Source organism: Vibrio sp. S457-15 (assembly GCF_000960545.1).
In the GTDB taxonomy this organism is placed as follows: domain Bacteria; phylum Pseudomonadota; class Gammaproteobacteria; order Enterobacterales; family Vibrionaceae; genus Vibrio; species Vibrio parahaemolyticus.
Genome location: NZ_JYOQ01000045.1, coordinates 173,014 through 229,919 on the forward strand (window position 1 = coordinate 173,014; position 56,906 = coordinate 229,919).

General features: G+C 45.1%; 59 protein-coding genes (2 of these 59 only partly in view). 35 read left to right on the forward strand and 24 right to left on the reverse strand.

Annotated features, from left to right (window positions below):
- On the reverse strand, positions 1-221 hold the 5' portion of the coding sequence (locus tag UF05_RS06745; protein ID WP_024703322.1) for an ArsR/SmtB family transcription factor. The gene continues 121 nt to the left of window position 1, outside the view; the window shows 221 of its 342 coding nt (coding positions 1-221); its start codon is at positions 219-221; its stop codon lies beyond the left edge, outside the window.
- Positions 222-711: 490 nt separating this feature from the next.
- Between UF05_RS06745 and UF05_RS06750 the strand changes: the two genes are divergently transcribed.
- From UF05_RS06750 to UF05_RS06780, 7 genes are all read left to right on the forward strand, one after another.
- Complete coding sequence (locus UF05_RS06750; RefSeq protein ID WP_025507446.1) at positions 712-2,469, forward strand: SgrR family transcriptional regulator; 1,758 nt, start codon at positions 712-714, stop codon at positions 2,467-2,469.
- 432 nt (positions 2,470-2,901) lie between these two features.
- Complete coding sequence (locus UF05_RS06755; protein WP_025793896.1) at positions 2,902-3,345, forward strand: PTS sugar transporter subunit IIA; 444 nt, start codon at positions 2,902-2,904, stop codon at positions 3,343-3,345.
- Between the two features lie 12 nt (positions 3,346-3,357).
- Positions 3,358-4,782: a PTS mannitol transporter subunit IICB gene (locus UF05_RS06760; protein WP_082063967.1), complete on the forward strand. Its 1,425-nt coding sequence runs from the start codon at positions 3,358-3,360 to the stop codon at positions 4,780-4,782.
- 47 nt (positions 4,783-4,829) lie between these two features.
- Positions 4,830-6,101, forward strand: coding sequence for a zinc-binding dehydrogenase (locus tag UF05_RS06765; protein ID WP_045545835.1), 1,272 nt, complete (start codon positions 4,830-4,832; stop codon positions 6,099-6,101).
- A gap of 59 nt (positions 6,102-6,160) precedes the next feature.
- The gene (locus tag UF05_RS06770) at positions 6,161-6,679 is read left to right on the forward strand and encodes an MltR family transcriptional regulator (protein ID WP_005462031.1); all 519 of its coding nucleotides are present in this window, start codon (positions 6,161-6,163) and stop codon (positions 6,677-6,679) included.
- A 9-nt stretch (positions 6,680-6,688) separates the two neighbouring features.
- On the forward strand, positions 6,689-7,423 hold the full coding sequence (locus tag UF05_RS06775) for a nucleoside/nucleotide kinase family protein (protein WP_045545834.1): 735 nt from the start codon (positions 6,689-6,691) through the stop codon (positions 7,421-7,423).
- Positions 7,424-7,448: 25 nt separating this feature from the next.
- On the forward strand, positions 7,449-8,195 hold the full coding sequence (locus tag UF05_RS06780) for a phosphatase (protein ID WP_045545833.1): 747 nt from the start codon (positions 7,449-7,451) through the stop codon (positions 8,193-8,195).
- 76 nt (positions 8,196-8,271) lie between these two features.
- Here UF05_RS06780 and UF05_RS06785 read toward each other — a convergent pair whose 3' ends face one another.
- Together UF05_RS06785 and UF05_RS06790 are read right to left on the reverse strand one after the other, a co-directional pair.
- Positions 8,272-9,036 carry a hypothetical protein gene (locus UF05_RS06785; protein ID WP_045545832.1) on the reverse strand — a complete coding sequence of 255 codons (765 nt, stop codon included), beginning with the start codon at positions 9,034-9,036 and terminating at the stop codon, positions 8,272-8,274.
- Between the two features lie 65 nt (positions 9,037-9,101).
- Entirely contained in the window at positions 9,102-9,437 is a 336-nt protein-coding gene (locus tag UF05_RS06790) for a helix-turn-helix transcriptional regulator (protein WP_005462056.1), read from the reverse strand.
- A 143-nt stretch (positions 9,438-9,580) separates the two neighbouring features.
- Here UF05_RS06790 and UF05_RS06795 point away from each other — a divergent pair, with 143 nt between their 5' ends.
- From UF05_RS06795 to UF05_RS26295, 3 genes are all read left to right on the forward strand, one after another.
- A complete protein-coding gene (locus UF05_RS06795) occupies positions 9,581-9,892 on the forward strand; it encodes a hypothetical protein (RefSeq protein ID WP_045545831.1) in 312 nt (103 codons plus the stop codon).
- A 711-nt stretch (positions 9,893-10,603) separates the two neighbouring features.
- A complete protein-coding gene (locus tag UF05_RS06800; RefSeq protein WP_020842327.1) occupies positions 10,604-11,761 on the forward strand; it encodes an amino acid permease in 1,158 nt (385 codons plus the stop codon).
- Between the two features lie 215 nt (positions 11,762-11,976).
- Complete coding sequence (locus UF05_RS26295) at positions 11,977-12,306, forward strand: hypothetical protein (protein WP_020835034.1); 330 nt, start codon at positions 11,977-11,979, stop codon at positions 12,304-12,306.
- Between the two features lie 46 nt (positions 12,307-12,352).
- Here the strand turns inward: UF05_RS26295 and UF05_RS06810 are convergent, their stop codons facing one another.
- From UF05_RS06810 to UF05_RS06825, 4 genes are all read right to left on the reverse strand, one after another.
- Positions 12,353-14,224 carry a methyl-accepting chemotaxis protein gene (locus UF05_RS06810; protein WP_020842326.1) on the reverse strand — a complete coding sequence of 624 codons (1,872 nt, stop codon included), beginning with the start codon at positions 14,222-14,224 and terminating at the stop codon, positions 12,353-12,355.
- Positions 14,225-14,669: 445 nt separating this feature from the next.
- On the reverse strand, positions 14,670-16,034 hold the full coding sequence (locus tag UF05_RS06815) for a YjiH family protein (RefSeq protein ID WP_005462024.1): 1,365 nt from the start codon (positions 16,032-16,034) through the stop codon (positions 14,670-14,672).
- A gap of 468 nt (positions 16,035-16,502) precedes the next feature.
- Complete coding sequence (locus UF05_RS06820; protein ID WP_015313010.1) at positions 16,503-17,174, reverse strand: YoaK family protein; 672 nt, start codon at positions 17,172-17,174, stop codon at positions 16,503-16,505.
- A gap of 153 nt (positions 17,175-17,327) precedes the next feature.
- A complete protein-coding gene (locus UF05_RS06825; protein WP_045545830.1) occupies positions 17,328-17,729 on the reverse strand; it encodes a GFA family protein in 402 nt (133 codons plus the stop codon).
- A gap of 160 nt (positions 17,730-17,889) precedes the next feature.
- On the opposite strand from UF05_RS06825, the gene UF05_RS06830 reads away from it, so the two are divergent.
- Both UF05_RS06830 and UF05_RS06835 read left to right on the forward strand, forming a co-directional pair.
- The gene (locus UF05_RS06830; RefSeq protein ID WP_045545829.1) at positions 17,890-18,519 is read left to right on the forward strand and encodes a hypothetical protein; all 630 of its coding nucleotides are present in this window, start codon (positions 17,890-17,892) and stop codon (positions 18,517-18,519) included.
- Positions 18,520-18,643: 124 nt separating this feature from the next.
- Positions 18,644-19,927, forward strand: coding sequence for a peptidoglycan DD-metalloendopeptidase family protein (locus UF05_RS06835; RefSeq protein ID WP_011106286.1), 1,284 nt, complete (start codon positions 18,644-18,646; stop codon positions 19,925-19,927).
- A gap of 53 nt (positions 19,928-19,980) precedes the next feature.
- Here the strand turns inward: UF05_RS06835 and UF05_RS06840 are convergent, their stop codons facing one another.
- Complete coding sequence (locus tag UF05_RS06840; protein WP_045545828.1) at positions 19,981-21,801, reverse strand: putative bifunctional diguanylate cyclase/phosphodiesterase; 1,821 nt, start codon at positions 21,799-21,801, stop codon at positions 19,981-19,983.
- A 248-nt stretch (positions 21,802-22,049) separates the two neighbouring features.
- The gene (locus tag UF05_RS06845) at positions 22,050-22,937 is read right to left on the reverse strand and encodes a LysR family transcriptional regulator (protein ID WP_025633029.1); all 888 of its coding nucleotides are present in this window, start codon (positions 22,935-22,937) and stop codon (positions 22,050-22,052) included.
- A 107-nt stretch (positions 22,938-23,044) separates the two neighbouring features.
- Here UF05_RS06845 and UF05_RS06850 point away from each other — a divergent pair, with 107 nt between their 5' ends.
- The 3 genes from UF05_RS06850 (at position 23,045) to UF05_RS26640 (ending at position 25,063) form a co-directional block, all read left to right on the forward strand.
- The gene (locus UF05_RS06850) at positions 23,045-24,238 is read left to right on the forward strand and encodes a multidrug effflux MFS transporter (protein ID WP_005482745.1); all 1,194 of its coding nucleotides are present in this window, start codon (positions 23,045-23,047) and stop codon (positions 24,236-24,238) included.
- A 210-nt stretch (positions 24,239-24,448) separates the two neighbouring features.
- Positions 24,449-24,796, forward strand: coding sequence for a hypothetical protein (locus UF05_RS06855; protein ID WP_005461912.1), 348 nt, complete (start codon positions 24,449-24,451; stop codon positions 24,794-24,796).
- 132 nt (positions 24,797-24,928) lie between these two features.
- Complete coding sequence (locus tag UF05_RS26640; protein ID WP_005461920.1) at positions 24,929-25,063, forward strand: hypothetical protein; 135 nt, start codon at positions 24,929-24,931, stop codon at positions 25,061-25,063.
- Positions 25,064-25,149: 86 nt separating this feature from the next.
- Here UF05_RS26640 and UF05_RS06860 read toward each other — a convergent pair whose 3' ends face one another.
- The 3 genes from UF05_RS06860 to UF05_RS06870 form a co-directional block, all read right to left on the reverse strand.
- Entirely contained in the window at positions 25,150-25,764 is a 615-nt protein-coding gene (locus tag UF05_RS06860; RefSeq protein ID WP_045545827.1) for a glutaredoxin domain-containing protein, read from the reverse strand.
- A 44-nt stretch (positions 25,765-25,808) separates the two neighbouring features.
- On the reverse strand, positions 25,809-26,666 hold the full coding sequence (locus UF05_RS06865) for a DMT family transporter (RefSeq protein WP_005491704.1): 858 nt from the start codon (positions 26,664-26,666) through the stop codon (positions 25,809-25,811).
- A gap of 474 nt (positions 26,667-27,140) precedes the next feature.
- Entirely contained in the window at positions 27,141-28,112 is a 972-nt protein-coding gene (locus UF05_RS06870) for a porin (RefSeq protein WP_025541435.1), read from the reverse strand.
- A 613-nt stretch (positions 28,113-28,725) separates the two neighbouring features.
- Between UF05_RS06870 and UF05_RS06875 the strand changes: the two genes are divergently transcribed.
- A complete protein-coding gene (locus UF05_RS06875) occupies positions 28,726-29,754 on the forward strand; it encodes a porin (protein ID WP_045545826.1) in 1,029 nt (342 codons plus the stop codon).
- 202 nt (positions 29,755-29,956) lie between these two features.
- Positions 29,957-30,571, forward strand: a complete 615-nt coding sequence (locus UF05_RS06880; protein ID WP_005461913.1) for a fumarylacetoacetate hydrolase family protein — start codon at positions 29,957-29,959, stop codon at positions 30,569-30,571.
- Here UF05_RS06880 and UF05_RS06885 read toward each other — a convergent pair.
- The 3 genes from UF05_RS06885 to UF05_RS06895 all read right to left on the reverse strand — a co-directional run bounded on the left by UF05_RS06885 (position 30,568) and on the right by UF05_RS06895 (position 32,496).
- Positions 30,568-30,879 (reverse strand): AzlD domain-containing protein, encoded by a 312-nt coding sequence (locus UF05_RS06885; protein WP_015313014.1) that lies wholly within the window; start codon positions 30,877-30,879, stop codon positions 30,568-30,570. The genes UF05_RS06880 and UF05_RS06885 overlap by 4 nt on opposite strands.
- On the reverse strand, positions 30,879-31,589 hold the full coding sequence (locus UF05_RS06890; RefSeq protein WP_017447853.1) for an AzlC family ABC transporter permease: 711 nt from the start codon (positions 31,587-31,589) through the stop codon (positions 30,879-30,881). The genes UF05_RS06885 and UF05_RS06890 overlap by 1 nt, the downstream gene beginning before the upstream one ends.
- A gap of 79 nt (positions 31,590-31,668) precedes the next feature.
- Complete coding sequence (locus UF05_RS06895) at positions 31,669-32,496, reverse strand: AraC family transcriptional regulator (RefSeq protein WP_031816944.1); 828 nt, start codon at positions 32,494-32,496, stop codon at positions 31,669-31,671.
- Between the two features lie 228 nt (positions 32,497-32,724).
- Between UF05_RS06895 and UF05_RS06900 the strand changes: the two genes are divergently transcribed.
- Both UF05_RS06900 and UF05_RS06905 read left to right on the forward strand, forming a co-directional pair.
- Positions 32,725-33,357 carry a LysE family translocator gene (locus UF05_RS06900; protein ID WP_031816943.1) on the forward strand — a complete coding sequence of 211 codons (633 nt, stop codon included), beginning with the start codon at positions 32,725-32,727 and terminating at the stop codon, positions 33,355-33,357.
- 79 nt (positions 33,358-33,436) lie between these two features.
- Entirely contained in the window at positions 33,437-33,859 is a 423-nt protein-coding gene (locus tag UF05_RS06905) for a GNAT family N-acetyltransferase (RefSeq protein WP_025521984.1), read from the forward strand.
- Positions 33,860-33,962: 103 nt separating this feature from the next.
- Here UF05_RS06905 and UF05_RS06910 read toward each other — a convergent pair whose 3' ends face one another.
- Positions 33,963-35,657 carry a phospho-sugar mutase gene (locus tag UF05_RS06910; RefSeq protein ID WP_029864189.1) on the reverse strand — a complete coding sequence of 565 codons (1,695 nt, stop codon included), beginning with the start codon at positions 35,655-35,657 and terminating at the stop codon, positions 33,963-33,965.
- 330 nt (positions 35,658-35,987) lie between these two features.
- Here UF05_RS06910 and coxB point away from each other — a divergent pair, with 330 nt between their 5' ends.
- From coxB to UF05_RS06930, 4 genes are read left to right on the forward strand one after another with little or no spacing between them, the layout of a single operon-like run.
- Positions 35,988-37,151 (forward strand): cytochrome c oxidase subunit II, encoded by a 1,164-nt coding sequence (gene coxB / locus UF05_RS06915; protein WP_020842314.1) that lies wholly within the window; start codon positions 35,988-35,990, stop codon positions 37,149-37,151.
- Entirely contained in the window at positions 37,148-38,785 is a 1,638-nt protein-coding gene (gene ctaD, locus UF05_RS06920) for a cytochrome c oxidase subunit I (RefSeq protein ID WP_021450720.1), read from the forward strand. The genes coxB and ctaD overlap by 4 nt, the downstream gene beginning before the upstream one ends.
- Positions 38,786-38,805: 20 nt before the next feature.
- Positions 38,806-39,345: a cytochrome c oxidase assembly protein gene (locus tag UF05_RS06925; protein WP_082063968.1), complete on the forward strand. Its 540-nt coding sequence runs from the start codon at positions 38,806-38,808 to the stop codon at positions 39,343-39,345.
- A gap of 51 nt (positions 39,346-39,396) precedes the next feature.
- A complete protein-coding gene (locus UF05_RS06930) occupies positions 39,397-40,281 on the forward strand; it encodes a cytochrome c oxidase subunit 3 (RefSeq protein ID WP_045545825.1) in 885 nt (294 codons plus the stop codon).
- Between the two features lie 8 nt (positions 40,282-40,289).
- On the opposite strand, the gene UF05_RS06935 is transcribed toward UF05_RS06930, so the two are convergent.
- The gene (locus UF05_RS06935; protein ID WP_031381493.1) at positions 40,290-40,526 is read right to left on the reverse strand and encodes a DUF2909 family protein; all 237 of its coding nucleotides are present in this window, start codon (positions 40,524-40,526) and stop codon (positions 40,290-40,292) included.
- On the opposite strand from UF05_RS06935, the gene UF05_RS06940 reads away from it, so the two are divergent.
- Genes UF05_RS06940 through cyoE form a run of 4 tightly spaced genes read left to right on the forward strand, consistent with a single transcriptional unit; the run spans position 40,474 to position 43,774 of the window.
- On the forward strand, positions 40,474-41,310 hold the full coding sequence (locus UF05_RS06940) for an SURF1 family protein (RefSeq protein WP_043039717.1): 837 nt from the start codon (positions 40,474-40,476) through the stop codon (positions 41,308-41,310). The two genes, UF05_RS06935 and UF05_RS06940, sit on opposite strands and share 53 nt — an antisense overlap.
- Positions 41,307-41,843, forward strand: coding sequence for a hypothetical protein (locus UF05_RS06945; protein WP_005482681.1), 537 nt, complete (start codon positions 41,307-41,309; stop codon positions 41,841-41,843). The genes UF05_RS06940 and UF05_RS06945 overlap by 4 nt, the downstream gene beginning before the upstream one ends.
- A gap of 10 nt (positions 41,844-41,853) precedes the next feature.
- A complete protein-coding gene (locus UF05_RS06950) occupies positions 41,854-42,873 on the forward strand; it encodes a COX15/CtaA family protein (RefSeq protein WP_029806433.1) in 1,020 nt (339 codons plus the stop codon).
- On the forward strand, positions 42,866-43,774 hold the full coding sequence (cyoE, locus tag UF05_RS06955; protein WP_005461901.1) for a heme o synthase: 909 nt from the start codon (positions 42,866-42,868) through the stop codon (positions 43,772-43,774). The genes UF05_RS06950 and cyoE overlap by 8 nt, the downstream gene beginning before the upstream one ends.
- A gap of 78 nt (positions 43,775-43,852) precedes the next feature.
- On the opposite strand, the gene UF05_RS06960 is transcribed toward cyoE, so the two are convergent.
- Together UF05_RS06960 and UF05_RS06965 are read right to left on the reverse strand one after the other, a co-directional pair.
- On the reverse strand, positions 43,853-44,326 hold the full coding sequence (locus UF05_RS06960; RefSeq protein WP_005461979.1) for an FKBP-type peptidyl-prolyl cis-trans isomerase: 474 nt from the start codon (positions 44,324-44,326) through the stop codon (positions 43,853-43,855).
- A 13-nt stretch (positions 44,327-44,339) separates the two neighbouring features.
- On the reverse strand, positions 44,340-44,972 hold the full coding sequence (locus UF05_RS06965; RefSeq protein WP_005482658.1) for a thiol:disulfide interchange protein DsbA/DsbL: 633 nt from the start codon (positions 44,970-44,972) through the stop codon (positions 44,340-44,342).
- Positions 44,973-45,262: 290 nt separating this feature from the next.
- Here UF05_RS06965 and UF05_RS06970 point away from each other — a divergent pair, with 290 nt between their 5' ends.
- On the forward strand, positions 45,263-45,889 hold the full coding sequence (locus tag UF05_RS06970) for an OmpA family protein (RefSeq protein WP_005482692.1): 627 nt from the start codon (positions 45,263-45,265) through the stop codon (positions 45,887-45,889).
- A gap of 91 nt (positions 45,890-45,980) precedes the next feature.
- Here the strand turns inward: UF05_RS06970 and UF05_RS06975 are convergent, their stop codons facing one another.
- The 4 genes from UF05_RS06975 to UF05_RS06990 form a co-directional block, all read right to left on the reverse strand.
- Positions 45,981-46,340 carry a glutaredoxin family protein gene (locus UF05_RS06975; protein ID WP_025442916.1) on the reverse strand — a complete coding sequence of 120 codons (360 nt, stop codon included), beginning with the start codon at positions 46,338-46,340 and terminating at the stop codon, positions 45,981-45,983.
- Positions 46,341-46,450: 110 nt separating this feature from the next.
- The gene (locus UF05_RS06980) at positions 46,451-46,993 is read right to left on the reverse strand and encodes a hypothetical protein (protein ID WP_005498399.1); all 543 of its coding nucleotides are present in this window, start codon (positions 46,991-46,993) and stop codon (positions 46,451-46,453) included.
- Entirely contained in the window at positions 46,980-47,525 is a 546-nt protein-coding gene (locus UF05_RS06985; protein WP_005482675.1) for a YaeQ family protein, read from the reverse strand. Before UF05_RS06985 ends, UF05_RS06980 begins: the two co-directional genes overlap by 14 nt.
- A gap of 90 nt (positions 47,526-47,615) precedes the next feature.
- Positions 47,616-47,825, reverse strand: a complete 210-nt coding sequence (locus tag UF05_RS06990) for a cold-shock protein (protein WP_005375625.1) — start codon at positions 47,823-47,825, stop codon at positions 47,616-47,618.
- Positions 47,826-48,192: 367 nt separating this feature from the next.
- On the opposite strand from UF05_RS06990, the gene UF05_RS06995 reads away from it, so the two are divergent.
- Positions 48,193-48,486 carry an alternative ribosome-rescue factor A gene (locus tag UF05_RS06995; protein ID WP_005498401.1) on the forward strand — a complete coding sequence of 98 codons (294 nt, stop codon included), beginning with the start codon at positions 48,193-48,195 and terminating at the stop codon, positions 48,484-48,486.
- Positions 48,487-48,534: 48 nt separating this feature from the next.
- Here the strand turns inward: UF05_RS06995 and UF05_RS26645 are convergent, their stop codons facing one another.
- Positions 48,535-49,857: a methyl-accepting chemotaxis protein gene (locus UF05_RS26645; protein ID WP_045545824.1), complete on the reverse strand. Its 1,323-nt coding sequence runs from the start codon at positions 49,855-49,857 to the stop codon at positions 48,535-48,537.
- A gap of 475 nt (positions 49,858-50,332) precedes the next feature.
- On the opposite strand from UF05_RS26645, the gene UF05_RS07005 reads away from it, so the two are divergent.
- The 6 genes from UF05_RS07005 to UF05_RS07030 form a co-directional block, all read left to right on the forward strand.
- Positions 50,333-51,775 (forward strand): transporter substrate-binding domain-containing diguanylate cyclase, encoded by a 1,443-nt coding sequence (locus tag UF05_RS07005; RefSeq protein ID WP_045545823.1) that lies wholly within the window; start codon positions 50,333-50,335, stop codon positions 51,773-51,775.
- Between the two features lie 116 nt (positions 51,776-51,891).
- Complete coding sequence (locus UF05_RS07010) at positions 51,892-52,638, forward strand: outer membrane lipoprotein-sorting protein (RefSeq protein ID WP_045545822.1); 747 nt, start codon at positions 51,892-51,894, stop codon at positions 52,636-52,638.
- A gap of 40 nt (positions 52,639-52,678) precedes the next feature.
- A complete protein-coding gene (locus UF05_RS07015) occupies positions 52,679-53,908 on the forward strand; it encodes an ABC transporter permease (protein ID WP_045545821.1) in 1,230 nt (409 codons plus the stop codon).
- A complete protein-coding gene (locus UF05_RS07020) occupies positions 53,898-55,133 on the forward strand; it encodes an ABC transporter permease (RefSeq protein ID WP_020842299.1) in 1,236 nt (411 codons plus the stop codon). Before UF05_RS07015 ends, UF05_RS07020 begins: the two co-directional genes overlap by 11 nt.
- The gene (locus tag UF05_RS07025; protein WP_005498410.1) at positions 55,133-55,846 is read left to right on the forward strand and encodes an ABC transporter ATP-binding protein; all 714 of its coding nucleotides are present in this window, start codon (positions 55,133-55,135) and stop codon (positions 55,844-55,846) included. The genes UF05_RS07020 and UF05_RS07025 overlap by 1 nt, the downstream gene beginning before the upstream one ends.
- Positions 55,839-56,906: the 5' portion of a hypothetical protein gene (locus UF05_RS07030; protein WP_005498412.1), read on the forward strand. It continues 150 nt past the right edge of the window; 1,068 of the gene's 1,218 nt are visible here — the first part of the coding sequence; it begins with the start codon at positions 55,839-55,841; its stop codon lies beyond the right edge, outside the window. Before UF05_RS07025 ends, UF05_RS07030 begins: the two co-directional genes overlap by 8 nt.

Consider the following 56,906-nt stretch of genomic DNA (forward strand, 5'->3'; position numbering starts at 1 on the left):
AAGTGTTCTGATACAGTCGATTGCGCTAAACCTAACTCAGAGACTAAATCGCTATTTAAGCAGCCACCCATGGTGTCTAAAGTGTGAAGAATATGCAGAATGCGTAAGCGAGCAGGATGAGACAGCGCTTTCGCTTGAGCGGCGAGTGCTTGTTCTTTATCGAGTTGTTGTTGCGTGGTTTCAAAAGCAATTTGGCACGTTTCGCTGCATTTGTTGCTCATGAGCAGACCTTTATAGTTAATCGTCGAATTGCGATTAAGTGTACGTGTGCTTTTTCTAAGGCGCAACTGTTGAAAGGAGAATTGAAGATAAGAGACGTCAAAAAATGGGAAGGGATGATGTCTCGCAAATATTTGGCGGACTAACAAAGAATTCGGTCAAATGGCAGCAAGTAAAAAAGCAGAACTTAAAGATACGACGAATTGGGGGTGTGGTATCAGGAGCTAAGTTCTGCTTGGGGGGTTAGGTTGTGAGCAATTTTCTATATTTCCTGCTAGCCAAATCAGTATGGTGAAAAAAGGGGAGGTAAAAAAGAGAGTAGATTTCTTCGCTTTATTCCTGATAAGACCAAATAGGTGGGTTTTCCCTACAATATAGGGACGAAATGCTAGTAAAAGGGGAACAAAGTGTTTGGAAGTTTTCTTATTTTATTGCCGCCAAGTTCAGTAAAATACGCCTATTCAATGACCTCCTAGAGTTAAGGTACGTGCGGTGTCTGATCTCAACTTATTTCGTTATTACCAACGCTTGCTCTCTTTTGGTGTTGGTAATGAAGCAAAAACTACGCTGCAAGAAATCGCCGATTTGTTGTTTACTTCGCCTCGTCATGCGCGCAGTTTGCTGGCGCAGATGCAAGAGATAGCGTGGTTAAGTTGGCGACCAAAACCAGGACGGAACCAACGTTCAACATTGTTGTTAAACGTTGAACTCAGCGCGCTGAAAGAAAGCCTTGCACTAGAGCGGATCAAGCTTGGTAAGTACGAGAAAGCGCTGTCGATTCTGGATGAAGATGAAGCCGCATTTGGGCGACTCCTCAAAACAACGTCGGGCGCATCGGTAAAAGAGGGGCGGCTCAATATTCAGCTAACCTACAAACGCATGTTTGAGCGTGTTGTTCCTCATCAATTGCAGCGAAGCAGTGAGCGCTTTTTGCTACGCCAAATTTATTGCTGTTTGGTATCAAGTGATTATTACGGGCGCGTAAAACCAGAGCTGGCGCACCATTGGCGATACGATGAGCAAAAATTCGAATGGACGTTTTACCTTCGCCCCGGGCTTACCTTCCATAATGGCAACCCAATCGATGCCGACACGGTGGTGAGTTTGTTTGCCAAATTGAGCTCACTAGAATACTACGAGAAAGAACTCGCGCATGTGGCAAACGTGACTGCGCCAAATCCTCTCAAAGTGGTGTTTACACTTAACCGACCTGACTTGGGTTTTGCTGGGCTTATTTCTGGTGTGAAATATGGCATTCAGCCCGTGAGTCAGGTGAACGTTGCGAACAACAAGTTGGTGGTAGGGAGTGGTCCATTTTCCGTCGTTGAGCACAGTGAAAACCGTTTGAAACTGCAAGCGTTTGATGGCTATTACGCGTGTCGAGTATTAACGGATTTGGTGACGATCTGGATCGTTAACGATGAAAAGATGGAGAACCCATCGCTCGCTGCGAATACTCTGCAACCACAGCCAGTCCTTGTTGATGACATGTGCGGTCACTACATGTCGACACCGAACAGTGAAACGTCCCCAGCGAGCAAACGCAGTCGAACGGAAGACGGTTGTTTGTTCGCACTGTTTAACCATCATGCGAAGCACGCTTTGTCTCAGGCTCAGCGCCGATACATCAGTGATTTGATTCGACCGGAGCAGTTAGCCGAAGTGATGAAGAGCGAAAAGATCAATTTTGGTAGCGTCGCTGCTTATAACTTGTTGCCAAACTGGAAACCGGTGTTGCGCCCATTTGGAGATGCGGTCAAGTTACCAAAGCTGATCACCATCGCAGGGTATAATTACACGGCGCTACGCCGGTGCGCGCGAGCGATTTCTTCGCGTTTAGAGCGTGCTGGCAGCCGAGTGGAGATCGTTATGTACTCCTACCGAGAACTGAGCGAGAAAGCCAAAAACGGCACGCTAGATGAGACTCTGGTTGTCACCAATATCAACTTGGACGATAACCGTCATGCGTCTGCGTTTAGCAACTTCTTTAGCAATGCTGTGCTTTACCACACCTTAGGGGCGCAAAATGCGGCGTGGTTGGATGCTCAAATGGAAAATGTCCGCGCATTCTCACCGCTTGAAGATTACCTGAGCGCGTTAGAGCCGATTGCGTCCACTTTGATCAGCGAATATTGGATTGCACCGATGTTCCACCATACTCAGACGCTACGTTTTCAAGGGGTCTTGGAAGATGTCGCACTCACAAACTGGGGATGGCCAGACATACGATCCGTTTGGTCTGCGGACTGATCAAAACCGCCTGAGTGGCGGTTTTTTTGTGTCTGCAATTTGGTGAAAGCCAGTGACGTTTTTATTTCTTCTAGCCAACAAATGTGATGTTTATCTACGTTTGAGTGCGAGCCATCAAGAAATAGCTCGAAATGAACTTTGAAATTAATCACGAATTATATCGAGTCAATAGGTCTAATGTGATCTTATTTAAATAATGTAACTTTAAGAATATTGTCGAGAAAGTGATTGTATTCAAAATTCGTCTATTGACTTGTTGCTCAAATAAAATTTGTAGATTTTTTACGTGTGAAATTTTTGAGCACTGTCCATTTAAACAAATTGACAGGCTTTAAAGTGTGATTCGAAGCGCAAAAGCAGCGCGGTTGCGCGGCTAGGACTCTGTTATTGATAATTAACCCATCAGATGACGAACTGTTGATAGGGTTAAATATGCTGTACGAGTTAATCGACCACGAACTAGTAGATGTAATTAATGATCGCGCTTACCAATGGCAAGATGCGGTTAAAAAGACCACTCAATACCTAGAAAATAAAGGTTACGTCTCCCAGCACTATGCTGATGCGATCATCCGTTCAACGGAAGAAAACGGTCCTTACTATGTGTTATGCCCTGGATTGGCTATGCCTCATGCCCGACCTGAAACTGGCGTTTTAAAAACAGGCTTAGGCATTCATATTTTCCCATCACCTGTTGATTTTGGATCGGATCTCGGTCCGGCCAATATTCTTATTACCTTAGCTGCGAAAGACTCTGATACCCACATTGAGGTGATTCAAGCGTTGAGCGAGATGTTTGTGGATGAAGAGAACATTGCAAAACTGGCACAAGCCTCTTCCAAAGAACAAGTGCTAGACATAATAAGAGCATACTAAAAGGAACATAACGTGAAAGCAAACATGCGAGCCAATGTGCAAGCCTTCGGAGGTCATTTGACCGCCATGGTGCTGCCAAATATCGGAGCCTTTATCGCTTGGGGCTTTATTACTGCACTCTTTATTCCTACGGGCTGGATACCAAACGAAGCCTTTGGCGAACTCGTGGGGCCAATGATCACTTACTTGCTGCCACTTTTGATTGGTTACACCGGTGGTCAGATTGTTGGTGAAAAACGCGGCGCGGTAGCGGGGGCTATCGGTACGATGGGCGTAATTGTCGGGGCTGACATACCGATGTTTGTTGGCGCAATGATCATGGGCCCACTGAGCGCTTGGGTTGTGGTGCAAGTGGATAAACGTATTCAACACCGCATACCTTCTGGTTTTGAGATGGTGGTCAACAACTTCTCGTTGGGTATCGTCGGTATGTTGTTGTGTTTGTTCGCTTACGAGATTGTTGGCCCTTCAGTCACCGCAGCAAACTTGTTTGTGAAATCAGGCATTGAAGCGTTGGTTGCAACGGGTTTCCTGCCTTTGTTAGCGATCATTAACGAACCAGCAAAAGTGTTGTTCCTGAACAACGCCATTGATCAAGGCATTTACTACCCACTAGGCCTGCAAGCGGCCGCAGAAACAGGCAAATCCATCTTCTTTATGGTGGCATCTAACCCAGGTCCTGGTCTTGGTATGCTGCTGGCTTACGCGAAGTTTGGTCAGGGTTTGTCTAAACGTTCTGCGCCAAGTGCCATCATCATTCACTTCTTTGGTGGTATTCATGAGTTGTACTTCCCATACGTACTCATGAAACCAATCATGATTGTGGCAATGATTGCTGGTGCGGCGACAGGCATCGCAACCTTCAACCTATTCGATGCAGGTTTGGTCGCGGGTCCAAGTCCAGGCTCTATCTTCTCTTACCTTGCTCTTACTCCGAAAGGTAGCTTCATCGCGACCATCGCAGGTGTGACAAGTGCAACGATTGTCTCTTTCTTGGTAGCAAGTGCGATTTTGAAAGTGAGCAAATCAGAAGAAAAAGAAAGCGAGTTTGAGAAATCAGTTTCTGACATGAAAGAGATGAAAGCAGAAGGCGCCGTTAAGCCAGTTGCAGCTGCGACGACGCAAGAACCGAGCAAGCCAATTTCATTTGTCGCATTCGCATGTGATGCGGGTATGGGCTCTAGTGCAATGGGCGCATCGACCTTCAAACGCAAGCTGGTACAAGCTGGGATAGAGATTGAAGTGAAGAACTTCGCCATCGAGAAAGTCCCGAGTGAAGCCGATATCGTCGTGACACACGAGAGCTTAGAAAGCCGCGCAGTCAACGCGACAGGTTTACCAGTCGTAACGATCAAGAACTTCCTCAACGACCCAGCGCTTGACGAGCTGATGGATAAGATTAAGCAACAAACGGTCGCGACTGAGCAACCAGCCTAACAATGCAGTTTGGGGCGGCAGGTATCGCCCCAATTAGGAGAGAAATCATGGTACAAACAACGGCAGCGGTTATCTGTGGTGAGAAAAACGTTCAATTAAGAACCTTTGATTTACCAAACATTTCAGCCGACGAACTTCTGGTTAAAAACATTTCAAACAGCATTTGTCTATCCACTTACAAAGCAGCATTGTTAGGTAGCAAACACAAACGCGTTCCTGAAAACATTGACGAAGTGCCCGTAATGACAGGTCATGAATACGCAGGTGTGATTGTTGAAGTCGGTGAGAATCTAAAAGATCAATTCAAAGCTGGTGACTACTTTGTTTTGCAACCTGCCATGGGCTTGCCTAGTGGTTATTCTGCGGGTTACAGCTACGAAACCTTTGGTGGCAACGCAACGTATTCCATTATTCCTAAAATCGCTATCGACTTAGGCTGCGTACTGCCTTACCACGGCGATTACTTTGCTGATGCGTCGCTGGCTGAGCCAATGTCTTGCATTATTGGTGCGTACCATGCGAGCTACCACACCACGCCATACGTGTACGAGCACGATATGGGCATCAAAGAGGGCGGAGCGTTAGCGATGCTCGCTTGTGCTGGCCCAATGGGGATTGGTGCAATTGACTATGCGATTAACGGCCCTGTAAAGCCAAAACTGATCGTGGTGACGGACATCGACGCTGCGCGTTTAGACCGAGCTGAAAGTCTCATTCCAGTTGCAAAAGCTAAAGAGCAGGGCGTAGAACTGCACTACGTGAATACCGCTCAAATAGACGATCCGGTCGCGTATCTCAAAGCACTCAACGGTGGCAATGGTTATGACGATGTAATGGTCTACGCGGCGGTTGCTCAAGTGCTAGAACAAGCCGATGAGCTACTTGGCAATGATGGCTGCCTCAACTTCTTTGCTGGCCCAACGGATAAGAATTTTAAAGTGCCGTTTAACTTCTACAACGTGCATTACGAATCAACCCATATTGTAGGGACGTCCGGTGGTTCAAAGGGTGACATGGTGGAATCTATTGAGCTTTCCTCGCAAGGCAAGATCAATCCATCGTTCATGATCACCCATGTCGGTGGCTTACAAGCTGCGCCACATACGATTCTGAATCAGTTGGATATTCCGGGCGGCAAGAAGTTGATTTACCCACATATTGACCTGCCATTGACGGCGATTGATGACTTTTTATCGTTGGCAGATCAAGACCCGTTCTTTGCGGAACTCGATGCGATTTTGTGCGCGAACAACTATGTGTGGAACGCGCATGCAGAAAAAGCGTTACTTGAGTTTTATGACGTGAGCTTAACGGTTTAGTTGCAACGAACATGTGTGGTAGCCTTTGCGCTGCCACATAATGGAGAGGTCATAAGACGTTGTCACGTGAAGACGAATTACTGGAGAAATTGGATGAGTGTGAAAATGCCACTGCGTTTCTTCAGGTTTCTAACAAAATAATTAACCTCAAGTTAAAAGCATTACTTCCGAGTGTGTTCGTCCAAGACGACTTAGTGAAGGAGTATGCTGTGGATCCGTTATTGAGAGAAGATGGGCCATTGGTCACGACCGATGTTGTCTCCAAGTTGATGTTTGCGATGGGAAAAATCTCATTACAAACTTATGCAGACATAGGCTTGTACGATCAGGTATTGGAGTATGTGGTTACTCAGCCTGAAAAGATCGCGTTTACAGATGATGTGATTTATGACTTCATCAAAAACCAAGCGGTACTCTCTTCTCAGCAAGACTGCTTTTATCTTGAGTCGATCAATCAGCTAAAGTTCTCTTCGTTTGAGTCCTTTTCGCAAATGAGATACGAATCTCTCATCAAAACAGTGCTCAAGCTGTCGTGTGAAATGTTGATAGAAAGAATCGAAGAGGAAATCAATCAGTAAGGGTTCACCATGAAAGTGAATTTAAACGTCAGTGGCTTCGAAACCGAAGCAACCTTTCCCGATGCCGACGTAAAACGAATCCATCAGCCTCTTATCGAAAAATTTACTCGCCTCTATCATGAGAAGCAGGAACGCATAGTGGTGTTCTTGTGTGCACCTCCGGGCAGCGGTAAGTCGACACTCGCTGCGTTCTGGGAATACCTGTCGGAACAAGATAAAAGCCAAGAGCCTTTACAAGTGCTGCCGTTTGATGGTTTCCATTATCCAAATGAGATCCTCGACAACAATACGATCGAACGAGATGGCGAGCTCGTGTCTCTGCGCAGTATTAAGGGGGCCTATCAAACATTTAATCTGACGGAGCTTATCGACAAGCTCAAACAGCTCAAAGTGAAAGATCCGAAATGGCCATACTACGACCGCAATTTGCATGATCCAGTCGACGACGCCATTTTAGTGAATCGCAATGTTGTTGTCGTTGAGGGGAATTGGTTACTGCTTAATGAACCGGTGTGGAATGAACTGCATCGTTTGGCAGATTTTACCGTCTTCGTCGATACACAGCCTGAGTTTCTGCAAGAACGCTTAGTAAACCGTAAGATTCGTGGTGGCACCGCCCCAGAAGCAGCATTAGCGTTTTATTTAAACTCAGATGCCGTAAATGTAGATAAGGTTTTAAATCACTCAATTCCAGCGGATCTCACGCTGTTTCTCAATCAAAACGGCTCGTTCGAAATTCGATAATTCGTCCACAATTTAGGAGGTCACCATGGATATCGTCGTTGATAGCCACACCCATACTATTGCCAGTGGACATGCCTACAGCACCATTTTAGAGAACGCATTGGCAGCCAAGAATAAGGGGCTAAAACTTCTTTGTACCACCGATCATGCTCCCGAAATGCCAGGAGCCCCTCACTACTGGCACTTCAACAATCAAAGAATTTTGCCCCGCTTTTTGCATGAGGTCGGTATTCTCCGTGGCGTTGAAGCCAACACTTTAAACGTCAAAGGCGAGATCGATCTTCCGCTTTCCTCTGATCAACATCTTGATTGGGTAATTGCTAGCTTTCATGAGCCCGTTTTTAGACCCGCAACCGAAGCGGAGCACACTGCCGCGCTAATTAACGTCATTAAAAGTGGCAGAGTGGACGCGTTAGGGCACTTAGGTAATCCTAATTACCCATTTGATATGGAGCAAGTGTTGCGTTGCGCTAAATCCCAAAATGTGGCGATTGAGGTGAACAATACGTCTCTCACAGGCAAGAGCCGAAAGGGCAGTGATGCGCGCTGTGATCAAATTGTTGCCTTAGGAAAAGAGATTGGCGTGTATTTCAGTACCGGCTCTGATGCGCACTTTTGCGAAGAGATTTCAAAACTGGATCTCGCCATCGAATTGCTGGAAAAACATGGCGTGGAGAAGGACAAAATCCTAACGACTTCAACCCGTCGTTTCTTGAAGTTCTTACTACTCAGAGGTAAACCACGCATTCCTGAGTTCGACGCGTTTTACTGATGTATGTGCATGAATAATCAAAAGTAGACCCCGCCAATCGGCGGGGTTTGTATTAGTTATGTACAAACTTGCTTACTTACAAAGGTGACTCAACGACTACATATTTACGATCTGCCCTAAGTGGCGCAAACCATGTGTCTTGGTATTTGAAATAGCTTTGCCCGTCTATCACTACCGTCTGCTTGGTGTGGGGAAGTGAGTCAACAATTTCGCCAAGCTTATAAGGGCTTGGGGTTTTCCTAGTGATGGTTTTGCTTGCCTCTGTTGTCGTAGTGCTCACTTGGTTAGGAGAGGCAGAATAAGAGTTGGGTGAGGTTGTCACAGTACTTAAGCTCGTTGTTGTTGACGCTGAGTTAGGTAAAACATCACTACCACTGATGACTGTGTAATTTCCGGCTGGTGGGTTTTGGACATACACGTAACGACTGCCGCGCTGTTGATAATAGGCGTCTTGCACAATGGCATAGGTCACTCCAGCGAAAATCGCAAACGTAGCGATGCCAACCAGATCGTTATGGTAATAGTAATAACGACCACGATAAGGTGGATACCAATAACCAGGTCGCACATAAATGAAAGAGGAATGGTATCGCGGCGGTCTTATTACGACGGGTGGACGATGGTAGTAAGGCGGTCTGTAGTCGTGTGAAGGGCGATGGTGATGCGACGGCCGAATCGGTCGCTCCGGACGATTTACAGGATGACTGTGGTGCTTATTGCCCGGTTGAGTAATGGGTTTCACCGAATGTTGCGGATGCGGTTTTGCCTGTAATGTTGTTGTGCCAAGTATCATGACAAACACACTGGTCGCAAGCCCTCTGAAAATTGATATGTAGTTCATAAAACGCCTCCCCTTGATATTGGAGAGTAGGGTGCTCAAAACATAAGTATAACAGAGCGAAACAATTAGGAAGCGTTAGGATCTGAGCGTTGTTCAAGTACTAGAGATAAGAGGCGCACCAGTAGGGACTGTGCTTCGGGTGATAGCAGCCGAGCAACCGTCACCAAATCTTCTGCGGTCACGTGTTCTATCCCTCTAATATCGAGCGCGATATCGAGGTCAGTCAGATTTAGAGAGCGCAAAATAGAGCGGTATTGCGAAAGTTTGAGATCCGATTCACCTCGCTCGATGCGTTGGTAGGTTTTGACGCTCATCCCCGCGATATTTGCCATTTGTTCACGCGACAAACCGTGCTCTTTTCGTCTAATAATGAGCGCTTCAACGATAGGGTCTACGTGCATGGCTTCTCCAGATAGGACAGTTTTGACCTGATCAACGCAAGAAGTGGACCACTTTAACCACCCTATCTTTACCCGATTTTAAAAAGGGTATAAGAATGGCGTTCTAATTAAATGTACAATTATTTCAGTCAGTTATTATAAAAATGGAAAAGTATCAGTCATATAAATCAATTACAGCAAAAGTCTCTATTCGCAAAATGCAACGCATTTTAGATCATCTGCTGAATGAAATTGATGAGAAACACCGCGCTTCAAAAGAGAATGTTGTGACATTGACTCGGCAGTCACAGCATCGTCTGATGAGCTATAAAGAGCTTTATCTTCACCGTGAGGCTATAGCCGAAAGTGAACTGCTGTTGGCGTATGAAAGCATGAGTGATACCGAGAAACAGATAGCAGATATGGGGCTATCAGAACTAACTTATGCCATTGAAGCGCTAGATAGAGCGTGCTAACGCATTGCACAATATCGTCAACGATTGGATTGTGTTGAATAAAGGGAATAATAAACAAAGAAGGGATGCAAATGCTGGGGAACCACACCCAGCATTCGGACACTCATTTACCTAAATTTTCGAACCGTAAATCAGTGTTTAGAGGTATGTGAACCGAAGCGAGTCGGTACGCAGCGAATAATAGCGATATTGTCTGATCTAGGCTACGTCCTTGGAATCTAATACCTTAATCTAAACTGTAAATTAATTTGTACACACGCCAATAATTGAGCGCTCCAGCACATTCTTTTTCTCATTAAGAGATAAAAGACTAACTAGCGATGAAAATAGCAACATATCTATTGCTCCAGCAAAGGGTTGTTAAAATATATCGCTGTAAGACTGACCTTTTGCTTTTCAATCGTCCTAGTTATGCCTTACAATCTTTTTCGAACCAAATCCATTCATAAAGAATGGGGTTGATGATTCCAGATGAACGATTTTGCTTCGAACCCAAAGTTGTCACATCTCATCAGCCATTAACATCGCCCAAAACGACTCCCGATTCATTCATGTGCAATTGAACTAACCACCTTTTGCTGCATGTTTTTTGTGACAGGGGTTCTTGTATCCATTTTCTGGCTAAGAGAGAAGTAGGGTCGTTTTGTGTCTGTGCTTTGGATGCTGCACAGCTGGCGAGAGATAAACGGATTGAATTTAGAGGTATTAACCGTGAACCTAAAACTTGTCGGCAGTTCCCTGATCGTTGCAGGTACTGCTCTTGGCGCTGGTATGCTTGCCATACCTATGGTGCTTGCTCAATTTGGCCTCCTTTGGGGCACTCTTCTTATGTTGTTCATCTGGGCTGGAACGACTTATGCCGCTTTGCTTCTACTTGAAGCGAGTTGCAAAGTCGGTGGTGGCGTAAGTATGAACGCAATCGCCCGCGAAACACTTGGTAAAGGCGGTCAGTTAGTGACTAATGGTCTGCTTTACGCGTTGCTTGTTTGTCTATTAATGGCTTACATCATTGGCGCTGGCGATCTAGTTCAAAAAATCACGGCATCGGTCGGCCTTTCTGTTTCTACTGTTTCTAGCCAAGTTGGCTTTACCATCTTAGTGGGTCTGATTGTTTCTGCTGGCACTGGTGTGGTCGACAAGCTTAACCGTGGTCTGTTTATCGGTATGATTGTTGCGCTTGTTTTAACGCTGTTTGCTCTTGCTCCTAGTGTTTCATTCGAAGGCCTAAACGAAGTCGTGAGTAGCGACAAAATGGCACTGATCAAAACCAGTTCTGTGCTATTCACCAGTTTTGGCTTTATGGTCGTCATTCCTTCGTTGGTGACTTACAACAAAGAAGCGAGCAAAACTCAGCTGCGCAACATGATCGTTGTCGGCTCTACGATTCCTTTGGTTTGTTACCTATTGTGGTTGTTTGCGGTTGTGGGTAACTTGCCGCCACATGAGCTGGTACAGTACTCAAACGTCACTGAACTTATCTCGGTTCTTGGTCAACAGTACAATGGCTTGGAGTTTATTCTGTCCATGTTTACTGGTTTGGCGTTGCTAACTTCATTCTTGGGTGTGGCAATGGCGCTTTACGACCAAAACGCGGACTTGCTCAAAGCCAGCAAGCCAGTGGTATTCGTTACCACATTTATTCTGCCGCTACTTGGTGCTGTATTTGCTCCGGAACATTTCTTAGCAATTTTAAGCTACGCAGGCATTATTCTTGTGTTCTTGGCGGTTTTTGTTCCATTGTCGATGACAATGAAAGTGCGCCGTGTACCTGTCGAAGACAACAGCGTTTATGAAGCTGGTGGCGGTGTGATGGGCATGAGCATGATCTTCCTGTTTGGCTGTTTCCTACTATTTGCGCAAGCTGTGTAATACAAGCACATTGAATACATGAGCCGCCCGTTGAAAAACGAGCGGCTTTTTTAATGGCAATGACATAAGTTTTACGAGAGATGACGGCTTTGACGTCGTGCTGATAATTGTTCATAAGCTCTGACCGAGCGGTGATACTCCTTAGCGAACGACTGACATGTGGTAAGCAGATGCTGACTAATATAGTGATAGTTATATCGATAAGGGGAATCGTTGTGTCAAAGCAATTATCTGTTGCCATGGTTGGCGTTATGCTGTCTTTGGGTGTGTTCAGTGCGGAAGCGATGGCAGATCCAAAACACAGACACGGTCATAAACACGAGCATCATCATGACCATCACCACCATAAACGTAAGCACAAGCATAAACACCGACATCATGATGTGATTGTGGTGAACCCAAGGCCGCCAAGGCACCAATACTACTATTACGACCGCATTCCTCGTAATAGCACTTATATTCAAATTGGTAACTTTACGTATTTAAAAGTTGATGACCATTATTATCGTCGTTCAAGTGACCGATATATCCATGTAAAACTATAGATACAAAAACAGCGAGCTAGGCTCGCTGTTTTTGTTGATGAAAGGCCTAAACCGTAAAGCGATTTAGGATTTCATCCTGCTTGCGTACATTGTCGTGTTGAGATTGCATCGCTTCGTTAGTGCGGTTTGCAGAATCAGCAACTTGAGTGGATAGGTCTTTAATATTGACCGTGTTGTTGTTGATTTCTTCCGCAACAAGGCTTTGTTCTTCTGCCGCAGAGGCGATTTGCAAGTTCATGTCTGAGATGCGTTGAATCGCATCACGAATGCGTTGTAGCGCATCATTCGCCAAATCGGCTTTTTCTACCGCTTCTACAGCACTGCCTTTGCTTTGATGCATCGCGCTTGCCACCGAAGAAGCGCCAGATTGTAGCTGTTCAATCATGCTGCGAATTTCTGTTGTCGATTCCTGTGTACGTTGTGCCAGTGTGCGAACTTCATCTGCCACTACAGCAAAACCACGACCAGATTCACCTGCGCGTGCAGCCTCGATTGCAGCATTCAATGCAAGTAGGTTGGTTTGGTCTGCAATATCGTTGATAACTTTAAGAATCGTTTCGATGTTTGCTGTTGCTGACTCTAACACTTGAACTTCTTCAACAGCCAAATCGATGCTGTCTGAGAGCATATTAATGGTTTGTGTTGATTCGCTCACCACTGATGAACCTTCAATGGTTGCTTGATCGGCTTCTTTCGCAGCGCTTGCGGCGCCTTGTGCGTTGTTCGCAACTTCTGTCGCGGTGACAGACATTTCGTGCATTGCGGTTGCCAGTTGCTCCAATTCTTGAAGCTGAGTTTGAATGGCACCAGCGGAGTCGCGTGCGCCTTCTGCCGTGATTTGAGTACCAGTAAGAATCTGATCAGAGATAGATTTCGATTCAATGATCTGCTGCTGAAGATTTTCCATGAAGGTGTTGAAGTTTTTCGCTAGCTCAGAAAACTCCTGATCGGTGTCAGTTTCTAGGCGTTGCGTTAAATCGCCTTTGCCAGATGCGACGTCTTTAATTGCTGTGTTTAGAGTATCTAGCGGGCGCATTAGGGTTCTGATCAGAAGTGTTAATGCGATAACTGAAGCAAGTACAGCGATGATTGAGTAAATGATCGCGCTATTACGTAGCTCTCCAACTACTGAGTAAGCTGCCGTTTCATCAATGATTGCGCCCACATACCAGTTCTCACTTGGGATATGAGTAAGGCTAACCATGTAAGGATTGTTATCAACTTCGATGTGTTGAGTCGCCTTATTTAGGTCAACTTGCGGTAGGTAGCTATTGAGCTTTTCACCGTTGTACTTACTTTGCGGGTGCGCAATCGTCGTACCATCGTCAGTGACTAAGAACAAGTAACCAGCATCAAACAGGTTCACTTGGTTAACTAGGTCGGAAAGGGTAGTTAGCTCTAGGTCGTAAAACATGCCCGCCAAGAACTGGCCGTTTTGTTTTACTGGCGTACCAACAGAGATGATCACATTCTTAGATGATGCATCAACATAAGGGTCGGTAACCACCAAATCGCCTTTGTTTTTGGCTGCGATAAACCAAGGGCGTTGTCGAGGATCATAATCAGGCCCTGCATCCCAACCGTCGTCGTTTTCAATCACGAAGCCATTACTTTCGTAACCAAAACCAATCGCTAGGAAGCTCGATTTCGGAGTTGGCTTCTCAAGAATGTCTTTTACGTATGTGCGGTCGTTTGGCGATAGTTCTATGATCTCAGTGATCGAGCGTGCGAGATCTTTCTTCGCGTTCATTTCGGATTGAACGGTGTTGCTCACACTGGTCAAAATCTCTTTAACGCTTGAATTGATGTGCTCCTGAGTTTGAGAACGAATCGTCATAACTTGTTGCGTCGATAGTAGCGACACAGTAATTAGCAGCAAAATTGAAGAGGCGGTGACAACCTTATGTCTAAATTTCATGAGTTTTCCTCTAAGTCTCCCGGATAGTTTTCTTCTGCTTCCACCTCTTTTTTGGTTCGGGTGAATTCGGCAGAAAAAGAAACCTGTTGTGTTTGATTACTTTCTTATCGACATCTTTATCAAAAACATGAATCCATTTGTTGTCTTTTTTAACCAAAATTAAACAAAACGGTGATTTGAGTTAAAACTTGTGAGTTTGATCTGATTAGTGAGCCATCTTAATGAAAGCGTCATAATGAAAGGAATTGCTTAAAGAGTACTGTTGTTAACAGGTTTGATTGAGGAGTTTAGTAAAGTTTTATTTATTATAAATAAGCATTTATTGAGGTTTTTTCTTTGTAAATTATAGAGTTTATGTTGGGGACGAAGTTAAGTGGGGAAGTAAGCCAAATTTTGGTTGTAAAAAAGGCCCCGACAGAGCGGAGCCTTTGTGTATGCTTTGATTTTAGAAAATCAGATGCGCAACACCAGCAATCACAGGAAGTGTAATCAGCGTACGCAGAATGAAGATAACAAACAGTTCTACGATGTTAACTGGAATCTTGCTACCTAGAAGTAGTGCGCCAACTTCTGACATGTAAATCAACTGAGTAACAGACATTGCTGCGATAACAAAACGAGTCATTTCGTTGTCGATAGATGCCGCCAGAATCGCAGGGATAAACATATCTGCAAAGCCAACCACGATAGTTTGCGATGCTTGTACCGCTTCAGGAATTTGTAGCAACTCTAAGTAAGGAATGAATGGCTGACCAAGGATCTCAAACACTGACGTGTATTCAGCAATCACTAGTGCAACGGTACCCAAACCCATAACAACAGGCAGTACGCCAAACACCATATCGATAGCGTTGTGTACGCCTTCTTTGAATACAGACTGAACAGATTTTACTTCTGCAGCGCGTTTTAGAGCTAAGTCCATGCCCCATGAGAATGTCGTGTGACCTTCTGGCACTGCATCTACATCTTCTGCTGGCTTGCTGCCGTCAATATAGCGGTCTTTTTTCAGGCTTAGAGGCGGTAAACGAGGAATGATAACCGCAGCCACGATACCTGCTAAACAGATAGCTCCGTAGAAAGGTAGGAACAGGTGTTCAAGTTGAACCTGAGCAATAACAACTAAGCTGAATGTGATCGATACCGCTGAGAACGTTGTACCAACAACTGCCGCTTCACGTTGAGTGTAGAACTTGTTTTCGTACTGCTTGCTTGTCAGTAGGATGCCCACACTGCCATCACCCAACCATGATGCCATACAGTCGATCGCACTACGGCCAGGTAGGTTAAATACCGGACGCATTACTTTACTTAATAGCGCGCCAAATAGTTCTAGAAGACCGAAGTTAAGTAGTAGAGGAAGCAGAAGGCCAGCAAAAATGAATACTGCGAATAGCGTTGGTAGAAGACCAGTTAAAACAAGGCCGCCGGTGTTTTCTTCCCAAATCGCTTTTGGACCTACTTGGAAGAACGTCATCAATACCGCAGCACCACCGATTAGGCGAACAACAAGCCAAAGTGGAGACGGGTTGAAAAGTCCGTTTAAGAAACCGTTACGAAGGATCGCTGCTGGCTTGAAAATTTTACAAAGAACAGAAGCGACAGCCATGAAAGCGATAATAGCGGTAACGATAGCAATAAGTGCATCGCCAAGTAAGGCAGGAATGACTTTTGCCATGACTGCAACAGGGATAGTGAGGTCACCATTGTAAGAAATAGGCGCCATAAACAGCAGAAGACCGATTAGGGATGGAATGAAGAACATCCAAAAGTTGCCCTTAGGTGCTTCAGTAGCATTGGTGTTGTTATGCATAGTTTTCTCGTGTTACTACTAGTCAATACTCGCCATATTCCATGACATAAATATTCACTAAACATCCGTATTTAATCACAGTGATGCGGAGGGTACCCGCAAACTGCATCCATTGCAATACTATTCATTAAATACATGTAGTTATTCAGCCGATTTATCGGATAAATTGCCAAATAACGCCATTGTGTATATGAAAATGTTGCGTGTGTTAGAAAATTGTAGCACGAGCGGCGTGCTGTGCAGATTCTTATGGGGCGCAGTGTGACTGGAATAATAAAAAGACGGGCAAATGTGATTACGATCTCACGTAAATTACCTTGGTTTTTAGGCTTAACCTTAATAGTACTAAGGGCTATAGAAGGCTGTATTGAGTGTTATATAAAGAAAGTTGAGACAGTCGAAGGTGGATTGGAATGAAGCAGAGTCGCAACGGATTCATGCATTGATGGCTGAATCCGTTGCTTGAAATTAAGCGTTTTGGTTGCGACTGATGGAGTAAAGGTAAGCCCAGTAAATTAGCGCGATACCAAAGGCTAAAATTGCAGGAAATACCAGAGCATACAAGCCATAAGCCATAAATAAGGCAGCGCCGACGCTCCCGCCTAGTAAAAAACCAAAGAAGATGAATAGAAACAACTTAGCTTTACGGCGGTCAAATTGACGTCCTCGTAAGCTCTCACCAATCATAATGCCAAGGTCGGTAATGATCCCCGTCATGTGTGTCGTTCGGACAACTGCGCCACTAAAAGTGGTGATCATCGCATTCTGCAAACCACATGCTGCTGACGCTAAGTATTGGCCGTAGGAGTCGCCCTCGACCAAGAAGCCTAAACTTAACAGTAACAAACTCCCTTCAATACAAAGTGCCACACCATAGCGTCGGCCAAGCTTTAAAGCGCTACTCTCAATAAAGAAGCCGCTAAACGCAGAGCCAATCAAAAAGCTGAATACGATAAAGAGCAGGTGAATGGAATTATCCATACCTGTTAATAGGCTATTCCCTAGCTGAGTTACGGTTCCGGAAAGATGCGTTATCGCTTGATGTTGAAAGCCGAGAAGACCAACGGCATTGACGCAGCCCGCGAGAAGGGCAAGTAGAAACGCGCCATATTCCACCCAACGAGGAAGTCTGGAAATCACAATAAAACCCCACCAAATGTTAGGAGCAGATTATAACGCTCACACTGAGTTACGAAACCTTTTCCTGTTCAACTCGGTTGATCATTCTCAAAAAAATCTCATTTATAGAGCTTTTGCTCAGATAACAACAAGCCAATAAAGGGGGATTCCCCTCTATTGAATGTGTTCCATTGTGCACTCGAAACTCACCCAGCCATGTTTCCTTTGCTCATAAATCGAAACTTTTGGCTCATGAAATTCGGTGTTATTGAAAATTCCAACGGGAACAACAACGATTTCGGGAGCTGCGGATAACAACTGTCGCATCGTCGTGCCACAAGCAGGGCAAAATTCGTATTTCACTTCATTACCATCGTCGCTGATTCTGGTGTAGTTGGTCGTGTCACCATCTAAAATGACCTGCTTCTTATCGAATTTGGCCTGGACACCAAAAACGCTGCCTGTTCGTTTCTGGCATTCAAAGCAGTGACAAATAGAGGTTCGCAGAGGTTCATCTTTACAGCGAAGTTGAACTAAGCCACAGGCGCACTCTCCGGTGTGAATTATGTTTGTCATCGTTATTACCTATCGATTGCCCACTAAACAGTTTATACCTAAATCCGCTCGAGTGATTTCACGATACTTGGTTCATCGAGATTTGAGTGTATGCGGTGATCCTATTCGAATTGGTATATACTCCGAACACAATTTTTAGAACAAAAACAAGGAAGTCGCCATGGCTCGCAGCAGAATTCTGCCAATTCCACTCATTCTTCTTATTCCTATCGTGCTATTAGTGATTGTTATCATTGCTGGTGTGTATCGCTTTAGCTTGTCTGATGATGAAATCATGGCCAAGTTTCCGCAATCAGAAGTGCAATCTAATCCTATCGTTGCCGAAGTATTGGGAGTGCAAGCGAAGAATCCGTGGACAATTCAAGTGCCAGAGCAAAATGCCGTCTCTTTTTTAGAAGAGTGGGACAAGGAGAATGGCTACCTGATTGGTCAGTATGATGCAGGCGCAACAAAGGGGCAGGTTTTGGTACCGACCGCGTTTATCGCTAAACGTGAAATCAACAAAGAATTTTGGATTGCGGCGCCGATGATTGTTACGACTCAAGGCTCAGGGGCATTTTATTATGTTGGGTTGTTTAAGTTTGATCCGATCCCGAGCCGAGTGGTGTTGCTAGACAGCGTGTTTATTGGTGACCGAGTTAAATTTGCTCAAATCAATTGGCAAACGGATACCAAAATCGCTATTTCATTCCTAACGCATGGCGAAAATCAATCCATGACAGATGAGCCAAATCAATCAAATTCAGCCACTCTAACTCGTGTAGGTAATAACCTACATATGCAACAGTGATGAATTTTTTTTGACTTCTGTAAAAATTAAGTGTTTTCTGCGCTAGATCTCGAAATTTCATAGTGATTTCTTATACGGGAATGCATAAGCTATGAGCCTTGTTTGAAAGGAGATAGTAATTCCCGTGTCTACAAATGAAATTACAAAACGGTTGCCGAATCTGACAAGTCGTAGAGCGCTACTGTTATACTCCTTGCCAGTTTTAGTTGCGATAGGTGTTTCTCACTCTCTCAAAGAGTCATCTTTAACTAAAACCATCGCACTAAACCTGCCAGAATCGCAGGTTGTTGAACGAATTCTTGATGCGACGACTGCGGAAGTCGTCACTCCACCTAATTTTGAGTATCAAATCCAAGCTGGCGATAATTTAAGTACTATCTTTAGCCAACTCGGTTTCGGTTACAGTTCATTAATGAAAGTAATGGAAACGGATTTGAACTACCTCGCACTTGATACCTTAAAGCCTGGAAATACGCTGCGTTTTTGGCGCAATGATGCCACAGGCGAGCTAGAAAAAATGGAACTGCAATTTTCGATTGCAGATAAAGTGGTTTACCAGCTGAACAGCGATGGTGGCTATGACTTTACCGATATTTCCATTCCTGGTGTTTGGCGTCAGGAGCCGCTAGTTGGCGTAATTCAAGGCAGTTTCTCTTCTTCTGCGAATCGTTTAGGTCTGAGTTCTGCAGAAATCAGCCAAGTGGTGAGCTTGCTAAAAGAGCAGGTGAACTTTGGACGTGATCTTCGTGCGGGTGACCGATTTGAAGTGGTTCGTCGTTCACAAACTATCAACGGTGTATCAACTGGCAAGAATGAAATCGAAGCGATCAAAATCTACAATCGTGGTCGTGAGATAACCGCGTATCTTCATACGGATGGTCAGTTCTACAACGCGAAAGGTGAAAGCCTACAGCGTGCGTTCCAACGTTATCCTGTGAGCCGTAGTTGGCGTATCAGTTCTGGATTTAACCCGAATCGTTTACACCCAGTAACAGGCCGTGTTGCACCGCATAACGGTACTGACTTTGCTGTACCGACTGGCACGCCTGTAGTGTCGACGGGTGATGGCACCGTGATTATGACACGTAAGCACCCGTATGCGGGTAACTACGTTGTTGTTGAGCACGGTAACAAATACAAAACGCGTTACCTGCATCTAAGCAAGATCTTAGTGAAGAAAGGCCAAAAAGTTTCTCGCGGTCAGCGTATCGGCTTGTCTGGTAAAACAGGCCGAGTTACTGGTCCACACCTTCATTATGAATTGATCGAGTACGGACGCCCTGTAAACGCGATGCGCGCGAATATTCCGATGGCGAGCTCTGTTCCTAAGAAGGAGATGGCAACCTTCATCGCGAATCGAGATGAAATGGATAAGCTGCTAAAAAACAAAGAGAAAGCGGTTTTATAGCTGTTTAGGCTCTTAATCGAAACAAAAAGACCAAGCTAATTGCTTGGTCTTTTTTATGCGCGTTTGACTTGTCTATCGTTAATCATGTGTACCAATTCATCGACGTTGTGTGGGCGAGAATAGAAGTAGCCTTGAATATAATGGCAACCCATGTCGATAAGCTTATTTAACGCCCTGTCGTCTTCTACGCCTTCTGCAATTAAGTCGACATCCAACAGTTGAGCTAGCTGGGCTATCAGATACACCACTTGCTCTGACGTTTTGTTCGAGAGCATATTGCGCACAAATGTGGCGTCAATTTTGATGCTGTCGATAGGGTAATTATGAATGTAATTTAAGCTCGAATAGCCAGTGCCGAAGTCATCCAGTGCGACTTTAAAACCAAGATAGCGAAGTGAGTTCAAAACCATCTGCTCGCGTCCACTTTGTGAAAGCAAAACAGTTTCAGTGAGCTCTATAACAAAGTCCGAAGCATCGTGACCGTATCGCTCGAGCAAGGTTGTTAGGTGGTTGATGTAGCGGTTTGAATCGACCAGTTCGTGTGCAGAGCAGTTGATGGATAACTTCACGGTATAACCGAGGTGAGCCTCTAACTCTTGCTTCGCAATACATGCTAACTCTATGATTCGCTCACCTAATTCGATGATTAATCCCGATTGCTCAGCCGCTTCAATAAACTCCGCAGGGGAGATGTTGCCATACACACTGCTGTTCCAACGAGCGAGTATTTCAAAGTAATCCCAGCGATCATTGTTTACATCAACAATCGGTTGTAACACCACGTAAAGCTCATGACTTTCAGTAATGCTCGTGCTTAATTGAATGCGCATTGCTTCAATCAGTTGCGTTTGACGATGATAAAGCGCACTTAAGTGCGTGTCGTAATGTTGAATTCGTGTGTCACGGTGTTTTTTGCAATCTTTCAACGCTAAGCTGGCATTTAGGATCAGTTCATCACTGTTGAGCATGTGAACAGGCGCTCGTGCAATGCCAATGCTCACGGTAAAAGAAATACGATTGGATTTGTCACTGTAACCGGCTTCAATTTTATCGAGCACTTCCTGACATACAGCCACGGGATCTTCATCGTAAATAATAAAGGCAAACTCGTCGCCAGCAACGCGAAAAGCGTTATTTGGGGAAGACAAGCTCTGTTGAATCGCATTTGCAGTAAACTTGATGATCTGGTCACCAATGTAGTTCCCGTTGATGTCGTTTATCGATTTGAAGTTGTCGATATCTAAATACGCCAGATTAAAAGGGCGGGTGGCTTGCTGCGTTAATGTTTCGAGCGTATCTGCCAAACAGCTGCGGTTCAACAAACCGGTGAGGTTGTCATGGGAGACTTCGTAGCTAAGTTGGTTTAGGAGTTTGTCCGAACGCTCGCTGACCCATTTTTCACGAAGGCTATGGATAATCACATTGGCATAAAAGCGATGAAGTTCGAGCACATCTTGTGCTTCTTTCGCGTGAATACTTCGCGTAAAAGTAGACAGCAAAATCCCAAGCACTTCGCCACTTTGTGTTTTCAACGGGAGGCCAAGGTAAGCTTGAACGCCATCATCCTGAAACATCTGGTCTTCAGGAAAGCGTTTATAAAACTGATCTTGGTAAAAGATGTGCTCGCCAATGTCTTTCGCGACTTTTTCACATGGCGTGCCCGACAGGTGGTAACTGAGGTTATCTGAGATCTCTCCGCCACTTGCAAAGGAAATGGTGTGCGCAGCATGTTGAAGATGAGCCACTTCAACAACGCATGTACAATGACTCTTCAACTGTTGATGGATATCTAAAGTCACTCTGTTGAGCAGAGCGCTCCCATTGAGCTTCAATACTTCATCAAGCTTTTGGACACTGATTTGTACATGATCCATTAAACACGTTACCTAGCCGTTATTAATTTCATATCGTGCTTTGATAGTTGTGCGACACGACGACTTATAATTTGATATGCATCAAGTAAACTATCGTGTACTTAAGGAGATTTTTCAAACTTTGAATCCCAACAGACAAGGAATTAACACTAATAGGTGAGTCTAGTAAGACTAGAGTGTTATCAAAGTTTGAGGCATTAATTTCAAAGTAGTCGCTTACTCACACATTTAACAAGAAAACTATCAAATTAGATGCGTTTTTCTTCTTCTAAACGGGATTTTAGATAGTCGAGGAACAATTGGGTGCGTGTGTGTTGATAATCCAGTTTTGGGTAATACGCATACACCGTAGCCTCGTCGGCTGTAACATCCGGCAAAATAGGCACTAGCGCCCCGGATTTTAAATCGTCTTTGATCATTACGTTGTTGGTCATCAAGATACCCATTCCGCGTTTTGCACCATGAAACAGAGCTTCAGGATTGGTCGTTGCGAAGTTGCCTGACAAGCTCACTCTTTTCCCTCGGTTGGTTTTGATCTCTCTTGCAGGTTTTTCTCCCCAAATCAAAATATTGTGTCTTGTCAGCTCTTCAACATTTTGTGGCGTGCCGTATTTTTCTAAGTAACTCGGCGCTGCATAAAACTGAGCTTTGTGTTCGAACAGCGGGGTGGCTTTAAAGCTTAATGAATTGAGCTGTTCTAAATGACGACTGATGAAGAGATCCAAACTCAGTTCCGGCAGTTGACCGGGTAGCGTCGTGGTGAGTTGCAGAGTGATATCGGGGTATTTTTCTAGAAAATCATCAAGGTAGTGGACTAAAAACTTAGAACCTACCGCCAACGTTGCGCCAATCTTTAACAGACCGGCCGGAGACTGGTTTACTGAGCGAGTTTCATCTAACACGGACTGCCAAGAGTCAAGTTGCACTTTGGCTCGCTCGTAGAATAGGGCACCAGCTTCGGTTTGACTTATTGAACGAGTGGTACGCTTGAGTAACTGGACGCCAATTTTGTCCTCTAACCACTGGATACGCTTGCTGATGGCAGAGCTTGTCGTGTTGAGCTTCCGGGCGGCTGCATTGAAGCTGCCTTCTTCGATAACTCGAATGTAACTTTGTACACTTTGAATCCAATCCATTAAGTCCTCCGAGGAAATAATTCCTTTCCAATTTAGCTGATTATCATCGTTGAGTATCAAATATACACTGTTTGCAATAAGTCTGTAATACAAGTGGGAGGGGACTAGTGCGTAAAACACCGTTGTTACTTGCGATGATGATCATTGCTACTGGCCAGGTTGGCGTCAGTATCTATCTTCCTTCTTTACCGCTCATTGGCCATGACCTTAACTTGCCACAACCTTCGATTCAGAGTTTGGTGACGTTATTTTTGGTTGGTTTCGGTGTGTCACAGCTATTTTACGGTCCGCTTTCTGATGCCATTGGACGACGACCGGTGTTTATTCTCGGACAAAGCATCTGTTTAATCGGTACCGTCATTTGTATTGTCTTTGGCGATAACATTTCTGCACTTGAGGCAGGGCGATTGCTGCAAGGATTAGGAGCCGGCAGTGCCTCTGTTTTAGGGCGTTCAGTGCTACGGGACAGTTATGATGGTATGCAGTTAACGAAAGCTTTGTCGTATATCTCTGTCACTGCTTCTGTCATGCCGATTGTTGCGCCTCTTTTTGGCGGATGGATTGCGTACCACTTTAGCTGGCAAGCGGTATTTGTCTTTGTGCTGCTTTACTTGTTGGCGATATTTATCCTTGGCTACTTGGTTCTGCCAGAAACGCTGCCGTATCCAAAACGCAAGTTTGAGGTAAGGCAAGTCATGGTGAATTACTTCTACTTGCTAACGAACAAGCAAGTTATCGGGAGTGCCAGTTATAACTGGTTAAGCTACCTATCTGGCTTAGTAACATTGTCTTTATATCCATTTTTGATGCAGCAAGAATTGGGCTTAACCGCGGCTGATTATGGTTCTTTGATGATTATTCCGTCAGCTGGTTTGTTGATGGGGAGCCTCGTCCTCAATTTGATCAATAACCGTTATAAAGCACAGCAAATACTGTTGATGAGCTTTGCGATTGTCGCGCTTTCTGGGTGTTTACTGTTGGTGACGCCATTTACGGTTGCATCGTTATTGGTTGCATTCACGTGTTTGAGTTTTGCGCAGGGGATGTCTTTTCCTGTTTCGATAAGTTTGTTGTTGTCTCCGCATAAGCAGCAAGCTGGTGCAGTGTCTGCATTATCTGGCTCAATTCAAATGTGTTTAGCGGGTTTGTTTGGTGGCTACTTGGTTGAAAAGTGGGTGACAGATCAGCATCAGCTAGGCATTTTTTATCTATTTATCGCTCTAATTTCTTGCATCGTACTGGTGGTTAGCCAATATCGAAGGGCACCTCGTCAGACTGCGCAACCGGAAGCTTCCAGTTGAATGTTCTAGCGAAGGGAAATGTACTTGCAAGGTTAGTGGCTCCTTTCTAAAATGCGCAGCTAAATTAAGTCAGGCTTAGTGAATGACTTGAGTCAATCGCACTGAACTCGTTTCAATCAAGGGAACAAGGTTTGGCGCGGTACTTTGATTCAAGCTAGCGCAGTAGTTTCTGCAAGCTGACAACTCGCTCTCCAATCGTTAGGTGAAAGAATGCAACAAAACGAATTTGAAACACTGGTAAAAGAAATTACCTTGCAAGAAAACATGCCAAAGGCGCTAGAACTACTTAAAGCGTGTGAGGAAGAAGAAGTTGCACAAGCGGCAGAATCCCTAACTGGTCAGTTTGGTCTTGCAGAAGTTGATGGCGAAAAACGTATTTACCACATCACTCTACAAGAAGACGAGTCCGGTGTAGAGCAGGAATACGTTGAGCATGTCATGAATGAAGGCGACAACATGATTAAGTTTGCAGCTTGGTTTTTCGAAACTTTCTTTGAGATCAAGCAAAAAGACACCTACATGGCTGCAGGTAAAACTTACCAGCAACCGAAGCGATAAACAGGCTTTCTAAAAAATCAAAAAGTACTTCCTGAAAGAAAATTACAAAACAAACGTGACGTGCATCTTGTTTTTGTCTTATTGTGGTGTAAAATTACAACATAGTTAAGTCAATACATTCAGGAGAAGGTCATGGGTAACGAAATTGGTGGTGCTTACATTGGCCAGATGATTGCAAAAGACGCGATGCACAAAGCGCTTTACGGTAAAGCGAAGAAGAAAAAAGCTTCTATTTTTGCTCGTGTTATGAAAAAACTGGCGAATTAATGCAGAAAAGCCCTGATTGAAAAATCAGGGCTTTTTGTTTCTATCAACCAAATATTTATACGGTCTTTATTCTATCGCGATAACGACTATGCCGATTGGCTTGGTATTTCTACGACGTTATTCGGCACCTTGTCTAACCCCTTTGCGGCTAACCACTTTTCTAGGTTATCTGCGCTTCCGACGTATTTTCCCTTTAACCAAATTTGCGGCACGGTCACTGGTGTTTTCTCACCGATGATCGCTTTAACTTCTGGGATCATTCTATACAGGGCAGCGCTGTCTTTGACGACATCGTGATACTCGTACTTAATACCAGCATCGTCGAGTAACTGTTTAGCTTTGACGCAATACGGACAAGTGGCTTTTCCGTAAACGATGTTGCCTTTCAGTTCATCACGTTTTACCCACTCCGAAATGACCGATTGCACGAGCACGCCTCGGTTTAGCGCTTCCCCTTGGCTCACGACTTTACCTTCAACCAGAAGAATAGGGGCGTGCCATGCACCGACTTTCAAAGGTTCCCACCAGTGAGATAACCAATCTTTCACTTCGAGTTCGACTGGTACATCCGCCAATTCGTTCGCGAAGGTGTCCACTAAAATATCTTTGGTTAGCGTACATTCGCCGCATGGGATGTTCACTTTGAACGGCCCCCAACTGCCAGCCCAGCGATAAAGTGTGATTTTGATTGGTTGTGTCATAGAATGTTCCTCATTTCCTTTCCTGAAAATATAGAACTCAAAAGCTAGATTTTTCTTTCAACTAACTTTGTCTTTTTTGCTTCCCAGTGCGTGATGAATGCAATCGACGCCACAATAATCGCAGCGCCTAGCCACAAACGACCAGGAGGCACCCATCCAAAGACCATCCATCCAGCCAGCACATTTAAAGGCAGTTTAGCGTGATCGAAGGGTTGAACGAAGGAAGCGTCCGCAACTGCGTAAGCTTTCACAATCGCCCATTGCGCTAATGCTGTTAGTGCACCAGCAAAAAGAAGGATCAGCCAAATAGTCCAGTCACTAGGCATGGTAAAGCTTGGTATCGCTAGCACAATATTGAAAGGCGTGATCAGTAACAACAAGTAAACCACCATGGTAGACGGTGGATCGTTTACCGACATCTTTTTCACCATCAAAGAATACGCCGCCCAAAAGAAGGCCGCCCCAACAGGCAGTAGAGTTGCCCAAGTGAAGGAGTCTGACCACGGCTCTAAGATGATCATGGCACCGATAAAGCCAGTTAGTGTGGCAAGCCAGCGTGCGGTGCCCACTTTCTCTTTCAAGATAAGCCCTGAGCCTACGGTCGCAAACAGCGGAGAAGTCATTAGCAGCGCAATGCCTTGCCAAATCGGAACAGGGTAAGCGAGCGCCCAAAGCCACAGTTGGATACCGATAACAGAGAGAAAAATACGAAAAGCGTGCCAGCCAAAATGTTGAGTTCTCAAAGAGCGTCGAATGCCTAGCGTTCTTAGATAAGGAAGAATAACGAACAACGCGATCGCGTATTGAAACAATGCAAAAGTGGTGGAAGACACACCAAAGTGGATGCTTGCGATTTGGGCAAAGCTATTCACGATGGCGAATGCCAATCCTGCAGTTAGCATCCAAGAAGCACCTTGAACAGGATGATGATTCAATTGAATATTTCCGGTTTGAAAGAGGTAGACGGATAATACGTCCTAAAGCTTTTTGCGCAAATAAAAAAATGCCTCCCAGAGGGAGGCGACATTACCAATTCAAAGGACGTGCCTGTCATTACAGGTACAAAGAACGAGAAGCACAAACGCTGCCATGCATTTGCAATTCTAGTATTGCAGAACACGTGCCAACTTTTATCTGCATGATTTATAAGTATTTTTATTTTATGGCGATGCCAAGGTTAGAAGGTATGCACTAAGTCAGTGATAAAGTGCATTAAAAGAGGGCAGAAGTGGTGGCTCTGAGGCTCGTATTTTTTAGTGGAGCAGTGAAGGGGTAACAGAATAAAGATGAAAATTCATTGCTTTATCTGTGAGCACCACAAAAAATGGCCGACAAAAGTGCCGGCCAAGTGGACTCGCTCTTAGGACAAGAGTGAATTAGAAGTCGTAACGTACACCTAGGCGTAGCGTATCTTCGCCTTCAGTCACTAGACCAGATGTTGCGTCTTTCACTTCATCAAGTTGGTTGATGTAGTAAGAAAGGTAAGTACGGAAGTTACTGTTTAGTTTGTAGTAACCAACTAGCTCGATACCTTCAACTGAGTCGTATTTTGAGCCGTTGTCTGGATCGTTTTCTTGTGCCGTGTAAAGCGCTGCTAGCGTTACTTTGCTTGCTACTTTGTAGCTTGCAACCAACTCGTAAGCAGTAAAGTCTTCAGAATCTGTTAGTGAACCTTGAGAGTACGTACCCGCTAGGTATAGGTTATCTAGAGAGTAAGCGATACCACCTAGGATTTGGTCTTCAGAGTTGTTCTTATCTACGTCGCCGCCAGAGTAAGCCAGGCCCAAATCTAGCCCCATTGGCAGAGAGTACATACCAGAGATGCCGTATTTGTCTTGGCTATCGCCAGAGTTTGCTTGGTAAGTCGCTTGAAGTTGTAGTGCATCAAACTCACCACGGTATGCGAATACGCTGTCTTGCTTATCAGAAGAAGAATCAATCACTTGCTGAATGCCAGAAAACTCAGTGATATCCGTCATGTCTGAGATGATCACGGCAGCCATGTCTTGACGGCCTACAGAGAATGCGCCAACGTCAGTATTTACACCAGCGTACATGTAGCGGTTTTTGAATTCGCTTTTACCTGTCTTTTGTTCTGCTTCGTACACACCGAATGCAGACATGCCGTTGCCGATGTCAGTTTTACCTTTTAGGTTAAGACGAGCGCGGCTTTGGTCTTCCATTGAGCCTTCTACTTCCGCACCATCTGAGCCGATGAAGTCGCCACGAAACTCAACGCGACCGCCAACTTTTAGCTCAGTGCCGTCGTTTTTGTAAACTGTTGCTGCGAAAGATGGTGCTGATACCAATGCTGTTAGAATTGCAGTAGTTAGTGCTGCCTTTTTCATTTTCTTATTACCCTAGTTGTAATCGATGGGCTTACTTGCCCGATGTGTTGATGACGCTAAGGTAAACCGCGAAAATGAAAGATAGATTGCTATTAAGTTATGATTTTATTGCACTTTTATTTCTGGCGCGTTTAAACGCCTCTTTAGAAAAGGTGCATAACTAGAAGGGTTTTAGCTTTTTTTAGCTTTTTCGTGCTTGATTACTGACCACAATTTTTCCAAAAAGTTCCTGAAGGTGTTTTAAATTCACAAATGTAAACAAATGTTTCTTAATCATCTGGCTCGATCATTTAAGTTTCATAGGGTTATGAGATTTCGTGATCTTGCGCGTTACAAAACATTTCAATTTGTAAGGTTATCGATTGGATGGATGATAAGTTAGCAATCTAAATGTTTGGTTTTATTCGATTTCTTATAATTTTTCACTCGGTTACCGAAGAGTCTTCAAATAAAGTGGCGGCAGTTGTTGCGCAAAGGTAATTCAGTTTTGGCGGAAAAGATGCCCCAAAAAGCCTTTGTATACACCCGAAGCTATTGGCGTTCATTCGTACATAAATCCAAATGCTCAAGGTGCAAATCGACTAACCGACTAATAAATACATGGACTTAATAAATGAACAAAAAATTCCTAGCGGCAGCAATCGCAGCTGCAACATTCGGTACTCAAGCAGTAGCAGTGGAACTTTACAATAACGATGGCACTACGTTCTCTATTGGTGGCCATGTGTCTGTTAACCTGAACGGTTCAGAGCAAGGTGATACTGACGTAGGCACAAACTCTCCACGTATCAACTTCACAGCAACTCAGGATCTAGGTAATGGCTTTACTGCTGACGCTCGTGGTGAATGGGCACTTAACTACTTAGATGGCGGCGAAAACTCATTCAAAACTCGTCTTGGTTACTTAGGTCTGACTCACGATACATACGGTCGTGCAGTGGGCGGTACGCAGTGGGCACCTTACTACGACGTAGCTGGCGTAGCAGATATGCCAATTGCATTTGCGAACGACTTTATCTATGACGACCACGGCAACCTAGGTACTGGCCGTGCAGAGAAAATGATCTCTTACCGCAACGCAATCGAACTTGGCGAAGCAGGCAAAATTAACGTTGGTCTAGGTTGGCAAGGTACGAACGAAGCGACGGATACGCACACATACGATGACCGCGTACAAGTTGCCATTTCTTACGCGATCATGGGCGCAAAAGTGGGTTACACGTACAACGGTGGCGACTTCCAAGATTCAGCGTACATCGGTAAGCATTCAGCTGAATCTCACTTAGTATCTGCGGCATACGGTTCTTACGGTCAAGGTTTGTACCTAGCAGCGGTTTACGGCTCGAACGAAAACATGAACTTCGACGGTAAAAGTCGTCTAGCTGAAAGCGACGCGTACGAAGCGTTGATCGCTTATGCACTACCTAATAGCCTAAATCTGAGCATCAACTACGAAATGGTTGAAGGCAAAGACGTGAAAGGCGCGAAGACAGAAACGGCTCGTGAAGAAATGGCGCTGCAAGCAGAATACAACTTCACACCTAAGTTTGTGGGTTATGCGGGTTACCAGTTTGACTTGAACGACGCTAACGACCGCAAAACTGATGACAAATGGGCACTTGGTGCACGTTACTACCTATAATTGTCGTTACAGTTATCGATTCAAAAGCCAGCATGATGCTGGCTTTTTTCGTTTTTTCGAAGAATCAACATGCGTTTCAAACTGATGACACAAAACATAAAACGGGCTGAATGTCTTATTTTCGATACTTCAGAGCGCGTTCTAGTGTTGTTCCATCAAAAGGTTAGATTATGATGATGTTTTTGTTTTGCAGGGAAGATCAATGAGCGTCATTCAAGTTGAAGAAAAGAAAGTAGAAGTTGGAAAAGTGCTGTGTGTTGGACGTAATTACGTTGAGCACATCCATGAGTTGGACAATGCTATTCCAGAACAAATGGTGGTGTTTAATAAACCTTCTACCTCTGTATCGACGATCTTACGCTCATTTCATCAAGAACCTTTGCATTATGAAGCAGAAATTTGCTTTCTAATCAAAGATGGTCAATACGCCGCCGTGGGTTTGGGGCTAGACCTGACGAAACGCGGCCTGCAATCTTCTCTCAAAAAGCAAGGCTTGCCTTGGGAGCGAGCAAAAGCATTTGATGGTTCTGCGGTTTTTAGCCGCTTTGTGCCTCTTGAAGGCATTGATATTCATGACCTTAACTTAGAACTATTGATTAACTGTGTTCGTGTGCAAAAAGGCCACGTACAACAGATGCTGTATCCGCCATTTGCGATTTTGGATGAGCTAAGTAGCTACACAACTTTGCAAGACGGTGATGTGGTGATGACGGGAACGCCGCAAGGGGTTGGCGAAGTCCATCAAGGCGACGTCTTCCTTGGGCGTTTAAAATGTGGCGACGTCACCTTGTTAGAAATTGAGTGGGTGGCTGATTAAAGCCAAACGCGCAAAAGAAGAAACGCCACCATACTGACAACCGTCGTTAAGAGAACGTTTTTTGTCAAATAGGCGATCAACGCAGCCAATGTCGCAGCCAATAAAAATGGGTTTTGTACGCTGACACTGAGTTCCCCTTCGGGGATGAAGACAATCGGCGCCCAGATCGCGGTTAAAACGGCCGGACTCGCGTAGTTGAGAATCTTTTGTGTGCGCGTGCCAAGCTTTAATGGCAACTTCGGTTCGAGAAACAAGTATCGGCTTGTGAACACCAACAGCGTCATGAGTAAAATTGACAGCATAATCATTAGCGTTTCTCCTGCACTTGTTCGACAAAATAGCCTGTTAACATGGCTAAAATGCTCGAAATCATCAAACTTCCTTCTACTTGGTAATAGGTCAACGCGACTGAGCCTACCAAAGCCACTACGACGCTAGAAAGTACCGCTGCATTTTTAATCGTGGGTACGACAATCGCGATAAAGGTTGCGGCTACTGCAAATTCCAACCCCATTTCATTCAGTTCTGGGATTAGGCTACCCGCCACGATGCCTGTCAGCGTCGCAAGGTTCCAGAACAAATAGAAGCTCAATCCGGCCCCAAGTGCGTACCAGCGATTAAATTGTTCGTCAGAATGATGGCCAGCAATGGCAAACAGCTCGTCGGTTAACAGAAAACCAAGCGATAGCCGCCATTTAAGCGGAAGTGGTGCAATTTTACTGCGCATGGATACGCTGTAGAGAAAATGTCGTGAGGTGATGAAAAACGTGGTGAGCAACATAGTGGTTAGCCCCGCGCCCGCTTTTATCATTCCCATCGCGACGAGCTGAGCGGAACCCGCGAAAAGAATCGCGGATAACGCTTGTCCTTCTAGTGGGTGAAGCCCTGTATCGATCGCGAACGAACCTGCTAAGAGTCCCCAAGGCAGTACGGCAATACTCAACGGCATCATTGCGAGTGTGCCTTGCCAAAATAAAGTGGCTTTTGATTCTTCTTGTAACGGCAAAGTGTTATCCATTGTTTGTTCTTAATTGTTTTGAAGTCAGGCTATCAACGTAACGTGGTAGAGACATCTCGCCTTGTACGATATTGCGGATTTAGCTAAAGCGAAGATATTGGCCCGGCGTGACGCCCATGGCTTTCTTAAAGTGTCGATGCAGGTGGCTTTGATCATGAAAACCACATTCTTGTGCGACATCAGAGATTCTCTGCCCTTGTTTGAGCAGCTTCTTCGCCATACGTAAACGTTGCTGGATCTGGTAAGCATGAGGCGGAAAGCCAAATTGCTTTTGAAATTCGCGCAGTAAGTGAAAAGGGCTCAGCCCAGCCAGTTTCGCGAGTTCTTCCAGCGACACATCGGTTTGTGGAAAGTCTTCTAAAAACTCCTTTACAAGCTGTAACTGTCGTTGCGCTTTGGTGGATTCTTTTAGTGGTGCGCGGTGAGTGCTGTGTTTACTCGCCAATTTGATCAACGTGCCGTACACCAAGGTTTCTCGCAGCAGTCGATTGTCCGATTTTTCTAGAGTCTCAAACACCAAGCGCAATTGGCTTGCCAGTTCGGGATCATAAACCACAGGTTGAGGGAAATAGGGCAGCGCGATATTGGGTGAGCCAAGCTCTTGCCCCAAGGTTTGAAATTGTTCTGGCACAGGATACATTGCTTTGTATTCCCAGCCCCCCTCGGTTGCTGAATGGCCGTTATGCACTTCATCAGCGTTAACTAAGATAATGCTGTCTTGTGGTGCAATGTGGTTGCCGCCAGTGCGGAAAAATTGTTGAGCGCCTTTTTCGATCACACCAATGGTGTAGCCTTCGTGACTGTGCCGAGAGAAGTTCTGCTTTTCATACTTAGCATCTAGCAGCTCCAAGCCACCAAGTTCTTGAGCAATTTTGAATGTCGCGATTTCCTTGTTCTTTTTTTTCATTGTTTCCAATCTGCTCGAGAAGTCCGTCATACGAGTGTAACGTATCCATCGTGCTTATTTTTGTACAAAATTGCTATTCAGTATCGTTAAAAAGGTTAATTGTTTTCATATGAGTGAATTGGTGATTTATCCTTTCTAAATATGGCTGGATTTAAAGGTATTTAATCTGGCCGAGTTTGATTTATTGGTATAAGATTCGACGCCTTGTTGTAGAAAACCTGTTCCATCATGATCGATTTAGCTGTACTTCCTATTTATCTCACGGCGGTTATCGCCTTATTGCTTTTGCCTGGCCCTGATATGTTGCTGATTGCGAGCTCAAGTATGAGCTACGGCAGAAAGGTTGGCCTATTTGCCAGTCTGGGGAACGCGACGTCTGGCGTTATCCTTACTTTACTTGCTGCGATGGGGGTTTCAACCCTGATTGCGATGAGCCCGGTGGCACTTAAAGTGCTTCACCTTTTAGGCGGTGCATACCTACTCAAAATGGGGTGGGATTGTTTGAGAGCAGAAGCGTCTGCGGCACCAGAGCTTGATCAAAAAAATAAGATGGCATCGACCTACTATCAACGTGCATTAATGAGCAATTTACTGAACCCTAAAGCGTTGGTCTTTTTTGTGATGTTTTTGCCTCAGTTCGTGTCGAGCAATATTACCGCTTCTTCTGGCGAGCAGATGTTGGCGCTTGGTTTGATGTTGAACGTTCTTGGTCTTTTGTTCAACCTACTATTGGTCGCACTGGCTGGCACACTAGGTAAAGGGTTACTGGAGAATGATAAATTCCGCACTTACCAACACAAACTTATGGGGTTGGTGTTTGTGATTCTCGCTTTGTGGATGTTGAGCAGCTTCGTGCTATAAACCTATCAAATTCAATCGGAAAGCCAGCAATTGCTGGCTTTTTGTTTTAGGATAGAAACGTTTTCCAAGGAGAGGATGTATGAAACTTGAATTTTGTTTAAACCCAGACCAAGCCGATCTTGATTGCGTTCGTGATGGCATTCGATCATATAACCGCAAGCACTTACCTGAAGGAGAAGTGAATGCGGTGGGTTGCTTTGCAAAAGATGAAGACGGCAAAATCATTGGCGGCCTTACTGGGGAAATGTTTAAAAATACGGTTTTTGTGGAGTTCTTGTGGGTGGACGCAGAAAGCAGAACATCGGGCTTAGGCAGTAAACTGATGGCAATGTTAGAGCAGCATGTGAAGCCGTATGGCGTGACTCATATTTATTTAGATACTTACAGCTTCCAGGCGCTCGATTTCTACCTCAAATTGGGCTTTGAAAAAGTAGGGCAGTATTCCGGTTATCCGGCTGAGGGAATCCACAAATACTTCCTCCAAAAAGAAATCGCAGATTAGTCGCTACTGATGTTTAGCTTGTTAGAAATCCAGAAAAAGAGGCGCGAACAGCGCCTCTTTTGGTATGTAGTCATGAGCTTGCCATGACTACTCGTTGAGAGGGTTACAAGCTTTTTTGGTGTGCGTCGATCAGCGTGTTCATTTTGGCTTCCGCAGCTTGTTGCGCTTGCTCGTAGCTCATGTCAGCAGGGAAGTCACTGATGACTTCGTAGTAACATTTCAACTTAGGCTCAGTACCAGAAGGACGAACGATTACGCGAGATTTATCTTCAAGATGATAAATCAGCACATCACTTGTTGGTAAATCAATCGTCTCTTCTGAACCATCCTCAAATGTACGAACGGAAGTTTTCAAGTCCTCAGTAACCGATACTTTCTTGCCTGCAATTTCGCTCGGTGGATTTGCACGTAACTTGTCACCAATTGGTGGTGAGTTTGGATCCAACGCAATACTACGCTGAGCGTTAAAGTAAAAACCGTGTTGACGGTAAAGCGCTTCCAACTTGTCCCACAGTGTTTTGCCTTGTGCTTTGAGCTTTCCGGTTAATTGCGAAAACGCAACAATCGCGGACAAACCATCTTTATCCCACACCTTATTGCCAACGGTGTAGCCAAGCGCCTCTTCGTAAGCAAACAAGAACGGATGTTGCTCGGTTTCTTGGCTCATCGCGACGTTGGTTAGCCATTTAAAGCCTGTTAGCGTTTGGTAATACTCTGCGCCATGCGCTTTTGCGATGCTGCTCAAGAGACGAGATGACACGATGGTGTTACCGACCAGTGAGTTCGGCTGTTGCTCTAGCAAGTAATCACCAAACAATGAACCAACTTGGTCGCCAGTTAACATTTGGTATTCACCGTCTGGGCGTTTTACGGCGACGGCGAAACGGTCTGCATCTGGGTCGTTTGCACAGGCGATATCCGCATCTACGGATTTACCGAGCGCCATGACCATGTCCATTGCTCCTGCTTCTTCTGGATTTGGGAAGTTAACTGTAGGGAATGTGCCATCAGGTTCGCGCTGCTCCGCAACACTGGCCACTTTTTTAAAGCCAGCGTCAGCAAGTAACGTTTCTGCCATGTCTGCGCCAACACCGTGCATCGCAGTGTAAGCGATAGAAATATCGGTGTTGCTATCAGGAGTCAGTAGAGCATTTTCGTTCATGGTTTTACGGTAAGTTTGATAGTAGTCATCTTCCAACCAAACCAGTAAGCCTTGTTGTTTAGCATCGTCTAAAGACATCAACGGCAGAGGCTTTGTGGTCGCTTCATCAATTTTTGCCGCGATGCCCGAGTCGTGAGGTGGAATGATTTGCGCGCCATTTTCCCAATACACTTTGAAGCCGTTGTATTCGGGTGGATTGTGGCTAGCGGTTACAACAACGGCCGCTGCAGCATTCATTGTGCGTACACCAAAAGCAACAATAGGCGTTGCCGCGACTTGGTAGGTTAGGTAAACCTTGATACCGAGTGCTGTTAAGACAGAAGCAGTATCGTGCGCGAACTGTTTAGAATCTGGTCGGCCATCGTAACCAATAACAACGCCGCGACTCGCTGCATCTTGCACTTGTTCAAGCAAATAGTGGCCGAGACCTGTGGCAGTTTCTTGAATCACCAAACGGTTCATTCGGTTTGGACCTGCGCCCACTTTGCCACGAAGACCCGCGGTACCAAAGGCAAGACGGGAGCCGAAGCGGTCAGAAAGTTCTTGTTCATTATTCGTATCAACGAGGTGCTGAAGCTCTTCACGAGTTTTAGGGTCAGGATCTCGCGCTAGCCATTGAGTAATTAGTGCTGTCATATCTTTCATTCCTTAGCAGGGGGAGCCTACTTGTTTGGACACTTTTTCTGAAAAAGTATCCAATGTTTTCTTTTACTTTAATGTAAATGGTTCTCAATTCCATTTCAAAGAGGGCAATCGATAAACCGAACTTATTTTTTCTGTCTGAACAAAATTTAATCACATTTAATTTCTTGAAGAACTTTGGAACTATAACTAGCCTTTTAACATAAATATAACAAACTGTGTCGAAATCGTATTTTTTGTGATTTTTCGTAAAGTTGTTCGATATTTGCAATGGGACGCAAGGAAGCTCGCGCAAGCGTAGCGGCTGAGCAGAGGAGAGATCTTTTGAAAAGATTAGCGACTACTCTAGCCATACCACTGAGTGTGATTTTAATCACATTCTCCTCCTACGGTTGGTCAAAGGACAATGAACTCAACATGACCAAAGGGGTCACGGCGATAAGCGAGCAAGTGTATGAATTACATATGCTCATTTTCTACATTTGTTGCGCGATAGCCTTAGTTGTTTTTGGTGTCATGTTCTATGCCATCATCCGTCATCGCAAATCAAAAGGTGCAGTTGCCGCACATTTCCACGAAAGCACCAAAGTGGAAATTATTTGGACTGTTATCCCTATCATCATTCTTGTCGCGATGGCGATTCCTGCAACGAAAACTTTAGTCGCAATGGAAGACACTAGCCAATCAGATATCACCATTCAAATCACAGGTTCGCAATGGAAGTGGCATTACAGCTACTTTGGCGAAGATGTGGAATTCTTCAGCTTGCTCGCAACCAGCCAAAAGCAGATTGACGGTATAGAGATGAAAGGCGCGCATTACTTGCTTGAAGTGGATAATCCACTCGTGCTCCCTGTGAATCGTAAAGTGCGCTTTTTACTGACCTCAGACGATGTGATTCACTCTTGGTGGGTGCCTGATTTCGCCGTGAAAAAAGACACCATACCGGGTTTCATCAACGAGGCTTGGACGCGAATTGATGAGCCGGGCGTTTATCGTGGTCAGTGTGCAGAGCTTTGTGGACGCGCTCATGGCTTTATGCCAATCGTAGTCCATGCCATGCCGGAAGATGAATTCGATCAGTGGCTCTCGGGTAAGAAAGAAGAAATCGCGATGCAAAAAGCTGCGGCGCAAGAGGCGCTAACTCAAGACTTGTCGATGGATGAGCTCATGGTGCAAGGCGAAGCGATTTACTCGGCGCGTTGTGCTGTTTGTCACCAAGCCAATGGTGAGGGTATTCCGGGGGCGTTCCCTTCAATTAAAGGCAGTCCTGTCGCGACAGGTGATATCGCCGAACATATCGGCGTGGTTGTTGATGGCCGCGCAGGGACGGCGATGCAGTCTTTTGCTAACCAACTTAGTGATCAAGAAATTGCTGCGGTAATTACCTACCAACGCAATGCTTGGGGAAATGATACTGGCGATACGGTTCAAGCGGCCGACGTCAATGCCTTTAAGGCACAAAAAAGTGCCAAGGAGGAAATATGAGTAAGCCAGCAGACAAAGCCGTAAAATCGGCTCCCGTTGAAGCGCATACCGCAGCAAACGCAACAATTGCGCTAGACGACCACGATTCGCACGACGCGCCAAAAGGTATTGCTCGTTGGTTGTATTCCACCAACCATAAAGACATCGGCACGTTGTATCTTTGGTTTAGTTTCACCATGTTCCTAACGGGTGGTGCGATGGCAATGGTCATTCGTGCGGAGCTGTTTCAGCCGGGTTTGCAGCTTGTCGATCCGCAATTTTTTAATCAGATGACAACGGTTCACGGTTTGGTGATGGTGTTTGGTGCGGTCATGCCCGCGTTCACTGGATTAGCAAACTGGATGATCCCGATGATGATCGGCGCACCTGATATGGCGCTGCCACGTATGAATAACTTGAGCTTTTGGATTCTGCCTTTTGCGTTTCTCATTCTGTTGAGCTCGTTGTTCTTACCTGGCGGTGCTCCGAATTTCGGCTGGACGTTTTACGCGCCGCTATCGACTACGTATGGGCCAGACAGTACTGCGCTGTTTGTGTTCTCTGTGCATATCATGGGTATCAGCTCCATCATGGGGGCGATTAACGTCATCGTGACGATTGTCAACATGCGCGCACCTGGCATGACATGGTTTAAGTTGCCGATGTTTGTTTGGACTTGGTTGATCACTGCGTTCTTACTTATTGCCGTCATGCCAGTGTTGGCGGGTGCGGTAACGATGGTACTGACCGATAAGTACTTTGGTACCAGCTTCTTTGATGCTGCGGGCGGTGGCGATCCTGTGATGTTCCAACACATTTTCTGGTTCTTTGGTCACCCAGAAGTGTACATCATGATTTTACCGTCGTTCGGGATCATCTCTGCCATTCTTCCTGCATTTAGTGGCAAAAAGTTGTTCGGCTACCACTCTATGGTGTACGCAACATGCAGTATCGCGCTTCTTTCTTTCCTTGTGTGGGCGCACCACATGTTCACGACAGGCATGCCCGTGTTTGCAGAACTGTTCTTTATGTACTGCACCATGTTGATTGCGGTACCGACCGGAGTAAAAGTGTTTAACTGGGTCGCAACCATGTGGCGTGGCGCACTGACCTTTGAAACACCAATGTTGTTTGCGATTGCGTTTATTGTTCTGTTCACTATTGGCGGATTCTCGGGTTTGATGCTTGCTATTGTGCCAGCGGATTTCCAGTACCACGATACCTATTTTGTGGTTGCGCACTTCCATTATGTCTTGGTGTCTGGCGCGGTCTTCTCAATCATGGCGGCGTCGTATTATTGGTTGCCGAAATGGACGGGGAATATGTACGACCACAAGTTGAGTTTGTGGCATTTCTGGTGCTCAGTCATTTCCGTCAATGTCCTTTTCTTCCCGATGCATTTTTTAGGTTTGGCGGGTATGCCGCGAAGAATCCCTGATTACGCGATTCAATTTGCGGATGTGAACCAAATCGTATCTATCGGCGGCTTTGCTTTTGGTTTGTCGCAACTGATTTTCTTGTGGGTCGTGATCAAATGTATTCGTGGCGGAGAGAAAGCGTCGGCCAAACCTTGGGAGCGTGCAGAAGGATTAGAGTGGACTGTGCCAAGCCCTGCGCCTCATCACACCTTTAGTACGCCGCCTAAAGTGGATTAACGGGACGAGAGGCGAAGGACATGGCAGACAAATCATCCCACAAAAAGCTCACGATAAAGTTAGTGCTGGCCACTTTTGCCATGTTCGGGTTCGGTTTTGCGCTCGTGCCGCTCTATGACGTGATGTGTGATGCGTTAGGCATCAACGGTAAAACCAGTGATGTTGCAGCGATTCAACCTACGGGGATGCAACCCGATTTGAGCCGGACGATTCGTGTGGAGTTTATGGCACACGTCAACCCAGATATGCCGTGGGAGTTTAAGCCGAAAGTCATTTCGATGAATGTTCATCCAGGTGAGGTCGTGCAAACTGAATACTTGGCATTTAACGAAAGTGGACAAAGGCTGGTGGGGCAGGCGGTGCCTTCCGTTTCTCCCGGCAACGGTGCAGCTTACTTCAACAAAATAGAGTGCTTTTGTTTTACGCAACAACCGCTGGATGGAAAGCAGCACGCTCAGATGCCATTGATTTTCTATATTGAGCCCGATTTGCCGGAGTCAATACATACATTAACGCTGTCTTATACACTCTACAAACTTCCTCCTCCCACAGGCAGTTAGCCTCTCAAGGAGTGAGATACAGGCCAAATAGTGTCTGTAAGGAGAGAACTGATGAGTAATAAACCTGGAACCTATTACGTTCCTGCTCAAAGTAGTTGGCCGATCATTGGCGCGTTTGCTCTGTTTTTAGTCGCCGTCGGTGCGGGCATGACGGTGCAAGGTACTCAAAGCGATGGTGCGGTCGGTGTTGTTGGTCGCATTGTGCTTGCCGTAGGCTTTTTGTTTCTGCTTTACATGTTGGCAGGATGGTTTAGTAACGTCATTGCTGAATCGTTGACGGGTAAATACAGCGCGCAGATCACTCGATCATTTCGTCAGGGGATGAGTTGGTTCATCTTTTCAGAAGTGATGTTCTTTGGCGCGTTTTTCGGAGCGCTGTTTTACGCCAGAATGGTGTCTGTCCCTTGGTTAGGAGGGGCTGATAATAACCTCATGACCAATGAAGTATTGTGGCCAAGCTTTGAAGCAATGTGGCCGCTCACGACAACGCCAAGTGGGGAAAGCACCCAAGCGATGCCTTGGCAAGGTATTCCGCTCACTAACACCATTATTTTGCTTCTCTCTTCTATCACGTTACACATGGCACACATCAGTTTGGAGAAAAACCGACGCACAGCGTTAGTCGTGTGGCTTGAAATCACCATCGTTTTAGCGGGCTTTTTCTTGTTCTATCAAGCGAAAGAGTACATTCACGCTTATCAGGAAATGGGGCTCACGCTTCAATCGGGGGTTTATGGCAATACGTTCTTTATGCTTACTGGTTTTCATGGCATGCACGTTTGTCTTGGCACCATATTCTTAACCGTATTGCTGTTTAGAATCGCGAAGGACCACTTTTCTCCTACTAATCATTTCGCATTTCAAGCAGGCAGTTGGTACTGGCATTTTGTTGATGTGGTATGGCTATGCCTGTTTGTTTTTGTTTATGTGTTGTAGTGACAGAGTCAGTAAGGACGTGGATTGGGCGCAAGCCAACCCGAGCTCAACGCAATCAAAAGAAGGATGACCACTAACGCAGAAAACATCACACGACGACCGAGATAGTGGCTCATGGGTTTTATTGGCTTGTTCGGATTATCTGGGTCTTCTCGAACCATTTCGATAAGCGCTTTTGCGAGGTTGAAGATAATGAAAAGCAGCAAAAGGACCAGCGTTAATTTGAATAGGAATACGGTGGACATAGTACCTCCGGTTTCTTCGTCTTGGTTATCGCACAAGTTATGGCTATCGAAGCGGTTTGGTATTGCAGTTTGCTTAACTGTGGTTGTGTTTTCTCTGTTGGTCAAACTTGGATTTTGGCAACTAGAAAGAGGTCAGGAGAAACAAGCGCTTGAACAAGCGATACTCGCTCGGGCTGATGCCCCGTATCAATCTCTCACTTCTGTCCTTGATAACAATGACTGGCGAGAGGAGAGCGTGATTGGCGTGAAAGTGCAAGCGGAGGCAAAGCCAGAACCGTTGCCAGTAGTTTTGCTCGATAACCAAACCTTTCAAGGCAAAGTGGGTTATCTCGCATACCAAGTGGTTTCTGTCGGTCAGGATCCAATAACCTTAGCGCTTTTAGAATTGGGTTTCGTCGAAGGGCGGCGAACTCGTGATTCTTTACCAACCGTAACGACGTTGAAGAGCCCCACAAACGTAACCGGACGTTTATATCGCAAATCAATGAATCCGTTAAGCTCAGAATTGATGCCAGAAATGGGAGAGGGGATTCGAGTCCAAAACCTCAATATTTCCGAGCTCAATGAGTTGTTAAATGTAGAGCTGATGCCGGCTGTGTTGCAGCCAGACAACCTAGAAAACTGGGCATATCCATTTCCTTGGAATCCACTTCCACTGACGAGCGCGAAGCATTTTGGGTATGCCGTACAGTGGTTTGTGATGGCTGGCGTGTTCTTACTGCTCACAATGGTTGTGTGTATTCGATGGTTTAGAAAAGCGGCATCACAAGGAGGTGAGGCATGACATCTCAAGTTACAAAAGGGCGGTTTGTGCTGATCGCACTGATTTGCTTATTCGCCTTACCAGCGATTGTTGCAAAGTTGATTTTGGCGCAAGGCTGGTACGAAACGGGCGTGACAAACCGAGGAAAGCTCATCGAACCGTACACAACGTTAGCGCAGTTAGGCCAATCTGCTCCATCGGCGGTGCACGGTTGGCAACTGGCTTATGTGGTGCCTGATTCTTGCGACAGCCAATGTCAAAGACAGCTCTATTTACTCAAACAAAGCCATGTTGCTTTAGGCAAGTATCAAGAACGCGTTGTGCCAGTTTTGTGGACTTCTACAACATCAGACACGATAGAAATGCCGATGGAAACCATGGCGATGAATGAGAACGTGGCGGCAAAAGTGCAACAAGGGCAAGTGCTGATTGTGGATCCTCTGGGGCAGCTGGTGATGTCGTACACCGCAGAGCCAAACGAAGATTTGGTCAAACTCAGCAAAGATATGCTGGCGGATTTGCGTAAGTTGCTCAAATTGTCGCGAGTCGGATAGGGAGCGTATCATGACGTTAACAAAGTTGGTTAGATTAAGTTTGTGCCTGACGTTAGTCGTCATCATGTTGGGGGCCTATACCCGTTTGTCGGATGCGGGTTTGGGATGTCCTGACTGGCCGGGGTGTTATGGTCATTTTTCTGTACCACACCATGAAGACGATGTTCTGCGCGCCAACATCAATTTTCCAGAACGCGAGATTGAGCATGAAAAAGCGTGGCTAGAGATGATTCATCGCTATTTTGCTGGAACACTCGGCATGGTGATTTTTGCTATTACCGTTATTGCTATTCGAACTGAACGCGTGAACCCATCCATTCCTATTCTGCTCAGCTTTTTAGTTGTGGGGCAGGCGATGTTAGGTATGTGGACGGTGACTCTAAAACTGATGCCTGTCATTGTCATGCTTCATCTGCTTGGTGGGTTCACCTTACTCGCGCTGCAAGCGGTGTTTTATTGCCAACTGAAAGCGAGAGACAATCTTTATTTTTCCCCCTCCTCTCGGTCGGTTAGGTTGTTTTCAGTGTTTTCCTTTTTGGTTGTGTTCTCCCAAGTGTTGCTCGGCGGTTGGACTTCATCGAACTACGCGGCTTTGATGTGTACAACGTTGCCCATTTGCGAAGGAGATTGGGTGAATTACTTGGATTGGAAAGAGGCGTTCTCTTTCTGGCAAACGGGGCACGACAATTATGAATTTGGTGTGTTGGAATACCCCGCGAGGATGACAATCCATGTCTCTCATCGAATCGGCGCGATGGTCACCGCAGTGGTTGTCCTGACGTATTGTGTTGTGTTGATGAAACAAGACTCGCACCATTCTCAGAAAGTCGGCATGTGGCTCGGTATGGCGCTGGCCTGCCAGATTACGCTTGGTATTAGCAACGTGGTGTTTCAGTTACCGATTTACATCGCAGTGGCTCATAACCTAGGTGCTGCAATCATGTTGAGCCTGATTTGTGTCAGTCAGTTTTATTTGTGGCAAGGAAAAGCCGATTGGAATTATGCAGTGAAAGGAGTTCGCTATGAGTAAGGAAATTGCGTTAACACTCGATAGTCGAAAGCGTCTCGGCTCAACGTACTTAAAACTGACTAAACCTAAAGTTGTCGCGCTAATGTTAGTCACCGCCATTGTTGGCATGAGCTTGGCTCCGGTCACTGATTTTCCTTGGATTCAAGCATCCATCGGATTGATTGGAATAGGACTAATGGCTGGTTCTGCCGCGGCATTTAATCATCTTATTGACCGCAGAATTGATGCAAGAATGGCTCGTACTCATACGCGTCCTTTACCGTCGGGAGATACCAATCCCTTGTCGGTTGCGATTTTTGCTGTGGCAATAGGCGTGGTTGGTTTTGTACTCCTATATGCTTGGGTAAACGCGCTCACAGCGTGGATGACGTTTTTGAGTTTACTGGGCTATGCGGTGGTTTACACCATGTATTTGAAGCGAGCAACGCCGCAAAATATTGTGATTGCTGGCATTGCCGGTGCGATGCCGCCACTCTTAGGTTGGACAGCGGTGACGGGTGAGCTGCATGGTAACGCTTGGCTATTGGTAATGATCATTTTCATCTGGACACCGCCGCATTTCTGGGCGCTTGCGATTCATCGAGTTGAAGATTACCGCAAGGTCGATATTCCTATGCTGCCGGTAACCCATGGCATTGAATACACCAAAACGTCGATCTTACTTTACACGGTATTGCTCACATTGGTGTGCGTGATGCCTGTATTGGTGGGGATGGTCGGTTTTATCTATCTCTTTTCAGCATTGCTGCTAAATGCGGGTTTCATTTATCACGCGTGGAAACTCAAGTTTGCACCCGAGCCTAATAGCGCAATAGAGACATTTAAGTTCTCCATTTATCATCTGTTGGCGCTGTTTGTTGCGCTCCTAGCCGATCACTATATTGGAATGGTGTTGCAGTAAGCGAATAACTTAATGGTATATCTGCTAATAAAAAACGCCGCGAAAATTGCGGCGTTTTTTATTGTACTAGAGGGGAGATTACTGAATCTCTAACAACTCAACATCAAAAATCAAAACACTTGCAGGTGGAATTGGACCCGTTCCATTTTTGCCGTAGCCAAGTGTGCTCGGTACAAATAGACGGATTTTCTCGCCCACAACCATGTATTGAAGACCTTCTTGCCAGCCTTTGATTACTTGGTTCAAACCAAATGTAATTGGCTCGCCACGATTTACTGAACTATCGAAAACAGTGCCATCGATAAGCGTGCCGTGGTAGTGCACTTTCACTTTACTTGTTGCGGTTGGGTGAACGTCACCTGTACCTTTTTCTAGTACTAGGTATTGAAGTCCGCTCTCTGTGGTGATCACGCCTTCTTTTTTCGCATTTTCTAGTAGGAAAGCTTGGCCTTTTGCAAAGTTCTCATCTGCCACTTTGTGGTTTGTCCAAGTGCGGTAAATGAAAAATGCAGCTAAAACAAAAATAATGATAGGAAACAAAAATTTAGACACGTTGACTCCTTGTCTATTTAGGTTGCTTAAGCAAATAGTTAATAGTTTCTGCCATTGCCTCAACGCTGTCATGGCCGCCAGTAATCACTTGGTACTTACCGTTTACGATAAACGCTGGCACAGAATTGATTTGGCCACGAGTAGTGATGGATTCAGCTTTAGTGATGTATTCAAACAGTTTTTCCTGTTGAGCTTCATCAAGATGGTATGGGCTGATCAAGTTACGAGATTCAAAAGCTTTCTCTACCGCTTGTTGACGCTCTTCTGCTGTTGCATCTGCGCCCATTTGAACCGCTGCAAATAAATCAGCCATGAATGCTTTATCTGGTGTTGCGTCGAGCTGCATGACAGCAGTGTAGAAGATAATTGCGCTGATCTGAGCACTTTCATTGAAAGTCACGTGCATCTTTTCAACTTTTTGCTCTGTTAGCGATTCAATTTGAGGGACAAACTCTTCCATTGAACGACAATGGCCGCAAGTTAGGGCAAAAGCTTCGGTTAGTGGCGCCAGATTGTATTCTTGAAGAGAAACAGGCAACACTTCGTATTGCTTACCTTGTTGTGGCTGACTATTGCCGCTGTCACATGCTGACAGAGCCGCAATAGCGGCAAATAAAGCGACGCCTTTTGAGATAGTTTTAAACATAACAACGCTCTGAATGAGAAATTTACGGTAGTTTATCGGTTAACGATAGCGACTAAAACCATTAAATAACAATAAAGTGAGACGATTAGTAACAGATTGGTGTGGATATAACCGAATAGTGACATGGTGTTAGCAAATTGGATGTTTACTGTTTTGCAGCTTAGGCGACAAGCCCGAACTGAGAATGGCACGAACGGTGCATATAAAACAATCAAATAGCGAAAAACACTAAAGAATATGTGTTTTTCGTCGACATAGTGAACAAGAATTCTTTCTACGTTGGTAACGGTATGAAGCATTGGTTTTTCATTGTCTGTGGCATTCTTAGTGGGTGTAGCAGCCTTAATCCAGACATGGTTCCGGGTGGGAATATGTTGGATACAGCCCCAAAAACAAACACAGAGCTGAGACACCCTGAGTGGGGGTATGCGAGTGCATCTCACGTTTCGACGGCTCCACGTGTCAACCAGACGGCGAGGGCGGCCGAAAAAAAGTCTAACAACGTGACCTCACTAGAAATGTTCTTGGATAGACACAATATCCCGCATGAGACGATAGGTGGTGGTCACCTTATGATTCGTTTAAAAGAGCAAGTGCATTTTCAGACGGGGTCGGCGCAATTGTCGTCAAACTCACAAGATTGGTTACGAAAGCTGGGGCACTATTTAGCAGGCAGAACCGATGTGGATGTGGTGATTGATGGCCATGCCGATAGCACTGGTGCGGCGAGTTTCAATGATACGCTCTCCGAAAAACGAGCTCGTGAAGTAGAAAAACAAATGCTAGCGAGTAGCATTCCGCGTCAGCGCGTTTTCTCTCGCGGATTCGGCGAATATGTGCCGCAATGTAGCAATGCCACATCAAGCGGTAAAGCGTGTAACCGACGTGTTGAGTTGATGCTGATTGTCGATGAGTAGGCCGCCAGTCGGTTTAGAAGCAAAAACATCAAAATAGAAAAGAGGCACCAAATGGTGCCTCTTTTACATCCGCCAATGTTCTTAGGGGGAACTAGGCAAATTCTTTTTCAAGATAAGCGACAATGTCTGATGACTCATAAAGCCATTGCGTTTCGCCATCTTTTTCAATACGAAGACAAGGCACTTTCACGCGACCGCCACCTTGTTCAAGTTCAGCGCGGTGAGTTGGGTCATTCTTCGCATCACGTAATTCGATATTAACGGATTGTCGTTTCATCGCACGTCGTACTTTGACGCAAAAAGGGCAAGCTTCAAACTGATATAACGCGTATTGCTTTGCTTTGTCATCGACGTTGTTCTGCGCTTCGTTAGTGCGTTTGATGCCACGAGGAGAAAAGACAGCGTTCAGCAATAAAATGACTTTGCCTAAAATCCAACGGATAAACTTCATAATGATCCCTTGATGCTCAGTGGATGAATGTCCTTAACAATGCAAACATGATGCTTGTTGCATTGAAGACGCAGTCTATCAGTTGTTTCGGATTGATAAAACCATGTATTTTATAAGGAAAAGAGTCGCTTCAACCAGCCGAAAAAGCCATTTGATGCTGTTGGGTTTGCCTCTTTACCTAAATAGAAGCTTTGCATTAGCTCTGTTCTGAACGCGTCAACATCAATACGTTTAATCACAAGTTCGTGCTGTAATGTGTTTTGTGTCTGCTCCGCGTGATCGTGCGCTAAGCTAAAATCCATGTTCAGATAGCCTTGAGTGAAGAGCCACAAATGGGTGATCAGAACAAGATCTTCTGCCGATTGATTGGTGAATTTGTCTGCCTGCTCATCCCCAAGCGTATCTGCCAAGACCTTTTGCATTTGCTGTGTCGAATGAGCGTGTTGTTCATACAACGCACTTGCTTCGATATGGGATTTCGTCAGGAGCCCGAGTAGGTGAAGCACTGGATTCGTTGCTGGCTTGTTTTCACATACGCGTGCAAACAACGGAGCTTGTTCTTTCAACCAACGCTTCTTGGCAGCTTTATGCTCATCAACGAAGGGAATCTTTTTGATTCCCATTTGTTTAATCAGTTCACTAAGGGGCGTCATGACTTTGCAGTTCCTTCACTGTTACTTCGACGTGTTGATCGTTCACATCAACAAAAATAGAGGTGCCGGTAATCATAACAGAAAGGTTTGTACCACGGTCAAGGTGCTGACAAATCATATCGATAGCGTCGTAGTCAAAGCTTTCTACGCTTACTGGAAGCATTGAAAACTTACCTGACATTTTCTCCCACCACACCGGTGCTTTAGTATTGTACGTATAGACCTTGACCTGCTTGGCAAGGCGAGAGGCTTTTTTGATTCGATCTGGTTCGGGTTCGCCGATCTCAATCCAATGCGTGATGCTTTGGTCATCTGCAACATGCCATAAATCTGGCTCTTCCGTGGTTGAGAGGCCTTTGGTAAATTCCAAGTCTTTTTGGGCATTGAGGCAGAAAGCCAAGATACGAGCCAGCATGCGTTGAGGTTTTTCAGAGGGATGCAGAGCGATAGTAAGGTTCTTGGAATCGTAGTAATCGTTATTCATATCGGAAAGAGCGATACGAAATTTATAAATGGTTGGTTTTAGAGCCATGGGTTTATATCGTTTTTATGGGCGAAAATTTGCTTTGGGCAAAAAAATAGCCAGCTTAAAAGCTGGCTATCATATCAAATTCTTTAAGAATTAAAGTACTTTGATTTGCTCTGCTTGAGGGCCTTTTTGACCTTGAGAGATAACAAATTCTACTTTCTGGCCTTCAACTAGAGTACGGAAGCCGTCACCAGTGATTGCAGAGAAGTGAGCAAATACGTCAGGACCGTTTTCTTGTTGGATGAAACCGAAGCCTTTAGTTTCGTTGAACCACTTAACTGTGCCAGTAGCTGTGTTAGACATGTCTATTTCCTAAATATCTAAATTTGTGTAATCTTTCGCCTCAACGGCGCTTATAGCGTGGAAAAATAAATTGCTATTGCGTACCACAGGACGACGGAGTTACAAGAAATCCAACGAAATGTGAAAACAAAGAACTTTCTTTCTAGCCGTGTTTGAGTCTAGGTTAAATCCTGTAGGAGTCAACATATATTAGTGCTTTATGGAGAAATATTTGTATTTAGTCACTATTTAACCGGCATGTTTTTGATTAAATTTCAAATAAATGACGTAGAAGTGAAGTTTTTAAGCATAAAATACGAGGAATTCTACAAATTTGACTTCTTTATATAATTATTGTCCAATCTGGTTCGACCATTAAGGAGGATTTATGGCAAAAGCAAAATGTAATCCTCAGCCGAATGAATTTAACAAAGACACCGAATTCGGCAGAGGCGAGATTAAAGACAATGCGCTAAAGGCAGTTGTTACCAGTCAGTTGTTCAGAACCCGAGTCGTCAAAGCGAAAAAAGGTAAAGGCAGCTTCAACCGCAAAATGAAGCACCGAGGCAAAGAGCCCTATTCAAAGTTCTCACCAAAGTGGATTTTGAATAGGGCTTTTTTCATGCTCAGAGTCAAAGAATTGTTTGACCGAAAAGTTTCTGTTCAGGCCTATTGCTCATAAAAATCAATACTTAGCTGTCAAGTTTGCGCTAACCATTTGATGCTGAATTCAGATGGAGATCGTATCCTGATTGACGATAGCTCTCAGCGCGCTGATCGACTCAACTGTTAGGTGTGAACCTTCATCGATTGATTTCATAAACTCGTCCACTTCCAATAGTTTCGACATCGAACTGAGAAAGCCTTGGTTGATGATCTCGATAAATGAGCGAGTTTCGGTCGTTAGGGATTGGTTGCTCAGAACTACGTGGTTGATTTCATCAATCGACGTGCTGGTTCGAGTTGCTAAAGTTCTCACTTCATCCGCAACCACTGTAAATCCTCGTCCATGTTCACCAGCTCTAGCTGCTTCAATCGCTGCGTTTAGAGCTAGGAGATTGGTTTGTGAGGCGATGCTGTCGATCACTTTGACGATTTCAGTGACTTGCTGCGAGGTTTTAAATAGCTCTTGAACTTTATCGTCACAAGCGGTGACGGCACTCAGTACTTCTTCAATCATGGTGCGAAACTCATTCAGAGAATGTTCTGCGCCGCAGACGTTTGATGTGGCTTCTTCGCTGGCATTTCTCGCGATAAAAGAAGAGTCGGCTATCGCTTGAGAGATGTTTAAATCCCTTTGAACTTTATCAGTGATGTCAGATGCAAATTTGACGACTTTGATGACGTTGCCCAACGGATCGTAGATGGGGTTGTAAGTGGCTTCAATGTACACTTTGTCACCTGAGGCTGAACGCCTTAAAAATTGTCCGGACTTAAACTGGCCGGCGGCGAGATCTTTCCAAAAGCCGGGATTTTCTTGGTAAAAATCGTCAAAGCAAAATAGTTTGTGATGTTTTCCTTGAACATCGCTCAACTCGTATCCCAAGGTTTTTAAGAAGTTTTGGTTGGCGGTCAGAATGTATCCTTCACGGTCGAACTCAATCGTGGCTAGAGACAGATCTAACGCGTTCAAAATGGCTTCTTTTTGCTCTGATTCTAGCCGCTGTTGTGTCACGTCTGACGCGATCTTGACTACTTTTTCAATTTGTCCGTGTTCAGATTCAATAGGAAAGTAACTGGCTTCAAGTACCAGTCTTTCACGTTGCGAGGTTAGACGCTCAAACGTACCGCGTTTATGCTTACCCATTTTTAAGTCATCCCAAAATTGTTGGTATCGAGGGGACTGAACATAGTCTCGGTCACAGAAAATCGAATGATGTTTTCCAACAACCGCTTCTCGTGTGTATCCGACACAAGAAAGAAATAAATCATTCGCATTGAGAATGATGCCTCTCGTATCAAACTCAATCATTGCCATACTATCGGATAAGCCTTTGATGAAGCGACGGTATTCACTTTCTGCTTCTTGGTTTCGAGTTCGCAAGCCAAACATTTTGAATTCCTTTTCTAAATGAGCTTTTCAAGAATTTAGTTTTCGCTATTTTTTCGATGTAAGTATTTGTAAATAAAGTTGTCAGTATGTAAATTTAGGCGTACATGTGCATAAAGCAAATGGCAGCAGAGTCAATTTTGTCGCGTTTTTGGCGAATGTTTGATGGCTTTGATTCACGTTTGGGAAATAACTGTATGCAAAACAAAGGGGTGGAAGGTCACTTCTTCACAAGATGTATAGAAAATTTCTTTTTAAGAAATTGTTCAATTGAGCTTATTAATGAAGTGCACATAAACAAATTAGTGACTTCGTATTCAAAGTAAGAATAACAAAAAAGTACCAAATTTGTATTAAAAAGTACTAATTTAGATTCATATCAATAAGCATCTCATTTCGTTATTGATGGGTCTGCTATATCTTTATTCGAATCAAACAGCAGACATTGTTTTCAAAAAAAGACTGGTGAGTAGTGGGTATGGCATCAACAAGTTTTAGTACTTATGGTTACAAGTGCACTAGGGCGTGTACTTCGTTGTTATTACTATGGCTTGCCATGTGTTCGTACAGTTTCGCTCACCAAACTAAAGTCGATACATTGATTGTCACCAATTCTAAGGCTTGGAAGCCGTTCTCATATGTCTCACAAGATGGTGAACCCAAAGGCATCCTGATTGACTTTTGGCGAGAGTATGCCGAAAGAAATCACGTTCGTGTTGAGTTCCTGCTGCTCGATTGGGAAGAGTCTTTGCGTGCAGTTAAGGAGGGGCGTGCGGATGTTCACGCTGGTCTGATTTACTCTGAGGCTCGCGATAAGTACCTTGATTTTGGTGCGGTTATCATGCCTATTCAAACCAAGTTGTACGTCAATAAAGATATGCTAGCCGTTGATATTAAGGGCGTTCTTACTGGAGAGGTAGAGCTTCCTATTGGCTTGGTAAAAGGCAGCTATGAAGCGGAATTTGTGCGTGCCAACTACCCTAGAGCGTCGCTAGTGGAATATTTAAATAACGATGCGATGATCCGAGCTGCCGTCGAGAAAAATATCTTGTACTTTGTCGCCGATTTGCAAGTGGCTAACTTCCACATGGCGACAACACCCGATGCAGGCATGTTTGTGCCTACCCTCAATCTGTACAGCAAAGATCTGCGCATTGCGACAGGCGAGCACAGTTCGATTCCAGTAACGAAAATCTCCCACGACTTTGAAAAAATCATCGACTCAGACAAAGAACGGATCCTCAATCGGTGGAGTTTAGTCAAGACGGTATATCCCATTTACCTGTTGCCAATTGCCATTTTCATCATGGTTATTGCCACGCTTTACCATATCTTCACCCTTAAGCGAATGGTGACTCTACGAACAAAGCAGCTCACCTTAGCAAATCAGCAATTGCTTGAACTGACGCTGACGGATCCGCTCACCAAACTTTATAATCGCAGGCATTTGATCGAGCGATTGGCAACGCTGAGTTCATTGCAAAAAAACGTAACCGTGATGGTGTTTGATATTGATGACTTTAAATCGATCAACGACAAATACGGCCATTTAATCGGTGACCAAGCGATTGTCGCTGTTGCCGACACGGCAAAATCGCTGACTGACGAACGAATAACCTTAGCGCGAATCGGTGGTGAGGAATTTGCGTTGGTGACTGCCTCTCTATCTGAAAAAGAAGCTGAAACGCTTGCAAAGGCGATTTGCAGCTGTGTTTACGATCGACCTGTTTTACTCAATGGGCAAGCGATCCATGTCAGCGTGAGTTTGGGTTGCGCCTATTATCGCGAGTTCAAAGGCATCATAAACTTGCACGAAGCCGACCAACTCATGTACTGCGGCAAAATGAATGGTAAAAACTGCGCGATGTTCAAAGTGATCGATAAAAGCAAAGTTGAGCCTCTTCTTCGTCAGGTGCCTTAAGTTTTTGCGTAGTGAATCGCTATTTCGATTTTTCCTCTTGCTATACTCAATTGAATTTCAAGTTTTTATTGCCGCTTTTCGTTTCTGAGATTAGCTCAAAGACTTAGAGGAAAGTTATGCCAAAAGCTGTCGCCGCTCTGTTGTTCCTGCTCTTCACTTCACTTTCGTATGCCGAAAGTGCTTTCGATATTGTCCAAAAATCAGACCAAGCAATGAGGGGAAAATCCAGTTATAGCGAGGCAACCATGGAGATCGTTCGTCCTGATTGGACACGCTCTATGACGATGAAAAGTTGGACAAAAGGCACGGAGTTGTCGATCGTGTTGGTAACCGCGCCAGCCAAAGATAAAGGCAGCGCATCGCTAAAGCGTCATAGAGAAATGTGGAATTGGGTGCCGAGTATTGAGCGCATAATTAAAATCGCGCCTTCTATGTTGAGCCAATCTTGGATGGGGTCGGATTTTACTAATGATGATCTGATCAACCAATCATCAATCGTTGTGGATTATCAACACGCTTTAGTCGGCAATGACAGCTTTGAGGGGGATAAAGTCTGGGTCATTGAAGCGACAGCTAAACCTGATGCGCCTGTTGTTTGGAACAAAGTTTCGTTGTGGATTTCTCAGTCGACGTATTTGCAACGCAAAGTGGAATTTTATGATGAATTCGATGAACGAGTGAATGTGTTGACGACTTACGACGTTAAAGAGCTAGGCGGTAGAAAGATAGCGACGCGAATGGAGATGAAACCCGTCGATAAACCGGGGAATAAAACCATTTTTACCACGCATCAGGCACAGTTTGACTTCGATATAAATGATGACTTTTTCTCGCAGCAGCAAATGAAATCCCTGCGTGATTAACTTGCGGTAGAGACCAACAAAAGAGAGGGGTGAGAAGCGGATGCTCATCAAACTTGCATGGCGCAATTTATGGCGGCAAAAAAGGCGGACGTTACTGACGGCCACTGCTCTCGCGCTAGTGCTTTTTCTCTCCTTACTCACCAGAGCCTTCCAAGAAGGTAGCTACAGTTCCAACATCAAAAACGCCGCAAAGTTTTATACTGGGCTTATTCAATTGCAAAACCCTGAGTTTGGCGACTCATCTAGCATTGATGATGTGCTTCCTCAAACCGATGCCTTTATTTCTGCATCTAAAGCAAACTCGAATATCGATGTCATTCTTCCGCGTGTTGAATCCTTTGCCTTGGCGGCGAAAGGGGAGCGTTCGAAAGGTGTCATGGTTCTAGGCGTTGATCCTGAATCAGAAAATGCGTACTCCCACATTAGTGACAAGTTGGTTCAAGGTGAGTTTATCGCCTCTGGGCAAAATGCGGTTTTGGTCGGTGGCGGTTTAGCGCAGTATCTTCGCTTGAAGATTGGCGATGAGTTGGTGTTGTATGGGGCTGGGTATCGTGGTCAGACGGCTGCGGGGTTGTATCGTGTCGCTGGAATTTTGCATTTCCCGTTACAGCCGTTGGATTCCCAATTGGTTTATATGCCTCTTGATACCGCTCAGACATTGTATTCACTTGATAAACAAGTGACGGCATGGGTGCTCAATACTTCAAATTTACGCGCATTGCCCAGTGTGATTGAGCAATTAAAGCGAGATTACGGCAATAGCGTCGCCGTAAAAGGCTGGCAGGAGTTATCGCCGGAGCTTTCTCAACAAATCGCATTAGACAAAGCTGGCGGGATCTTCCTCATCTACATTCTGTATGGCATCGTTGGTTTTGGTCTATTCGCGACGATTTTGATGACGACGTTAGAGCGCCAGCGTGAATTTGCCGTGATGTTGGCCACTGGGATGCTCAGGAGCAAGCTGATTGGTTTAATTTCAATTGAATCGCTTTTCATCGCCATTATTGGCATTGTTTTGGGTTTGATTGTCAGTGCACCTGTGCTTGGCTACTTCTATTTTAATCCCATTGAAATCACTGGAGAAGCCGCTCAAGTCATGTTGGAAAGTGGTTTTGAGTCCATTGTGCCTGTTTCTCTCGATCCTCACTTGCTGCTTAACCAAATTATCGTGGTTCTCATCATCTTATCCTTGTGCCTTGTCTACCCGATGATTCGTCTTCTTCGTTTACCTATCGCCAGTGGGCTGAAAGGGGGCACGCATGTTGATTAAATTGGCTTGGCGTAATCTTTGGCGGAACAAACTAAGAACGTCCATCATGCTTGGCGCGATGGTGTTTGGTTTGATGGGTGTTGTCGCCATGATCGGATTTATGAATGGTTTAGTAGACAGCATGATCAAAAATGCGATTGCTTGGCAAACCAGCCATTTGCAGATTCATCAAAGTGCGTATCTCGTTAATCCTGAACTGAAAGACATCATACCTGACTCGCAAAGCATCGTGACAACGTTAGAAAAGCATCAAAGCGTGAAAGCCGTATCGGAGCGGTTTCTCGCCGATGGCATGATAGCTTCTGCTCGCAGTTCTCGCGGTATTCGTATTAATGGTATTTATCTTGAACAAGAGCAGAAGATAACGCCGCTTTCTGAGCATATCATCGATGGTTATTGGTTGGATGAAGAGGACCGGAATCCCATTCTTGTATCGCAAAAGACGGCGAAAAGATTGAAGCTACGGGTCGGTTCAAAAGTCATTCTGACGCTTTCAGATATCAATGGGGATGTCTCTGGCGCTGCGTTTAGAGTGAAAGGCATCTTCAAAACACCGTCCACGACCTTTGATGACGGCAACGTGTACGTCCGTAAAGCTGACCTAGAGAAAATTGCAGGGATAGCAGGGGCGCATGAAATCGCCATTTTGCTCAACGCCAATGATGACGACGTGTTGCAAAATATCGTGTCGTTTACCCGAACCTTGATCGACGATGGTTCAGGAAAGCCGTTAACGGTAAGAACATGGCTAGAAATTCAACCCCTGCTTTCGACTATGATGAGCTCGATGGATATCTCCAACCAAGTCATGCTGGTGGTGTTCGTGTTGGCTATGACGCTTGGCATTATCAATATCATGCTTATGTCGGTATTTGAACGAACCAGAGAATTCGGAGTGCTGATGGCAGTGGGCATGCAGCAACACAAAATTCGTATTTTGATCACGTTGGAAACCATGTTCCTTGGTTTGACGGGATGTGCTTTAGGGTTATTTGGCAGCGCTGCCATGATAAAGCTTCTCAGTGTGACGGGATTGTCGCTTGGAGGGCTGGCCGATGGTTTAGGTGCATACGGCGTCGATACTCTGCTTTATCCCCGTGTTTCGTTTTACGAATATCAAATGATCATTGTGGCGATTTTTATGGCCAGTCTGTTTGCGGCTCTGTATCCCGCACGACAAATTCTCAAGCATCGACCGGCTGATGCCATGGGGGAGAAGACCTGATGACAATTAAACTTGAGCGACTGACGAAAACTTATAATCCAGACAGCGATTTCCCTGTGCATGCGGTACAACACGTTGATTTAGAAATAAAACAAGGAGAGTTTGTCGCCATCATGGGGCCTTCTGGCTCGGGTAAAACAACATTGCTCAATATGCTTGGCGGCATTGATGCTCCAACTTCAGGCAGCGTTGAAATCGATGGGTGTTTAATTTCAGAGATGTCGGAGAAAGAGCTGATCGCCTATAGACGAGACAATATTGGTTTTATCTTCCAAGACTACAGTCTTCTTCCTGTTTTGACCGCGTTGGAAAACGTCGAGTTTGTGATGCAGTTACAAGGCAAAACGGAACGAGAATGCCGAGAGCGTGCCATGTCTCTCCTTGATCAAGTTGGTTTAGCTCAGCAGATGCACAAGCGTCCGAGCAAAATGTCGGGTGGTCAGCAACAGAGAGTCGCTGTCGCTCGGGCACTTGCACCTAAGCCTCGCTTTGTCATGGCAGATGAACCGACCGCCAACTTAGACGCAAAGAGTACTTCGGAGTTACTCGACATCATGGAGCAACTGAGCGAACAAGAGGGCACGACATTTATTTTCTCGACTCACGACCCGAGGGTCATCAAACGAGCCCATCGTATTATTGTGTTTGAAGACGGACGCCTCGCGAGAGATTTCGCCAACATCGGTAGCACGGCAGAGAAGTTTCATGCGTAGCGGCTTACACATTCGTTTTTCTCCGCTATGGATGGTGGTGGTTAGTCAGGCATTAAGCCTTTCCTTGCTTGGCTTTTTCAGCTTTTGTGCTGTTGCCAATATCCCTGGTTTACAACCTCAAAAATCTTGGGATTTTGATGGTTATATTAAGTATATGGCAACATACAGCATGCCAGATGATCAAAGCAATACGCTCGATCATCTGCTGCACAATCGTCTGAATTTTGAATACCGTTTTTCTCCAAACTGGCGTGTTAATGTTGGCTTGCGAAACCGAGCTTTGTGGGGCGATGCGTTAGACATTCCTCAATATCCCGAACTTGTCGCGCTAGATAATGGCTACTTTGATTTGAGCAAAAACTGGCGCGAAGACGACGTTATTCTGAATTCTCAATTTGACCGATTGTATGTGAGCTGGAAGAGCGACGATTGGAGTGCCAGTGTCGGGCGTTTTCGTATTAACTGGTCCATGAACACCATCTGGAACCCTAATGACGTTTATAACGCGTACTCGATTTACGACTTTGATTATGAAGAGAGAGCGGGCACCGATGCCATTGTGGTCAGCAAAAAACTTGGTTTTGCCGACGGCTTAGATTTGGTGTTCTCTCCTTCACAAGAATCTGGGCAAAACAGCGCTTCGCTGCGCTATTTTTCAAATGTTTCTGGGTGGGATTATCAAATTATCGCAGGTCGAGCACGGACGGATTACATTCTTGGAGCTGGATTTGCGACCGATGTTTACGATGCAGGACTGCGAGGTGAGTTAACTTGGTTTGATCCAATAGACGCTGAATATCAAGGTGAGCCAACGCAGAATAACACTGTAGCGAGCTTAGAAGCGGATTACAGTTTTGGTGGTGTTCGTAACTGGATGACAAGAGGGGCTTGGTTGTTTATCTCGAAACCTCAAGATGCCAACAGCGCGCTTGCCTATCTCAACTTGCCGCTGAACGCTAAAACCCTGAGCTTTACTAAAAATACCTTCTATGCCGATGTGAGTTTTGATTTAACCGCATTGAATCGTTTCACACTGTCAGCTAGCTACTATGACGATGGT

What these genes read in the sequence shown, in the direction of transcription:
- UF05_RS06755 (WP_025793896.1), top strand. Translation starts at nt 2,902, where the DNA reads ATGCTGTACGAGTTAATCGACCACGAACTAGTAGATGTAATTAATGAT.
- UF05_RS06765 (WP_045545835.1), top strand. Translation starts at nt 4,830, where the DNA reads ATGGTACAAACAACGGCAGCGGTTATCTGTGGTGAGAAAAACGTTCAA.
- UF05_RS06775 (WP_045545834.1), top strand. Translation starts at nt 6,689, where the DNA reads ATGAAAGTGAATTTAAACGTCAGTGGCTTCGAAACCGAAGCAACCTTT.
- UF05_RS06780 (WP_045545833.1), top strand. Translation starts at nt 7,449, where the DNA reads ATGGATATCGTCGTTGATAGCCACACCCATACTATTGCCAGTGGACAT.
- UF05_RS06785 (WP_045545832.1), bottom strand. Translation starts at nt 9,036, where the DNA reads ATGAACTACATATCAATTTTCAGAGGGCTTGCGACCAGTGTGTTTGTC.
- UF05_RS06790 (WP_005462056.1), bottom strand. Translation starts at nt 9,437, where the DNA reads ATGCACGTAGACCCTATCGTTGAAGCGCTCATTATTAGACGAAAAGAG.
- UF05_RS06795 (WP_045545831.1), top strand. Translation starts at nt 9,581, where the DNA reads ATGGAAAAGTATCAGTCATATAAATCAATTACAGCAAAAGTCTCTATT.
- UF05_RS06810 (WP_020842326.1), bottom strand. Translation starts at nt 14,224, where the DNA reads ATGAAATTTAGACATAAGGTTGTCACCGCCTCTTCAATTTTGCTGCTA.
- UF05_RS06815 (WP_005462024.1), bottom strand. Translation starts at nt 16,034, where the DNA reads ATGCATAACAACACCAATGCTACTGAAGCACCTAAGGGCAACTTTTGG.
- UF05_RS06825 (WP_045545830.1), bottom strand. Translation starts at nt 17,729, where the DNA reads ATGACAAACATAATTCACACCGGAGAGTGCGCCTGTGGCTTAGTTCAA.
- UF05_RS06830 (WP_045545829.1), top strand. Translation starts at nt 17,890, where the DNA reads ATGGCTCGCAGCAGAATTCTGCCAATTCCACTCATTCTTCTTATTCCT.
- UF05_RS06840 (WP_045545828.1), bottom strand. Translation starts at nt 21,801, where the DNA reads ATGGATCATGTACAAATCAGTGTCCAAAAGCTTGATGAAGTATTGAAG.
- UF05_RS06845 (WP_025633029.1), bottom strand. Translation starts at nt 22,937, where the DNA reads ATGGATTGGATTCAAAGTGTACAAAGTTACATTCGAGTTATCGAAGAA.
- UF05_RS06855 (WP_005461912.1), top strand. Translation starts at nt 24,449, where the DNA reads ATGCAACAAAACGAATTTGAAACACTGGTAAAAGAAATTACCTTGCAA.
- UF05_RS26640 (WP_005461920.1), top strand. Translation starts at nt 24,929, where the DNA reads ATGGGTAACGAAATTGGTGGTGCTTACATTGGCCAGATGATTGCAAAA.
- UF05_RS06860 (WP_045545827.1), bottom strand. Translation starts at nt 25,764, where the DNA reads ATGACACAACCAATCAAAATCACACTTTATCGCTGGGCTGGCAGTTGG.
- UF05_RS06865 (WP_005491704.1), bottom strand. Translation starts at nt 26,666, where the DNA reads ATGCTAACTGCAGGATTGGCATTCGCCATCGTGAATAGCTTTGCCCAA.
- UF05_RS06870 (WP_025541435.1), bottom strand. Translation starts at nt 28,112, where the DNA reads ATGAAAAAGGCAGCACTAACTACTGCAATTCTAACAGCATTGGTATCA.
- UF05_RS06875 (WP_045545826.1), top strand. Translation starts at nt 28,726, where the DNA reads ATGAACAAAAAATTCCTAGCGGCAGCAATCGCAGCTGCAACATTCGGT.
- UF05_RS06880 (WP_005461913.1), top strand. Translation starts at nt 29,957, where the DNA reads ATGAGCGTCATTCAAGTTGAAGAAAAGAAAGTAGAAGTTGGAAAAGTG.
- UF05_RS06885 (WP_015313014.1), bottom strand. Translation starts at nt 30,879, where the DNA reads ATGATTATGCTGTCAATTTTACTCATGACGCTGTTGGTGTTCACAAGC.
- UF05_RS06890 (WP_017447853.1), bottom strand. Translation starts at nt 31,589, where the DNA reads ATGGATAACACTTTGCCGTTACAAGAAGAATCAAAAGCCACTTTATTT.
- UF05_RS06895 (WP_031816944.1), bottom strand. Translation starts at nt 32,496, where the DNA reads ATGAAAAAAAAGAACAAGGAAATCGCGACATTCAAAATTGCTCAAGAA.
- UF05_RS06900 (WP_031816943.1), top strand. Translation starts at nt 32,725, where the DNA reads ATGATCGATTTAGCTGTACTTCCTATTTATCTCACGGCGGTTATCGCC.
- UF05_RS06905 (WP_025521984.1), top strand. Translation starts at nt 33,437, where the DNA reads ATGAAACTTGAATTTTGTTTAAACCCAGACCAAGCCGATCTTGATTGC.
- UF05_RS06910 (WP_029864189.1), bottom strand. Translation starts at nt 35,657, where the DNA reads ATGACAGCACTAATTACTCAATGGCTAGCGCGAGATCCTGACCCTAAA.
- ctaD (WP_021450720.1), top strand. Translation starts at nt 37,148, where the DNA reads ATGAGTAAGCCAGCAGACAAAGCCGTAAAATCGGCTCCCGTTGAAGCG.
- UF05_RS06925 (WP_082063968.1), top strand. Translation starts at nt 38,806, where the DNA reads ATGGCAGACAAATCATCCCACAAAAAGCTCACGATAAAGTTAGTGCTG.
- UF05_RS06930 (WP_045545825.1), top strand. Translation starts at nt 39,397, where the DNA reads ATGAGTAATAAACCTGGAACCTATTACGTTCCTGCTCAAAGTAGTTGG.
- UF05_RS06940 (WP_043039717.1), top strand. Translation starts at nt 40,474, where the DNA reads ATGAAAAGCAGCAAAAGGACCAGCGTTAATTTGAATAGGAATACGGTG.
- UF05_RS06935 (WP_031381493.1), bottom strand. Translation starts at nt 40,526, where the DNA reads ATGTCCACCGTATTCCTATTCAAATTAACGCTGGTCCTTTTGCTGCTT.
- UF05_RS06945 (WP_005482681.1), top strand. Translation starts at nt 41,307, where the DNA reads ATGACATCTCAAGTTACAAAAGGGCGGTTTGTGCTGATCGCACTGATT.
- UF05_RS06950 (WP_029806433.1), top strand. Translation starts at nt 41,854, where the DNA reads ATGACGTTAACAAAGTTGGTTAGATTAAGTTTGTGCCTGACGTTAGTC.
- cyoE (WP_005461901.1), top strand. Translation starts at nt 42,866, where the DNA reads ATGAGTAAGGAAATTGCGTTAACACTCGATAGTCGAAAGCGTCTCGGC.
- UF05_RS06965 (WP_005482658.1), bottom strand. Translation starts at nt 44,972, where the DNA reads ATGTTTAAAACTATCTCAAAAGGCGTCGCTTTATTTGCCGCTATTGCG.
- UF05_RS06970 (WP_005482692.1), top strand. Translation starts at nt 45,263, where the DNA reads ATGAAGCATTGGTTTTTCATTGTCTGTGGCATTCTTAGTGGGTGTAGC.
- UF05_RS06975 (WP_025442916.1), bottom strand. Translation starts at nt 46,340, where the DNA reads ATGAAGTTTATCCGTTGGATTTTAGGCAAAGTCATTTTATTGCTGAAC.
- UF05_RS06980 (WP_005498399.1), bottom strand. Translation starts at nt 46,993, where the DNA reads ATGACGCCCCTTAGTGAACTGATTAAACAAATGGGAATCAAAAAGATT.
- UF05_RS06985 (WP_005482675.1), bottom strand. Translation starts at nt 47,525, where the DNA reads ATGGCTCTAAAACCAACCATTTATAAATTTCGTATCGCTCTTTCCGAT.
- UF05_RS06990 (WP_005375625.1), bottom strand. Translation starts at nt 47,825, where the DNA reads ATGTCTAACACAGCTACTGGCACAGTTAAGTGGTTCAACGAAACTAAA.
- UF05_RS06995 (WP_005498401.1), top strand. Translation starts at nt 48,193, where the DNA reads ATGGCAAAAGCAAAATGTAATCCTCAGCCGAATGAATTTAACAAAGAC.
- UF05_RS26645 (WP_045545824.1), bottom strand. Translation starts at nt 49,857, where the DNA reads ATGTTTGGCTTGCGAACTCGAAACCAAGAAGCAGAAAGTGAATACCGT.
- UF05_RS07005 (WP_045545823.1), top strand. Translation starts at nt 50,333, where the DNA reads ATGGCATCAACAAGTTTTAGTACTTATGGTTACAAGTGCACTAGGGCG.
- UF05_RS07010 (WP_045545822.1), top strand. Translation starts at nt 51,892, where the DNA reads ATGCCAAAAGCTGTCGCCGCTCTGTTGTTCCTGCTCTTCACTTCACTT.
- UF05_RS07015 (WP_045545821.1), top strand. Translation starts at nt 52,679, where the DNA reads ATGCTCATCAAACTTGCATGGCGCAATTTATGGCGGCAAAAAAGGCGG.
- UF05_RS07020 (WP_020842299.1), top strand. Translation starts at nt 53,898, where the DNA reads ATGTTGATTAAATTGGCTTGGCGTAATCTTTGGCGGAACAAACTAAGA.
- UF05_RS07025 (WP_005498410.1), top strand. Translation starts at nt 55,133, where the DNA reads ATGACAATTAAACTTGAGCGACTGACGAAAACTTATAATCCAGACAGC.